Origin of the sequence: Shewanella sp. MEBiC00475 (assembly GCF_005234075.1) — a bacterium.
GTDB classification, from domain to species: domain Bacteria; phylum Pseudomonadota; class Gammaproteobacteria; order Enterobacterales; family Shewanellaceae; genus Shewanella; species Shewanella polaris.
This window is the reverse complement of the sequence record NZ_CP039928.1, coordinates 3,402,612-3,460,282: the sequence shown is the minus strand read 5'-3', so window position 1 is coordinate 3,460,282 and position 57,671 is coordinate 3,402,612. Positions and strand designations below refer to the sequence as shown.

General features: G+C 40.9%; 46 protein-coding genes, 2 tRNA genes and 1 pseudogene (2 of these 49 cut by a window edge). 3 read left to right on the top strand and 46 right to left on the bottom strand.

Going from position 1 to position 57,671, the window contains the following annotated elements:
- The 11 genes from deoD to pnp all read right to left on the bottom strand — a co-directional run.
- Positions 1-295 carry the beginning of a purine-nucleoside phosphorylase gene (gene deoD / locus FCN25_RS15455; RefSeq protein ID WP_137226279.1) on the bottom strand. It extends 416 nt beyond the left edge of the window, so the window shows 295 of its 711 coding nt (coding positions 1-295); it begins with the start codon at positions 293-295; its stop codon lies off the left edge, out of view.
- 97 nt (positions 296-392) lie between these two features.
- Positions 393-1,610: a phosphopentomutase gene (locus FCN25_RS15450; protein ID WP_137227430.1), complete on the bottom strand. Its 1,218-nt coding sequence runs from the start codon at positions 1,608-1,610 to the stop codon at positions 393-395.
- A 12-nt stretch (positions 1,611-1,622) separates the two neighbouring features.
- On the bottom strand, positions 1,623-2,954 hold the full coding sequence (deoA, locus tag FCN25_RS15445) for a thymidine phosphorylase (RefSeq protein ID WP_137226277.1): 1,332 nt from the start codon (positions 2,952-2,954) through the stop codon (positions 1,623-1,625).
- A 125-nt stretch (positions 2,955-3,079) separates the two neighbouring features.
- Positions 3,080-3,853 carry a deoxyribose-phosphate aldolase gene (deoC, locus tag FCN25_RS15440; RefSeq protein WP_137226275.1) on the bottom strand — a complete coding sequence of 258 codons (774 nt, stop codon included), beginning with the start codon at positions 3,851-3,853 and terminating at the stop codon, positions 3,080-3,082.
- 385 nt (positions 3,854-4,238) lie between these two features.
- The gene (locus tag FCN25_RS15435; protein ID WP_175405946.1) at positions 4,239-5,126 is read right to left on the bottom strand and encodes an outer membrane protein OmpK; all 888 of its coding nucleotides are present in this window, start codon (positions 5,124-5,126) and stop codon (positions 4,239-4,241) included.
- Positions 5,127-5,483: 357 nt separating this feature from the next.
- Positions 5,484-6,746, bottom strand: coding sequence for a NupC/NupG family nucleoside CNT transporter (locus tag FCN25_RS15430; RefSeq protein ID WP_137226271.1), 1,263 nt, complete (start codon positions 6,744-6,746; stop codon positions 5,484-5,486).
- Positions 6,747-6,923: 177 nt separating this feature from the next.
- The gene (locus FCN25_RS15425; RefSeq protein WP_137226269.1) at positions 6,924-7,685 is read right to left on the bottom strand and encodes a TatD family hydrolase; all 762 of its coding nucleotides are present in this window, start codon (positions 7,683-7,685) and stop codon (positions 6,924-6,926) included.
- Positions 7,678-7,890: a hypothetical protein gene (locus FCN25_RS15420; protein ID WP_137226267.1), complete on the bottom strand. Its 213-nt coding sequence runs from the start codon at positions 7,888-7,890 to the stop codon at positions 7,678-7,680. The genes FCN25_RS15425 and FCN25_RS15420 overlap by 8 nt, the downstream gene beginning before the upstream one ends.
- Before the next feature lie 80 nt (positions 7,891-7,970).
- A complete protein-coding gene (gene prfC / locus FCN25_RS15415; protein ID WP_137226265.1) occupies positions 7,971-9,551 on the bottom strand; it encodes a peptide chain release factor 3 in 1,581 nt (526 codons plus the stop codon).
- A gap of 76 nt (positions 9,552-9,627) precedes the next feature.
- A complete protein-coding gene (nlpI, locus tag FCN25_RS15410; protein WP_137226263.1) occupies positions 9,628-10,539 on the bottom strand; it encodes a lipoprotein NlpI in 912 nt (303 codons plus the stop codon).
- Between the two features lie 152 nt (positions 10,540-10,691).
- The gene (gene pnp / locus FCN25_RS15405) at positions 10,692-12,788 is read right to left on the bottom strand and encodes a polyribonucleotide nucleotidyltransferase (protein WP_137226261.1); all 2,097 of its coding nucleotides are present in this window, start codon (positions 12,786-12,788) and stop codon (positions 10,692-10,694) included.
- Between the two features lie 403 nt (positions 12,789-13,191).
- Between pnp and FCN25_RS15400 the strand changes: the two genes are divergently transcribed.
- Positions 13,192-15,225 carry a bifunctional diguanylate cyclase/phosphodiesterase gene (locus FCN25_RS15400; protein ID WP_137226259.1) on the top strand — a complete coding sequence of 678 codons (2,034 nt, stop codon included), beginning with the start codon at positions 13,192-13,194 and terminating at the stop codon, positions 15,223-15,225.
- 309 nt (positions 15,226-15,534) lie between these two features.
- Here FCN25_RS15400 and rpsO read toward each other — a convergent pair whose 3' ends face one another.
- The 14 genes and pseudogenes from rpsO to rlmE form a co-directional block, all read right to left on the bottom strand.
- Positions 15,535-15,804: a 30S ribosomal protein S15 gene (gene rpsO, locus FCN25_RS15395; protein WP_137226257.1), complete on the bottom strand. Its 270-nt coding sequence runs from the start codon at positions 15,802-15,804 to the stop codon at positions 15,535-15,537.
- Positions 15,805-15,945: 141 nt separating this feature from the next.
- Entirely contained in the window at positions 15,946-16,899 is a 954-nt protein-coding gene (gene truB / locus FCN25_RS15390) for a tRNA pseudouridine(55) synthase TruB (protein ID WP_137226255.1), read from the bottom strand.
- On the bottom strand, positions 16,899-17,330 hold the full coding sequence (gene rbfA / locus FCN25_RS15385; RefSeq protein ID WP_137226253.1) for a 30S ribosome-binding factor RbfA: 432 nt from the start codon (positions 17,328-17,330) through the stop codon (positions 16,899-16,901). Before rbfA ends, truB begins: the two co-directional genes overlap by 1 nt.
- 66 nt (positions 17,331-17,396) lie before the next feature.
- Positions 17,397-20,042, bottom strand: coding sequence for a translation initiation factor IF-2 (gene infB / locus FCN25_RS15380; protein ID WP_137226251.1), 2,646 nt, complete (start codon positions 20,040-20,042; stop codon positions 17,397-17,399).
- A 25-nt stretch (positions 20,043-20,067) separates the two neighbouring features.
- Entirely contained in the window at positions 20,068-21,567 is a 1,500-nt protein-coding gene (gene nusA / locus FCN25_RS15375; protein ID WP_137226249.1) for a transcription termination factor NusA, read from the bottom strand.
- A gap of 31 nt (positions 21,568-21,598) precedes the next feature.
- Positions 21,599-22,054: a ribosome maturation factor RimP gene (gene rimP / locus FCN25_RS15370; RefSeq protein WP_137226247.1), complete on the bottom strand. Its 456-nt coding sequence runs from the start codon at positions 22,052-22,054 to the stop codon at positions 21,599-21,601.
- A gap of 170 nt (positions 22,055-22,224) precedes the next feature.
- Positions 22,225-22,300, bottom strand: a tRNA-Met gene (locus tag FCN25_RS15365).
- An 81-nt stretch (positions 22,301-22,381) separates the two neighbouring features.
- A tRNA-Leu gene (locus tag FCN25_RS15360) sits at positions 22,382-22,468 on the bottom strand.
- A gap of 13 nt (positions 22,469-22,481) precedes the next feature.
- The gene (gene secG, locus FCN25_RS15355) at positions 22,482-22,817 is read right to left on the bottom strand and encodes a preprotein translocase subunit SecG (RefSeq protein ID WP_137226245.1); all 336 of its coding nucleotides are present in this window, start codon (positions 22,815-22,817) and stop codon (positions 22,482-22,484) included.
- Between the two features lie 4 nt (positions 22,818-22,821).
- A complete protein-coding gene (tpiA, locus tag FCN25_RS15350; protein ID WP_137226243.1) occupies positions 22,822-23,604 on the bottom strand; it encodes a triose-phosphate isomerase in 783 nt (260 codons plus the stop codon).
- 139 nt (positions 23,605-23,743) lie between these two features.
- A pseudogene (glmM, locus tag FCN25_RS15345) lies at positions 23,744-25,080 on the bottom strand (phosphoglucosamine mutase).
- A gap of 52 nt (positions 25,081-25,132) precedes the next feature.
- A complete protein-coding gene (gene folP / locus FCN25_RS15340; RefSeq protein WP_137226241.1) occupies positions 25,133-25,966 on the bottom strand; it encodes a dihydropteroate synthase in 834 nt (277 codons plus the stop codon).
- A 70-nt stretch (positions 25,967-26,036) separates the two neighbouring features.
- Positions 26,037-28,010, bottom strand: coding sequence for an ATP-dependent zinc metalloprotease FtsH (gene ftsH / locus FCN25_RS15335; protein WP_137226239.1), 1,974 nt, complete (start codon positions 28,008-28,010; stop codon positions 26,037-26,039).
- A 45-nt stretch (positions 28,011-28,055) separates the two neighbouring features.
- On the bottom strand, positions 28,056-28,685 hold the full coding sequence (rlmE, locus tag FCN25_RS15330) for a 23S rRNA (uridine(2552)-2'-O)-methyltransferase RlmE (RefSeq protein ID WP_137226237.1): 630 nt from the start codon (positions 28,683-28,685) through the stop codon (positions 28,056-28,058).
- Between the two features lie 90 nt (positions 28,686-28,775).
- Between rlmE and yhbY the strand changes: the two genes are divergently transcribed.
- Entirely contained in the window at positions 28,776-29,078 is a 303-nt protein-coding gene (gene yhbY / locus FCN25_RS15325; protein WP_137226235.1) for a ribosome assembly RNA-binding protein YhbY, read from the top strand.
- Positions 29,079-29,153: 75 nt separating this feature from the next.
- Here yhbY and secF read toward each other — a convergent pair whose 3' ends face one another.
- The 16 genes from secF to FCN25_RS15245 all read right to left on the bottom strand — a co-directional run bounded on the left by secF (position 29,154) and on the right by FCN25_RS15245 (position 52,213).
- Positions 29,154-30,077: a protein translocase subunit SecF gene (gene secF, locus FCN25_RS15320; protein ID WP_137226233.1), complete on the bottom strand. Its 924-nt coding sequence runs from the start codon at positions 30,075-30,077 to the stop codon at positions 29,154-29,156.
- A gap of 4 nt (positions 30,078-30,081) precedes the next feature.
- Complete coding sequence (gene secD, locus FCN25_RS15315; protein ID WP_137226231.1) at positions 30,082-31,893, bottom strand: protein translocase subunit SecD; 1,812 nt, start codon at positions 31,891-31,893, stop codon at positions 30,082-30,084.
- 144 nt (positions 31,894-32,037) lie between these two features.
- Positions 32,038-32,625 (bottom strand): hypothetical protein, encoded by a 588-nt coding sequence (locus FCN25_RS15310; protein WP_137226229.1) that lies wholly within the window; start codon positions 32,623-32,625, stop codon positions 32,038-32,040.
- A 404-nt stretch (positions 32,626-33,029) separates the two neighbouring features.
- The gene (greA, locus tag FCN25_RS15305; RefSeq protein WP_137226226.1) at positions 33,030-33,506 is read right to left on the bottom strand and encodes a transcription elongation factor GreA; all 477 of its coding nucleotides are present in this window, start codon (positions 33,504-33,506) and stop codon (positions 33,030-33,032) included.
- Between the two features lie 229 nt (positions 33,507-33,735).
- On the bottom strand, positions 33,736-36,957 hold the full coding sequence (carB, locus tag FCN25_RS15300; protein ID WP_137226224.1) for a carbamoyl-phosphate synthase large subunit: 3,222 nt from the start codon (positions 36,955-36,957) through the stop codon (positions 33,736-33,738).
- A gap of 22 nt (positions 36,958-36,979) precedes the next feature.
- Complete coding sequence (gene carA, locus FCN25_RS15295) at positions 36,980-38,137, bottom strand: glutamine-hydrolyzing carbamoyl-phosphate synthase small subunit (RefSeq protein WP_137227429.1); 1,158 nt, start codon at positions 38,135-38,137, stop codon at positions 36,980-36,982.
- A 173-nt stretch (positions 38,138-38,310) separates the two neighbouring features.
- The gene (gene dapB / locus FCN25_RS15290) at positions 38,311-39,123 is read right to left on the bottom strand and encodes a 4-hydroxy-tetrahydrodipicolinate reductase (protein WP_137226222.1); all 813 of its coding nucleotides are present in this window, start codon (positions 39,121-39,123) and stop codon (positions 38,311-38,313) included.
- An 84-nt stretch (positions 39,124-39,207) separates the two neighbouring features.
- A complete protein-coding gene (locus FCN25_RS15285; protein ID WP_137226220.1) occupies positions 39,208-39,825 on the bottom strand; it encodes an FKBP-type peptidyl-prolyl cis-trans isomerase in 618 nt (205 codons plus the stop codon).
- A 78-nt stretch (positions 39,826-39,903) separates the two neighbouring features.
- Positions 39,904-40,710: a M48 family metallopeptidase gene (locus tag FCN25_RS15280; RefSeq protein WP_137227428.1), complete on the bottom strand. Its 807-nt coding sequence runs from the start codon at positions 40,708-40,710 to the stop codon at positions 39,904-39,906.
- 110 nt (positions 40,711-40,820) lie between these two features.
- Positions 40,821-42,053, bottom strand: coding sequence for a DEAD/DEAH box helicase (locus FCN25_RS15275; protein ID WP_137226218.1), 1,233 nt, complete (start codon positions 42,051-42,053; stop codon positions 40,821-40,823).
- Positions 42,054-42,163: 110 nt separating this feature from the next.
- The gene (gene dnaJ / locus FCN25_RS15270; RefSeq protein ID WP_137226216.1) at positions 42,164-43,288 is read right to left on the bottom strand and encodes a molecular chaperone DnaJ; all 1,125 of its coding nucleotides are present in this window, start codon (positions 43,286-43,288) and stop codon (positions 42,164-42,166) included.
- Positions 43,289-43,399: 111 nt separating this feature from the next.
- On the bottom strand, positions 43,400-45,316 hold the full coding sequence (gene dnaK / locus FCN25_RS15265; RefSeq protein WP_137226214.1) for a molecular chaperone DnaK: 1,917 nt from the start codon (positions 45,314-45,316) through the stop codon (positions 43,400-43,402).
- A 551-nt stretch (positions 45,317-45,867) separates the two neighbouring features.
- Complete coding sequence (locus FCN25_RS15260; protein ID WP_137226212.1) at positions 45,868-47,142, bottom strand: glutamate-5-semialdehyde dehydrogenase; 1,275 nt, start codon at positions 47,140-47,142, stop codon at positions 45,868-45,870.
- Between the two features lie 10 nt (positions 47,143-47,152).
- Positions 47,153-48,262: a glutamate 5-kinase gene (gene proB, locus FCN25_RS15255; RefSeq protein WP_137226210.1), complete on the bottom strand. Its 1,110-nt coding sequence runs from the start codon at positions 48,260-48,262 to the stop codon at positions 47,153-47,155.
- A 185-nt stretch (positions 48,263-48,447) separates the two neighbouring features.
- Positions 48,448-49,737, bottom strand: coding sequence for an NCS2 family permease (locus tag FCN25_RS15250; RefSeq protein WP_137226208.1), 1,290 nt, complete (start codon positions 49,735-49,737; stop codon positions 48,448-48,450).
- A 901-nt stretch (positions 49,738-50,638) separates the two neighbouring features.
- On the bottom strand, positions 50,639-52,213 hold the full coding sequence (locus tag FCN25_RS15245) for a leucyl aminopeptidase family protein (RefSeq protein ID WP_137226206.1): 1,575 nt from the start codon (positions 52,211-52,213) through the stop codon (positions 50,639-50,641).
- 465 nt (positions 52,214-52,678) lie between these two features.
- On the opposite strand from FCN25_RS15245, the gene FCN25_RS15240 reads away from it, so the two are divergent.
- The gene (locus FCN25_RS15240) at positions 52,679-54,142 is read left to right on the top strand and encodes an aminoacyl-histidine dipeptidase (protein ID WP_137226204.1); all 1,464 of its coding nucleotides are present in this window, start codon (positions 52,679-52,681) and stop codon (positions 54,140-54,142) included.
- Positions 54,143-54,233: 91 nt separating this feature from the next.
- Here the strand turns inward: FCN25_RS15240 and dinB are convergent, their stop codons facing one another.
- The 5 genes from dinB to FCN25_RS15215 all read right to left on the bottom strand — a co-directional run.
- Positions 54,234-55,313 carry a DNA polymerase IV gene (gene dinB, locus FCN25_RS15235; protein ID WP_137226202.1) on the bottom strand — a complete coding sequence of 360 codons (1,080 nt, stop codon included), beginning with the start codon at positions 55,311-55,313 and terminating at the stop codon, positions 54,234-54,236.
- A 171-nt stretch (positions 55,314-55,484) separates the two neighbouring features.
- Positions 55,485-55,952, bottom strand: a complete 468-nt coding sequence (gene bfr, locus FCN25_RS15230) for a bacterioferritin (RefSeq protein WP_137226200.1) — start codon at positions 55,950-55,952, stop codon at positions 55,485-55,487.
- 12 nt (positions 55,953-55,964) lie between these two features.
- On the bottom strand, positions 55,965-56,435 hold the full coding sequence (bfr, locus tag FCN25_RS15225) for a bacterioferritin (protein ID WP_137226198.1): 471 nt from the start codon (positions 56,433-56,435) through the stop codon (positions 55,965-55,967).
- A 244-nt stretch (positions 56,436-56,679) separates the two neighbouring features.
- Positions 56,680-56,904 (bottom strand): (Na+)-NQR maturation NqrM, encoded by a 225-nt coding sequence (gene nqrM, locus FCN25_RS15220; RefSeq protein ID WP_137226196.1) that lies wholly within the window; start codon positions 56,902-56,904, stop codon positions 56,680-56,682.
- Positions 56,905-56,961: 57 nt separating this feature from the next.
- Positions 56,962-57,671: the 3' portion of an FAD:protein FMN transferase gene (locus tag FCN25_RS15215; RefSeq protein WP_137226194.1), read on the bottom strand. 304 nt of this gene lie beyond the right edge of the window; 710 of the gene's 1,014 nt are visible here — the last part of the coding sequence; its start codon lies off the right edge, out of view — the gene reads right to left on this strand; the stop codon is at positions 56,962-56,964.

Sequence of the window (57,671 nt, the reverse complement as noted above, 5' to 3'; positions counted from 1 at the left end):
CATCAGTGCTAATAGCACCACAAGTACCAACACGGATTAGGTTTTTAACGCCATAATCTTTGATTAATTCATGAGCATAAATTGAACAAGATGGAATTCCCATACCTGAACCCATAACCGAAATACGCTTACCTTTATAGGTACCAGTAAAACCAAGCATGTTACGAACATCTGTTACTTGCTCAACATTTTCTAGAAATGTTTCTGCAATGTATTTTGCACGTAATGGATCTCCTGGGAAAAGTACTGTATCACCAAAAGCACCTTCAACAGCATTAATATGTGGTGTAGCCATGTTATAACCCCTATGTTTCTATTTTATATTACTAAATCATGTATGCAGTTTAGCAAAGGCATTAAACTTTATATAGAACCGTCGTTTGAAAATGTGACTAATTAATAAAAGATTCACCATAATTCATTGGTTCTAACTTAAAATAACTCGCAATAGACTGACCAATATCAGCAAAAGACTTACGGCGACCTAATGAACCCGCAGGTAAACCAGCACCATAAGCTAAAACCGGTACGCGTTCACGAGTATGCTCAGTACCCACCCAGGTAGGATCACAACCATGATCTGCTGTAAATAAAACAAGGTCATCTGGCTCTAAAGCCGCAAATAACTCAGGTAAACGAGAATCAAAATATTCAAGAGCTTTAGCATAACCAGCGGTGTCACGACGATGACCATAATGTGAGTCAAAATCAACAAAGTTAGTAAATACAATGGTGTTATCATCCGCACGCTTGATTTGCGCTAAGGTTTCATCAAATAACTCTTCAAGACCCGTGGCTTTAAATTGTTGAGTAATACCACTATGAGCATAAATATCGGCAATTTTACCAATACTCACCACTTCACCACCAGCATCTTTCATTTTATCGAGCACTGTTGGTGCTGGCGGTAATACCGCGTAATCATGGCGATTGCCTGTACGCGCAAAATCTATCGCTCCAGTCCCTACAAACGGGCGCGCAATAACACGGCCAATATTATAAGGCTCTAACTCTTCACGAGCGATTTTGCATAAGTTGTATAGGTTTTCTAGGCCAAATGATTCTTCATGACAAGCTATTTGAAATACCGAATCGGCAGAAGTGTAAAAAATAGGCTTACCTGTTTTCATGTGCTCTTCGCCTAATTCTTCAAGAATTTTAGTGCCTGAAGCATGGCGGTTACCTAAGAAGCCGTCTAATCCGGCGCGTTTTAGGATTTTATCGGTTAATTCTTTAGGAAATGAATTGGTTAGATCGCTGAAATATCCCCATTCATATAAAACGGGTACACCAGCCATTTCCCAATGACCACTTGGTGTATCTTTGCCAGAGCTTAATTCATCAGCATGACCATAAGCACCAATAAGCTCAACATTATCACCAAAACCAGCAGCAAATTGGCCAGTACTTTCAAAGCCTGCGTGACCTAAACCTAATCGAGCAAGATTGGGTAGTTTTAAAGGCCCTTGTCGGCCAATATCCGCTTTACCTTCTGCACACGCCTGCGCAATGTGCCCAAAAGTATCGGAACCGACATCACCAAACTTATCTGCATCGGTGGCTGCACCGACACCAAAAGAATCGAGCATTAAAATAAAAGTTCGTTTCATCATGTTTTCCCTTTATAAATCTGAAGCGCGAATATAACGATATATTTCAGGCGTCTTCTCAGGCGCACTATCGCCAATAACAATCGCTTGCTGAACAGCTGCAGCGGCTTCTGCAAAAGCATCTTCAGATTGAGCATGGATCATCGCTAACGGGACATCTTTATTAACTTCCTGACCCAATGCACACACTTGAGTTAATCCAACACTGTAATCCAATACATCACCAGGTTTACGACGTCCGCCACCTAAGGTAACAACAGATAAACCAAGTTCGCGTGTATCCATTTTATAAGCAAAACCAGATGTGTTCGAATAAACTGGACGTATAATCTTCGCTTGAGGTAAGTATTTATCATATGCCTCAACGAAATCGGTTGGACCACCCAGACCAGACACCATTTTAGCAAACGCTTCAGCGGCTTTACCATTATCGAGTACAGCATTTAACTTATTACGTGCTTCAGCTTCATTTTGTGCAATACCACCTAAAATGAGCATTTCTGCACATAATCCCATGGTGACAGCATATAAACGCGGATTACGATATTGACCAGTTAAAAAGTTAATCGCTTCACGAACTTCTACAGCATTACCTGCACATGAAGCCAACACTTGGTTCATATCCGTTAATAACGCGGTTGTTTTTGTGCCCGCACCGTTTGCGACAGCAGTAATACTACGGGCTAATTCTTCAGATGCTTCGTAGGTTGGCATAAATGCACCACTTCCTACTTTTACATCCATAACAAGGGCATCAAGTCCAGCAGCTAACTTTTTAGATAAAATGGATGCGGTAATTAACGAAATAGATTCTACAGTGGCGGTATTATCGCGAATGGAATAGAAACGCTTGTCTGCCGGTACTAAGTCACCAGTCTGGCCAATAATGGCAACACCAGCGTCTTTTACGACTTTGCGGAACAATTCACTTGAAGGCTCAGTTTGATATCCAGGAATAGCATCAAACTTATCTAGTGTACCACCAGTATGACCTAGACCACGCCCAGAAATCATCGGTACATAACCACCACAAGCAGCAGCCATAGGACCAAGCATTAGGCTGATAACATCACCTACGCCGCCAGTACTATGTTTATCAATAATAGGACCATCAAGGCCGAGTGAATCCCAATTTAATACTGTTCCGGAATCGCGCATCGCAATAGTTAATGCTATACGTTCGTCCATATTCATGTCTTTGAAATACACCGCCATGCCGAACGCAGCAATTTGACCTTCAGAAACCGTATTATGAGTTATACCATCAACAAAAAATTGAATTTCAGCCGTACTTAGTGCATCGCCGTTGCGTTTTTTGCGAATAATCTCTTGAGCAAGAAACATATGAGTCCCCTTTAGGCAATCCAACACCTTGAGGATCGCCATTAATATCTGAAATGTCATCAGATGATGACGCTTTGCATGACCATTAGCGGTCATGCAAAATGAGTGTTAATGCATAATACGAATTAGTAGCCTGAAGTCGATTTAGGCGCTTCAGTCATTTCAAGGGTATGCAGTAAGCTGTTTAATAGGCTAGAGGCACCAAAACGGAATGTTTGCGGACTGACCCAATCAGCACCTAAAATGCGTTCGGCTAGGTCTAAAAATTCTGCAGTTTTTTCGGCATCACGTACACCACCAGCTGGTTTAAAACCAACTTGGCGATTTTTTTCACTGATCACAGTTAGCATTATTTCAGCCGCTTCAATCGTGGCATTAACCGGTACTTTCCCGGTTGATGTTTTGATGAAATTAGCACCTGCATCAATAGCTATTTCTGATGCTTTACGAATTAAAGCAGGATCTTTCAACTCGCCAGATTCGATAATCACTTTTAAAAGGACATCTTCACCGCATTCTTCTTTACACGCTTTTACCAATTCAAAGCCAACCGTCTCATTACCAGCCATTAACGCTCTGTAAGGAAACACAACATCCACTTCATCGGCACCATAGGCAACAGCAGCACGGGTTTCTAACACGGCAATGGCAATATCATCATTACCATGAGGAAAGTTAGTCACTGTAGCAATTTTAATGTCTTCACAATCAAGCTCATTAAGTGTTTTACGTGCGATAGGAATAAAGCGAGGATATATACATATAGCGGCGGTATTGCCAGCAGGAGACTTGGCTTTATGGCACAAATCAATCACTTTTTGTTCTGTATCATCATCATTTAATGTGGTTAAATCCATTAATGAAATACCGCGTAGTGCCGCTTTTTTTAAATCAGTCATAATTGCTCTCCGAAACGAAAAATCAAAGTCGATAAATTTTTTCAGGCAATACTATTGAACAGGCATATGATTAAATTATGGCCGGGCTTTCAGTACTGCCAGTAAATCTAGGTGATATTTACTAACCTAGGTATTCAATCTGATAACGAGTACCACGACTTGAATCCTTGAAGACCGGAAAAGGTAAAACAAAGATATTTGTTTTAACTATTCCGCGAAAAATCCATTTTAGCGCGTAAAAATAAAACTTTGTAGAGTACAAACCTTTATATAAAACCACGATATATTCACATAATTTTAGATAAAGATTTAGATGTTTATTTAATTTTTGCTTTAAAATTTGGAGCCACAATCTGCGGCCCCAATATAACTAACTCATTAACAATTAGATTTTGTAAGTTGCAGTAAGGAAGTGAGTCCAACCAGTAGTGTCTAAACCACCGAAACCAAAAGTATCATTTTTAAATGCATTATCGTTCAAGCCATAAGAATGGTAGAAGTACTTACCACCATAACCTAGTGCGAAACGATCTGTATGGTAGTAAAGACCGAAGAATACAGCACCACCGTGTTCTGTGTTGTTATAGTCGCCATCAGTGTTCATACCGGAATATTCTTCATCCATGTCGAACTGATAATCAACATAACCTTGGAAAGATAAAAAACTCTTATCTTCGAAGAATACAAATGGCTTGAACCAGTTAGCTGAGAATTGGTAACCATTCCAATCTTTACGGTTAATGTCATAAGCACCATAAAGGTTCATGCCAGTTTTACCTAACCATGGAACCATTACATCTGCACCAACACCCCAGAAAGACATGTTAACATCGCCGCCACCATTGCCTTCTGTATTGATAGCGCCACCACCCCAGTTAAATAGAGTAGATAAATACACTTCCTGAACTGGGCCGAAAGATAAATCGGTACCAGTAATAGCATCAAGTGAGAAACGAGGAGCTAACTTCATGAACATTTTGCTCGCGCCGTCAGCTTTATCGCCTGAATCACTGTTGCCTAAGTTGAACACATCAACATAACCATATAGGTCAACAAAACCAGAACGACCGCCAAACTCCATTTCTAAATAGTTATGAGTAGCTTCATCTTCGTTTGCAATTGGATGCTCATCTATTGCATACATAATGTTAAACTGCATCCACTTGTAATCATTAGCGTGAATGTCACCAGTTTGTTCAGCAGCAGAAGCAGTAAATGCAGAACCGGCTAGAGCAACAGTACTTGCCAATACTAAAGTATTTAATTTTTTCATCATCAACCCCATGTATATTATTTAACTATCTTCGTGGATAGCACTTCTTTTTAGTCATTCGCATTTTACCGTTACTGATATAAATCTCAATATTTAATCAATAAAAAACGAATACAAAATTCTTTTATGTGAACAATGTCGCGACTTTTTGTCTACACATTATTAACAATTTGACATTTTACCTTTGGCTAGAGGATTTAAAGCATCCTTTTTTACAATCAATAAAACGGCATAACTTCATATTGGGAAACGGTGGATTAACACAAAAATCAATAACAACTTTCTTAAAAAACTGGGTCTCTAATTTATTATTGATATAAAGACCCAGCTTTTGGGGTTTTCCCCAAGGACTTCTTCTTAGATAGCTAAGAATAAACCGGCTAATGTCGCACTCATTAAGTTAGCTAATGAACCAGCGATAACAGCACGGATACCTAATTTTGCAAGGTCATGGCGACGTGCAGGAGCCATAGCACCTAAACCACCAAGTAAGATTGCAATAGAAGATAAGTTAGCGAATCCACACAATGCGAAAGAGATAATCGCTTTAGTACGGTCTGACATCATAATGCCAGTTTCTGCCACTACTTTGAAACCTTCAGCAGATGCATCTAATAGATACGGAGCGAAGTTCAAGTAAGCAACAAATTCGTTAACAACAATCTTTTGCCCGATGAAAGAACCCGCAACTAGCGATTCATTCCAAGGTACACCGATTAAGAATGCTAAAGGCATGAAGATATAACCTAGGATAAGTTCAAGAGTAATACCCTCTAAACCGAACCAACCTGTTATACCACCGATGATACCGTTGATCATTGCGATTAAACCAACGAATGCGATCAACATAGCACCAACGTTTAACGCAAGGTGCATACCTGATGCAGCACCTGAAGCAGCAGCGTCTAATACGTTTGCTGGCTTATCAGGATCATCTGGTAATTCATCCATTTCATTGATAGAGGCTTCTGTTTCTGGGTGCATCAGTTTAGCCATTAATAGACCACCTGGTGCCGCCATGAAAGACGCAGCAACTAAGTATTGAATTGGAACACCCATTTGTGCATAACCAGCTAATACTGAACCAGCGATTGATGCTAAGCCACCAACCATGATGGCAAATAGCTCAGACTGAGTCATTGTCGCAATAAACGGACGCACAACTAATGGTGCTTCAGTTTGACCAACGAAGATATTCGCTGTAGCTGACATAGATTCGGTACGACTAGTACCTAATGCTTTTTGTAGTCCACCACCGATAATACGGATGATCCACTGCATAATGCCTAAATAGTAAAGCACTGCAATTAGAGAAGAGAAGAATATAATGACAGGTAATACGTTGATGGCGAAAATGAAACCAACTTTAAAGTTAGCCAAATCACCAAATAAGAAGCTAGTACCTGCTTGTGCATAACTAATCACACTTGATACTGCGTCTGAAACACCTTTCAGTATATCTTTACCGACTGGTACATATAATACGAAACCAGCGAAGAATGCTTGAATTGCTAAAGCACCACCGACTGTACGTACATTAATTGCTTTTCTATTATTTGATAGTGCAAAACCTATCAATAGTAAGGTGACCACCCCTACTAAACTCATTACTATATCCATTAATCATCACCCTTTTGTTAACAGTTTTTTTGAATGTTGTTAACTCACCTAATTTCCGTTGACGATTATAACTGAGCATGAAACGAAAAGCGTTGTTTTGATCAAGCTTTTAAAGTTTAATTTCAATCTCTTAGCAAATTAAATAACAAATTGATGTTTTCGTTTCAATAAAAAAGACTAAAGCTCAAATAGTTGCACAGCATTTTTATTCAACTGTTCTAATATACAGACAATTTCTTTTTTCTTTAAAAATGCGATTTCGGACACAATTCTACTTAATATAAGAGGAGTATTACGCGTTTTTGGATGGTCAAAAGGAGGCATACTAGGTGAATCGGTTTCTATTAAGAAGTGTTCTAAGGGTAAATTTGTTACTGTTTGGCGAAGTTTTGTTGCATTTGGATTGAGTATTAAAGCCCCTATGCCCAGTTTAAAACCTAGATCAATATATCGTTTGGCAATGTCATTGTTACCATAAAATCCGTGCACGACCCCGCTTCGGTCTAGCTTCATTTTCCCTAATATAGCTAAAAGCTCTTGATGAGCTTTAACTGCATGTAAAATAACCGGAAATCGATAAGTTTTTGCAAGCAACAATTGTTGTTCAAGTAACGATAATTGTTTATCCGACCAATGATGCAATTTATCTAACCCACACTCCCCTACCGCGACTAAACGCTTGTTCCCCCTATATTTCTGTAAAACTTCATCAAGCTGAATAATGGCAGCCTCAATATCATCTGGTACATACCAAGGGTGAATACCAAGAGAGAAATAACAGTCATATTGCTGTGCTATTTGGATTTGCTTTTGCCATTGTTCAACCGATACTCCAGGTATAATAGCGGAGGTAATGCCTTGATGATGCATTGCATCAAATACCAGTGCTCTATCATCATCGAACGCAGCCATGTCGAGGTGAGCATGAGTATCAATCATAAAATTGCCTTTTTATACTATCGCCTACATTAGTATCGATAGTTGGTTGTAATGTGGCTATTGATATTACAATATTATTTTCATGTTCGTTCACTATTGGCAAACAACAATGTTGGTTTTCTAGCATTAACCCCATATCATCACACCAAAAAATATATTTTTGCCAATGGCTTATAATAAATAGCTTAAATATAGCTTTATTCATCTTAAGACTCCCAAAAAAACACCAACAAAAAAGGCGGCAAAGCCACCTTTTTAACATATCTGCAAAAACTATCTTAACAATTAGTGTTCGCGTGTTTTGGTAAACTCAATATCAGGATAGCGTTCCATTGATAAGTTGAGATTAACCATTGTAGGGGCAATATAGGTTAAATTATTGCCGCCATCTAGGGCCAACTGTTGACTGCATTTACGACGAAACTCTTCTAATTTACGTTCATCTTTGCAATAGACCCAACGAGCGGTACTGACACTGATACCTTCGTAAATGGCTTCTACGTTATATTCACTTTTTAAGCGCCCAACAACCACTTCAAACTGAAGTACACCAACAGCACCAACAATTAAATCATTAGAATCAACAGGTCTGAAGACTTGTACTGCACCTTCTTCTGCTAGCTGAACCAAGCCTTTTAGTAACTGCTTTTGCTTAAGAGGATCTTTTAAACGAATACGGCGGAACATTTCAGGCGCGAAGTTAGGCACACCAGTAAAGCGCAGTTTTTCACCTTGAGTAAATGTATCACCAATTCGCATAGTGCCGTGATTGTGTAAGCCAATAATATCACCAGGATAAGCAGCTTCAGCACGGCTACGATCCCCTGCCATAAAGGTTAACGCGTCACTGACATTTACATCTTTACCAATACGAACATGATGCATTTTCATGCCTTGTTCATATACACCAGAGCAGATGCGCATAAAGGCAACCCGATCTCGGTGTTTAGGATCCATGTTAGCTTGAATTTTGAAGATAAAACCTGAGAATTTCTCTTCATCAGGAGTGACCCTGCGGACATCGCTTTCACGAGGCAATGGTTTTGGGGCCCATTCAACAATACCATCCAAAATATGGTCCACACCGAAGTTACCTAAGGCTGTACCGAAATATACTGGCGTAAGCTCACCTTTTAGAAAAGCTTCTTGATTGAATTCATTTGAAGCGCCAGCAACCAGTTCCATTTCATCACGTATTTCAGTGGCGTATGATCCAAGGACTTTATCTAATTCAGGATTATGTAATCCTTTAATAATGCGTTCTTCTTGGATGGTATGACCCATACCGCTCTGGTATAAAATGATTTCATCTCGCAAAATATGGTACACACCTTTAAATTCCTTACCTGAACCAATTGGCCAGGTAATAGGTGCACAAGCTATTTTTAAGATGTCTTCAACTTCATCCATCAATTCAATGGGATCGCGAATATCGCGGTCACATTTGTTCATAAATGTCACTATGGGTGTATCACGTAAGCGCGTTACTTCCATAAGCTTAATAGTACGATCTTCAACACCTTTAGCGGAGTCAATAACCATTAAACATGAATCTACTGCGGTTAGTGTACGGTAGGTATCTTCCGAAAAATCTTCGTGACCAGGCGTATCAAGTAAATTGATAAGCGCACCACCGTAAGGGAATTGCATCACAGAGGTGGTAATCGAAATACCACGATCTTTTTCCATTTCCATCCAATCAGATTTAGCATGTTGACCAGACTTTTTACCTTTTACCGTACCGGCCTTTTGTAAGGCGTTTCCGAATAAAAGTACTTTTTCGGTGATGGTGGTTTTACCCGCATCGGGGTGCGAAATGATGGCGAAAGTACGACGCTTGTCGACCTCAACTTTATTGCCTGACATGTTAACCTTGCACTAGCCGCTAAAAAAGGCGCAAATTATAGCGCCTATCGACAGAATTGGCTAGGCAAAGTGTTTTTTAGTGCTTCGCTGATAATTCGGTAGATTGTTGAATCATATTTTGCATTTTAGCTAATTCAATTCTCGCATAACGATGTTCAACAAAATCATAGATATTGGTGGCTAACGTTAAACGGTAAAAATTAGCAGCTTGCTGATATTGCCCCTTTTCCGCAGCATGTTTAGCTAAGTAAAAATATGCTTCACATAAACGTTCTGCGTATTCTTTAGGTTGAGACAAACCGACTTTAGCTGCAACAAACACTTGTTCTTGACTGACTTTTCCCATGTAAAAATCGACCAATACACTGGACCAAGCTTCATTTCTTAATTGCTTTCGCTGTTCAGTTAAATTAATTAAAGCGCTATTTTTATCTATAGAGGAAGCCATTAAATAAAGCCAAAGAACACGGTAACCATCACTAGGATCTTGCTCATAAAATGCTTTCATATCATTAACGGCTAACTCGTAACGTTCGCCATAATATAAAGCAATTCCTCTATTTAAGTAGGCGTAGTCATAACTTGGTGACAATTCTAATACACCATCGAATGCTTCATAAGCACTCTCAAACTCACCTTCTTGGGTATAATAAATACCTAAAAAATTATAAGCATCGGCTAAGTCTGGTTGTAATTTTATAGCTTGATGGAAATCAATTCGACCGAGCAAACGCAAACCAACACTGTCATATATAACCCCACGGTCATAATGAAAACGTGCGCGTTGTTCGTCAGTTAACTCCATAGTAGCCAAAATTTCATTCAGCTTTGCCAAGGTCAATTCCAATTTATAATCTGGCATCACTGGCGCGACAATCATCTGTCCTGCAATATCATCTTTTGAACCTAACGTTGCAGCACACCCTGACAATAACATACTTGCACCGACAACAACGGCAACGATTGTGGTGCGTAGTTTACATTCCATCCGCTTTACCTTATCAGGTTCTATTAATATTCAACATCATAGCAATCTGGCAATCTAAGAGCCATGGACATTACAGATTATTTTTCGATAGATAAAAAAAAGGAGATCAAATGATCTCCTTTTTTTAGTATAACTAAGATTTAACGATTAAATTACTCAGCAGTTTCTTTTGCTTGAGCTTCTTTAATTGATAATCTTACACGACCTTGACGATCCACTTCCATTACCTTAACAGCAACTTCTTGGTTCATTTCTAAATGGTCAGATACATTTGCTACACGTTCGTCACTGATTTGTGAGATGTGTACTAAACCATCTTTACCTGGAAGAATGTTAACGAAGGCACCGAAATCAACGATACGGATAACTTTACCGTTATAGATACGACCCACTTCAACTTCAGCAGTGATTTCTTCAATACGACGGATAGCTTCTTTAGTTGCTTCACCATTTGAAGATGCAATCTTAACAGTACCATTATCATCTAGCTCAATCGTAGTGCCAGTTTCTTCGGTTAGCGCGCGAATTACCGCACCGCCTTTACCAATGACATCACGGATTTTTTCTGGATTAATCTTGATAGTCGTAATACGTGGAGCATGGGCAGAAATATCATCACGATGTGAACCAATAGCTTGATCCATTACGTTTAAGATATGAACACGTGCACCATAAGCTTGCTGCAACGCGATATCCATAATCTCTTTAGTAATGCCTTCGATCTTAATATCCATCTGCAATGCAGTAATACCGTCACGAGTACCCGCTACTTTAAAGTCCATATCACCTAAGTGATCTTCATCGCCTAGGATGTCAGAAAGTACAACGAAATCGTCACCTTCTTTAACTAGTCCCATTGCAATACCTGCAACCGACGACTTAATTGGTACACCCGCATCCATTAATGCTAATGAAGTACCACATACAGAAGCCATTGAGCTTGAACCGTTAGATTCAGTAATTTCAGATACAACACGAATGCTGTATGGAAATTCTTCAGCTGAAGGCATAACAGCATTCATACCACGCCATGCTAACTTACCATGACCGATTTCGCGGCGCTTAGGTGAGCCAACCATACCTGTTTCACCAACAGAATACGGAGGGAAGTTATAGTGAAGCATAAAACGATTAGTACGTTCGCCCATAATGCTATCAATTTTCTGAGCATCACGTTCAGTACCTAAAGTACAGGTTACTAGAGCTTGAGTTTCACCACGAGTAAATAATGAACTACCGTGTGTACGTGGAAGTACACCAGCTAAAACACTTAATGCGCGGATCATGTCTGGCTCACGACCATCGATACGTGGCTTACCATTAATAATACGTCCACGTACAACACTTTTCTCTAAGCTACCAAGTAAGTTGTCTACTTCGCGAGTATCAACTTCTGGATTTTCAGCAACTAATGCTGCTTTAGCTGCGTCTTTAACAATACCGACTTGTACATAACGGTCTTGCTTAACTTCAATTTGATAAGCTTCTGTCATGCCTACTTCAGCAAGTTCTTTAATTTTGGCAACTAACACAGGATCTTGAACTGGTGCAGTCCATTCCCACATTGGTTTGCCGGCTTCAGCCTTGAACTCAGCAATGGCATCAACAACGACTTGTTGTTGATCATGGCCGTAAGTTACAGCACCTAACATGATTTCTTCTGCAAGCGCTTTAGCTTCAGATTCAACCATAAGTACAGCACCTTTAGTACCCGCTACCACTAAGTTAAGTGAACTTGTAGCAAGCTGATCAACAGTTGGGTTCAGTACATATTCACCGTCGATGTAACCAACACGTGCAGCGCCAAGTGGGCCACTGAAAGGGATACCAGAGATAGCAAGTGCCGCAGAAGTACCAATCATTGAAACAATATCTGGTTCGATTTGTGGGTCAACTGAAACTACAGTGATGATAACTTGAACTTCGTTTTTAAAACCGTTAGGAAATAAAGGACGAATAGGACGGTCAATTAGACGTGCAATCAGAGTTTCATCTTCTGAAGGACGACCTTCACGCTTGAAGAAACCACCAGGGATTTTACCTGCAGCATAGGTTTTTTCTTGATAATTAACCGTTAGAGGGAAAAAACCACGGCTTAGATCCGCTACTTTTTTACCCACTACAGTAACTAATACTGTGGTATCGCCCATGCTTGCTAAAACTGCAGCATCTGCTTGACGTGCAATAACACCCGTTTCTAAGGTGACTGTATGTTGACCATACTCAAAACTCTTTACAATTGGATTCACGTGACCCATTCCTTAATTTAATGACCTTTAATTACGCGTACGAGTATACTTCAATTAGCTCGAATAGTTAAATAGACGCGAGTGGTAGAATGTGAAAATCATAAAAATAATCACATTCCTAGATGAGCACACCGTATTGAAAACTCAATGTGGCACGAAAAACCTCTATTTATGTCTATTAAGTGACTTAAGGTTGACTTATTGCACTGATTATTGATGACAAGACAGAGGAACTTGACTAAAGTTATGAGCAATAATATCAATTTCTGTCGGGTTTATATATTGAACAACCACAATAGAATTGATTTTCATATTGGGTCTACATATTTTGTAGTTTTAGCATTTTAAGATGTTACAAAATTAACGTAAAAATAGTCACTTATGTGACATGGAATAATACATAATGACCAATTTTAAGTCCCTAACATGGAAACAGACAAACTTAGTTGTTTTTACTGCTTTATTTTTTGCAATTGCCATTTTTATTGTCGAAATAGCACTAGTCGTCATCACGACTAAACAACAACTGACAGCTGCACAGCAAGAACTACTGAATTCTGTTGAACAAACCACCACCAACGCTGTGTGGTCTTTAGATGATAAACTTGCCAGTCAAACTCTAGAGGGCATTATCAAAGTCGATAATGTTGGCTCGGCTGTCATTGAACTTGATGACGGTTCATTATTTGTTTCTTCGGCAAATGAGTTAAATGAATTATCAAATAGTTATGTTTCCATCAGCAACCGTCTTTTTGGTGATCTGAAAGAAATTTCGCGCCCGTTATATCGCCCATTCTATTTTGAAGGTAATAAGCAACAACAGCTAATCGGCACACTTACCATATTCTACGACACGCAAAAACTCACCAACAAACTGTTTAATCAACTCCAACTTGGACTCATTGCCACATTGGCTCGAGCATTGTTGCTCACTTTAGTATTAACGGTGGTGTTTCATCGTTTTCTCACTCAACCTATTGCTCGTATTAGTGAAGCTATCGATAAAATTGACCCAGATTATCCTGATGAAAATCTATTGCCCATGTCTAAAGCGCATAAGGATGATGAATTAGGACTTGTGACAAGTAAGTTTAATCAGATTTTGCTGCAATTTAGCCAAACCCAAAACAAACTCCGAAAAATGGCAACCCGAGACCCATTGACTGGTTTGCCTAATCGGGCTTTATTATTAGAAACGTTGAATGTAACCATTCAACGTTCTCGAGTTCATAAACGGAATTTCGCCTTACTCTTTATTGATTTAGACCGGTTTAAAAACGTCAATGACTCATTAGGTCATGCTATCGGTGATCAATTCCTGGCTCGTATTGCGCGTATATTAGAAAGAGTGGTTGGTGAGCAAGGTAGTGTGGCTCGTTTAGGTGGCGATGAATTTGTAATTTTAGCCGATGAGATTCAAACACCTTCACAAGCAGCAGACTTTGTTGACAAGTTGCTTATTCAATTAAACACCCCAATTCAACTTAACGAGCACGCCATTCATCCAGCGGCATCTATCGGTATCTCTATTTATCCAGAAGATGGCATCACGGCAGAAGATTTAATTCGTCATGCAGATATCGCGATGTACAGTGCTAAAGCAGCTGGCTCAAATCAATGGGCGTTTTTCAAGCAACAAATGACTGAGCGCGCTGCGGTTAGATTACGTACAGAAGCCTCTTTACATGATGCACTAAAGAACAATGAGTTCTTATTGTATTTTCAACCTAAATTTGATCTAAAAACCGATAAAGTTGTTGGCTGTGAAGCGTTAATTCGCTGGCAAAAAGACGGACGCTTGATTAGCCCTATGTCATTTATTCCCGTGGCAGAAGAAACAGGGATAATCATCCCTATTGGTCGTTGGGTCATTGAACAAACTTGTAAAGTGATTCGAGAATGGCAACGTAAATACAATTATGAAATTCCTATTGCCGTCAATGTGGCCTCACAACAATTTGCTGATGCTAGTTTAGTTCCTGATATTAAACAATTGGCAATTCGTTACCAAATCCGTCCAGAATTGCTTGAAATCGAAATTACTGAAACATCGCTAATGAATGATATTGAACAAGCTATAACAAAATTAGAACTGCTCAAATCTGCCGGTTTTGGGATTGCGGTTGATGACTTTGGTACTGGATATTCATCATTGTCTTATTTACGTCACCTGCCAATTACCACCATGAAAATTGATCGAGCATTTGTGAGCGATCTTCCACAGGATAGCGCTATTGCATCGACTATTTTAATGCTTGGTCGCCAGCTTGACTTGACGATTGTTGCTGAAGGTATCGAGAATATACAACAGCTTGAATGGCTCAGAGAAAATCAATGTGAAATAGGCCAAGGTTTTTATTTCAGTGAGCCGTTACCCATAGAAGAATTTGAAGAAAAATATATAGCCTGTAATACCGCTAAGATCATTCATGTGTAGGGATTGTATAAACGTGACGTCATATAATTAAGTGACGACGCTCGCCTGTATACTGAATGTCTACAATGATTATTTACGTGTACACCAGTACTACACGTGTGGCTCATCATCACAAAAATGGTAATGAAATACTCATTGCTAACACCTCAAGCATAAACACTATTATTTTAGATATTGAAGTTCAGCGCTGCAACTATAGTGAGTATGATTATCCAAAGTAAATATTGTTTATTTTGGACAATAAAAAAGGAGGCAATAGCCTCCTTTTTTATGGTCTAATCTGCTTACTAAAGTAAGCCGAATATCGAATTAACGACGTAAACCTAACTTCTGGATCATAGCAGTATAACGTGCTACGTCAGTACGCTTTAAGTAAGCAGAAAGCTTACGGCGTGCACTTACCATACGTAATAGACCACGACGCGAGTGGTGATCATGGATGTGCTCTTTAAAGTGACCTTGAAGGTGGTTAATTTGAGCAGTTAACAAAGCTACTTGAACTTCAGTTGAACCTGTATCGTTTTCGCAGCGACCAAAATCAGCCAAAATTTTCGCTTTTGCTTCAGCACTTAGTGACATGTGTATCTCCAAAAAAAGTAAATGTATCTCTAGCCGATCACTAACTCAGCCAGAGCGAGCGCAGTATTTTAACCACATTGATAGTTAACCGCAATCTAAATTCGTTTTTTATTGTTAAAAGCCAACGTTAAAGCCGTCTGACTACTCTGCAGGATCATTTTCGTGAATTACAATCAACCGTTTAGGTGCCAATAGACCATCATCATTCATGATGCCCATACCAACAAATCGATGTGAATCACCAATAGTAATACGCACTAATTCATCAGGCTTAAGTCCCGCAGCTTGGATTGCTTGTCCTTGCATAACGTAATATAACATCTCGTCTGGCAAGTTAATTTCAGCAAATTTAGCTACAGCTGTATCCATTGGTAATAATAATGGATCCATCAATGTCTGAGGCGCAACATCTTGTCTATGGGATTGCTCAACTAACGCTTCTAATTGCGCTAACGATACCATTTTTTCATACGGGTATTCGGCAACTTGAGTACGTCGCAACATAATAACATGTGCTCCACAGCCAAGCATTTCACCTAAATCATCAATAATGGTACGTATGTAAGTCCCTTTAGAACAATGAATGTCTAGGGTTAATTCATCACCTTCAAGCTTAATAAAATTGAGCTCAAATACAGTAATAGGTCGCGACTCACGTGGAACTTCAATCCCCTCACGAGCATATTTATACAAAGGTTGACCTTGGTATTTTAATGCCGAATACATTGAAGGTATTTGCTGAGTGGTTCCTCGAAAAAATGCGAGCTTTTCATCAAGTAATGCTTGAGTAACATTAACGGGACGCGTTTGCACGATTTCCCCATCAGAATCACTCGTATCAGTACGTTGACCCAATTTAGCCGTCACTAGGTAGCGCTTATCCGAATCTAATAAATGCTGAGAGAACTTAGTTGCTTCTCCGAGACAAATAGGCAACATACCTGTTGCTAACGGGTCTAAAGCACCTGTATGGCCGGCTTTATTGGCATTAAAAAAACGCTTAACTCTTTGCAGGGCAAAATTAGAGCTCATGCCAGTATCTTTATCGAGTAACACTATACCGTCGATGAAGCGACCTTTAGGGCGACGAGCCATTAATCTTGCTCCTTTTCACCGTCAGCAGACTCGCTGCTATCAGATGCATCTGGATTAAACTCTTGCTGTTTAGCTTTATCTTTATTGATAACTTGGGTCACTAGGTTAGACATACGCATACCTTCAACTAGTGAGCTATCGTAAATAAAGCGTAATTCAGGCATGACACGTAATTTCATACGGCCAGCAACTAAAGTACGGATATAAGGCGCAGCAACAGTAAGCGCATCAATTTTTTGTTGAACAAGTTCTGTGTCTTCTTCAAAGAAAGTCACATAAACTTTTGCATAACTTAAATCACGTGAAACATCGACATCGTTTACAGTAACAAAACCAATGCGGGGATCTTTCATATCGCGCTGCAACACCATTGCAAGTTCTTGCTGGAGCTGTTGTGCAATACGACGTGTACGACTAAATTCTTTTGCCATGATGATATGCCATATCGTTAGGTCTACAATCAAAAAGGGCGGCTAAAGCCGCCCTTCCATTGGTTCTTATAAGGTGCGAGCTATTTCGACTGTTTCGAAGACCTCAATTTGGTCTCCTACGCGAACGTCATTGTAGTTCTTCACACCAATACCACATTCCATCCCATTACGGACTTCTGGAGCATCGTCTTTAAAGCGACGTAATGACTCAAGTTCACCTTCGAAGATAACCACGTTATCACGTAGAACACGAATTGGTGCACTACGCTTAACAATACCTTCAGTAACCATACAACCAGCAATAGCGCCAATTTTAGGAGACTTAAATACATCACGAACTTCAGCAAGACCGATAATTTCTTGTCTAAATTCTGGTGCTAACATACCTGTCATTGCAGCACGAACTTCATCAATTAAGTTGTAGATGATGCTGTAATAACGTAAATCAACACTTTCTGAATCGATAGTCTTACGTGCCTGTGCATCAGCACGGACATTGAATCCGACCAGAATAGCATTAGAAGCTGCAGCTAATGTTGCATCAGTTTCAGTTAATGCACCGACACCACGAGCAATAATGTTCACTTTCACTTCATCAGTAGACAGTTTAGCTAATGATTCACAAATTGCCTCAAGAGAACCCTGAACATCCGCTTTAAGTACGATATTCAGTTCTTGTACTTCGCCTTCTTCCATGTTGGCAAACATGTTTTCTAGCTTAGACTTTTGCTGACGTGCTAATTTAATATCGCGGAATTTTCCTTGGCGATACAATGCTACTTCACGGGCTTTACGTTCATCACGTACAACTGTCGCTTCATCACCAGCTAACGGCACACCAGAAAGACCTAAGATTTCTACCGGGATAGAAGGACCTGCTTCAGTGATAGATTGACCATTTTCGTCATTCATCGCACGAATTTTACCGTACTCTAAACCACATAAAACGATATCACCTTGACGTAATGTACCTTCTTGAACCAAGACAGTAGCCACAGGGCCACGACCTTTATCAAGTTTTGATTCAATAACAACACCCGCTGCCATTCCATCACGTATAGCTTTAAGTTCTAATACTTCAGATTGAAGCAAGATGCCTTCTAATAGTTCGTCAACGCCCATACCAGTTTTAGCTGATACATGAACAAACATATTATCTCCGCCCCAATCGTCTGACATAATGCCATGTTGAGACAGCTCACTCTTAACACGCTCAGGATCAGCATCTGGCTTATCCATTTTGTTAACAGCAACAATTAACGGTACATTACCCGCTTTAGCATGTTGAATCGCTTCAATCGTTTGTGGCATTACACCATCATCAGCAGCTACAACCAAAATAACAATATCAGTTGCCTTAGCACCACGAGCACGCATTGACGTAAACGCCGCGTGACCAGGAGTATCAAGGAAAGTGATCATGCCGTTGTCAGTTTCAACGTGGTATGCACCAATATGCTGAGTAATACCACCGGCTTCACCAGATGCTACTTTCGCACGACGAATATAATCGAGTAACGATGTTTTACCGTGGTCAACGTGACCCATGATAGTCACAACCGGTGCACGTGATTCTAGTTTAATGTTGTCATCGCGGTCTTGAAGAACTTGATGCTCAAGTTCGTTTTCACGAATAAGTACCACTTTATGACCGAGTTCTTCTGCAACCATTTGCGCTGTTTCTTGGTCAAGTACTTGGTTAATTGTCACCATAGTGCCCATTTTCATCATTTGCTTGATGATCACAGTGGCTTTAATTGCCATTAAATGAGCCAATTCAGATACGGTTACAGTTTCACCAATACGCACATCACGACTAACAGCTGCTGCAGGTTTATTAAAACCATGCGCCATAGATTCTGGTGCAGTGCTGCGGTTACGCATGTGCTTTTCGCGTCCGTCACGAGCATCTTTTCCGCCACGTTTTTTATTGGCGTTTTTATTGCGAGCACGACGACCACGTTTTTCGTCATCAGCATCTGAACTGTCTTCTGCTGCACGAGCAACTTTAGATGTTGTGATGTGATGATCACCATTTTTTTCAGCTTCTAAACGTTGACGCTCTTCTTCAGCCCAACGCTTTGAGTTTACTTCTGCAAGTAAACGTGCAGCTTCAGCAGCTTTAGCAGCTTCATCTTTTTGCTTTTGAGTTAACACAGCTTCTTGAGTCGCTTTTAAACGCTCGGCCTCTGCTTTTGCTGCTGCCGTTTCTGGGTCAGCAACTTTGGCTACTTTAGGCTCAGCTTTTACTTTTTCTGATTTCAATTTGGCTTCGGCTTCCGCTTTTTTCTTCGCTTCTGCAGTTGCTTTCGCTTCTGCCGCTACTTTGGCTTTTGCTTCAGCTTCCGCTTTTGCTTGAGCTTCTGCTTTGGCCTTGGCTTGAGCTTCTAATTCAGCTTGTTTTGCTAACTCTGCATCATCACGTTTAACGAAAGTGCGCTTTTTACGGACTTCCACTTTAACGTCTTTTGACTGACCGTCAGTGCTTGCAACACTTAATGTTGACACAGTTTTACGCTGCAATGTCATTTTAGTCGGTACAGTATCTGCACCATGCTGTTTTTTTAGATAATCAAGAAGTTGTTTCTTCTCATTTTCTGAAACGGTATCGAGTTTCTTCTTGCTCATACCTGCTTCTGAGAATTGCTCAATTAGTCGCTCGACTGATTTGCCCACTTCTGTTGCTAATTTTTCTACATTTGTATCTGCCATCAATTAAATCCCCCTGTTGATCGACTTATGCTTCTTCGCCAAACCAACAGATATTGCGGGCAGCCATGATGAGCTCACCTGCTTTTTCTTCTGTTAATTCTTCAATATCAAGTAAATCATCAATACCTTGCTCGGCCAAGTCTTCTAAAGTCACTACGCCATTGCTCGCAAGAACATAAGCTAAATGTCTTTCTAATCCTTCCAATGCTAGTAAGTCATCACTTGGCTCTGCACCGTCTAACGCTTCTTCGGACGCTAATGCTCTTGTCGAGATTGCCGCCTTTGCACGTTCACGTAGTGCTTCAACGATATCTTCGTCAAAACCTTCTATTGCTAATAGTTCAGATTCTGGGACATAAGCAATTTCTTCTAACGAAGTGAATCCCTCATCAGCCAACACGGCTGCAAAATCTGCATCTACATCCAGAGAAGCTACAAACAAGTCAATCACCTTTGCACTTTCGGCTTGGTGTTTCTTATTCAAGTCTTCAACTGTCATTACATTTAATTCCCAACCAGTCAGTTGAGTCGCTAAACGAACGTTTTGGCCATTTCGACCAATTGCCTGTGCCAAACTATCTGCTTCCACAGCAATATCCATTGAGTGATTATCTTCATCGACAATGATAGAGGCTACATCAGCAGGTGCCATGGCATTGATCACATATTGTGCAGGATTATCATCCCACATCACAATATCTACTCGCTCGCCACCTAATTCATTTGATACGGCTTGCACACGTGCGCCACGCATACCAACACAAGCACCAATAGGGTCAATGCGACGGTCATTTGATTTAACGGCGATTTTAGCACGAGCTCCTGGATCACGAGCTGCACCCATCACTTCAATCAATTCGTCGTAAATTTCAGGCACTTCAACACGGAAAAGCTCAATTAACATCTCAGGCTTACTGCGAGTTAAAAATAACTGTGCTCCACGCGCTTCTGGACGTACTGAGTACAATAAAGCACGTACACGATCACCAGGGCGGAAAGATTCACGGCTAATTAAGTCTTCTTTAAATATCACGCCATCTGCGTTATTGCCTAAATCGACAACCACACTTTCACGGGTACTTTTCTTGACGATACCAGTAACAATTTCACCTTCACGCTCAATAAATTGTTCAACAATTTGCGCACGCTCGGCTTCACGAACTTTTTGAACGATAACTTGTTTTGCTGTTTGCGTCGTAATACGGTCAAAGACAACTGAATCTATTTCATCTTCAATGTATTCACCTGGCTGGATATCAGGTTGTTCATAACGCGCAGCTTCAATGGTAATTTCACTATAAGGGTTCTCTAGTGGTTCACCATGGTCATCAACTACCATCCAACGACGATACGTATCGTAATGACCCGTTTTACGGTCAATTTCAACACGAACTTCAATATCGCCTTCGTATTTTTTCTTTGTAGCAGTGGCCAGTGCAATTTCTAGCGCCTCGAAAATTTTCTCACGGGGAACGCCTTTCTCATTGGAAACCGCTTCTGCGACTAGCAGGATCTCTTTATTCATTTGGTCTTGCCTCGTTCTTCACCTGAAACTATCAAAACTTAGCGATAATGTTACCTTTACGGATATTATCCAAAGCAACAATCAAGTCTTTACCATCAACAGTGATGGTGAGCATTTGCCCATCAACGCTACTAATGACGCCTTTTAAATTACGACTACCCGCAACAGGCATAGTCAACTGTACTTTTGCATCTTCACCCACGTAGGCCGCATATTGCTCAGCGGTAAATAAAGGTCTATCTACGCCAGGTGAAGATACTTCTAATGTGTATTCTGTAGAAATAGGGTCTTCAACATCCATAACTGCGCTAACTTGACGACTGGCTTCTGCACAGTCTTCAATGTTGATGCCATTCTCGTGATCAATGAAAACACGTAATATTGAATGACGACCAGCTTGAATATACTCTATGCCCCATAGTTGAAAGCCCAATGCTTCAACGGGTACCGTTAACATCTCAACTAGCTTGGATTCTATCGTTGCCAAAAATGACCCCCAAAAAAAACAAAAAAAGGGCTAATAGCCCCATAGCAATCCGCATAAAGCACGGATATTTAAAAGTCCATATAACAAAAAACCCCGTAATCACGAGGTTATTTTATTATAAAACCTGTAAATTGTAATTTATCTTCTTTCAAAGTTAAATTACAAGGAGCTGGTTGCGGGGGCCGGACTTGAACCGACGACCTTCGGGTTATGAGCCCGACGAGCTACCAACTGCTCCACCCCGCGTCAACTGATGCAAGTATATTGATTTACACTATATCTTGCAATAACTAATCAAACTCAATCCATGATTTGTTAGTTAAATAATGGTGCCGAGAGCGGGACTTGAACCCGCACGTCCGTTAAGACACAGCCACCTCAAGGCTGCGCGTCTACCAATTCCACCACCTCGGCGATACTTAGTTTACTAGTCAGGAATCTTTGTTTCTGACTGTTCGGTTTGCACAGGCGCATCGTCAATGATTTGCTCTGCTGCTGGACCTAAATCATTCCATTGATCATTTTGTTGAGTATGATTAGCACTTAAATTACCAATCACTAAACTCAATGCAAAAAAACCAATGGCTAATACTGCAGTACTGCGAGTCAGGAAGTTACCTGATCCGCTTGAACCGAACAATGTGCCTGAAGCACCGGCCCCGAAAGATGCGCCCATATCGGCACCCTTTCCTTGTTGAATTAAAATTAAGCCGATAAGGCCTAACGCTACCACCAAGTATACAACTATAAGAACTTCGTACATATTATTACGCGCTCATCGCTATGGTACATAAACTTAAAAACTCACTTGAGTTCAAACTGGCACCGCCAATCAAGCCGCCATCAACATCAGGCTGAGCAAATATATCTGCCGCATTGCTTGGGGTGACGCTACCACCGTATAAAATTCTGATATTCTCGCCAATGAAGGGAGATACTTCAGAGAGGCGACTGCGTATAAACGCATGTACTTCTTGTGCCTGCTCTGGTGTAGCGCTTTTACCTGTACCTACTGCCCATAAAGGTTCGTAGGCGATAATCGCGTTATCAAAAGCCATGGTACCGTTTTTTTCAATTACTATATCAAGCTCTTCCGCAATCACCTCAAAGGTACGTCTTGCTTCACGAGCCGGTCCAGATTCACCTACACATAAAATCGGTGTCAGACCATTTTTTTGCGCTGCGGCAAACTTCTCTGCCACTATATTACTCGTCTCTCCGTACATACGGCGACGTTCGGAATGGCCGATAATAACATATCGACATCCAGAATCTTTTAGCATCTGCCCGGACATTTCACCGGTGTACGCACCAAAATCATGTTGACTAAGATTTTGTGCGCCCATTCTCACAAGCGCGCCATCTAAGGTTTGCTTATTGGCTTCAAGCAGCTGTCGAACACTTTCAAGATAAATTGAAGGCGGACATAAAACCACTTCAGCGGAATCATTTTGGAGCTTTGTAGCAAACTTTTTGAAAAGTTCTTGGGCCAATGCCGAATTACCATTCATTTTCCAGTTGCCAGCGACCATAGGACGTCTGAGTGCCATTCATTATCTCCTCTGAAAGCGGCGTGAATAATAGCGAACCACTTATCAAGTTACAAGAGCTAAAAGGGGAATAATTCAGATAATCTGTCGAAGCGTCTACTTTTTGAGCGCGTAACAACATAACTGAATATTCAGATAATTAACATGCTGCCTTTACGGCGTCAGCAATACGATTTGCATGTGCAAGCACTTGTGGATGATCATCACCCTCAACCATCACCCTAATTAACGGTTCTGTACCCGACTTGCGTAATAATACTCGTCCACGAGAACCTAATTGTTGCTCAACATCAGCTTGGGCTAATCTTACTGCATCAGTATCCAACGGATTCGAGTTTCCTTCAAACCTAACGTTCACTAATACCTGCGGTAACATCTTCATTGATTCGGTTAATTGTTCAAGTGACGAATTTTGGCGTCGCATCGCTGCTAGCACTAAAATACCTGCAACAATACCATCACCTGTGGTGCCATGATCAAGATTGAGTATATGGCCCGAATTTTCTCCGCCGATACGCCAATTTTTTTCTTTAAGAATTTCCATGACATACCGATCACCCACTTTCGAGCGAACAAATGGAATATTAAGCGCTTGCAATGCTAAATCTAGCCCTAGGTTAGACATTAACGTGCCCACTACACCGCCTTTCAAAATACCACGTTTTTGGGCATCTACGGCTAGAATATATAAAATTTGATCCCCATCAATTACCTCTCCGTGGCTATTGACCATCATAATACGGTCGCCATCACCATCTAATGCGATACCTAAATCAGCTTTTTCAGCTAATACAGTTTCACATATTTTGGCCATTGATGTTGCACCCACTTTATCATTGATATTCAAACCATTAGGTTTATCACCAATAGCAATCACATCCGCACCAAGTTCTCGAAATACATTGGGGCTATGTGGTAAGTTGCACCATGGGCACAATCAACCACAATTTTTAAACCTTCAAGAGTTTGATCTGCTGGGAAATTCCCTTTGCAATATTCAATATAACGTCCTGCAGCATCTTCGATTCTGCGGGCCTTACCCAATAAGTGAGATTCAACACACACTAATGGTTTTTCAAGTTCAGCCTCAATTTCAAGCTCAATATCATCATCGAGTTTACTGCCATCTGTTGAGAAAAACTTGATACCATTATCGTAATATGGATTATGCGAAGCACTAATAACCACACCCGCTTCAGCACGAAATGTCCGAGTTAAATAAGCTACTGCAGGTGTCGGCATGGGTCCAAGTAATAAAACATTTAACCCGGCGGCAGATAATCCCGCTTCTAAAGCCGATTCAAATAAGTAACCTGAAATACGAGTATCCTTACCAATAATCACTTTTTGAGTGCCATTTCGCGACAATACTCGTCCTGCGGCCCAACCGAGCTTCAATGCCAATTCGGGGGTCATTTTGCCTGCCCCTACTTTGCCGCGAATACCATCGGTTCCAAAAAATTGTCTTTGTTTCACAGGTCCCCACTTAAGTTAATCACTTTTTATACAACGTGTTATATCGACAGAACTACAAATTAGCCATTGTTTCAGACATGACTTTAAGTACGTCAACAGTTTCGGGTACATCATGAACTCGTATTATCTGCGCACCTTGCTGAGCTGCAATAAGTGCTCCAGCAAGACTACCCGCAAGGCGTTGATCAATAGCACGCCCTAACAAGTCCCCAATCATGCTTTTTCGTGACAATCCGACCAATAAAGGTAAATGAAATTCATGTAAGGAAGGTAATGTCGCTAATAGGCGGTAATTATGCGCTAAAGTTTTGCCAAAGCCAAAACCTGGATCAAGAATTAGACGCTCACGATCAATACCTGCCGCTTCACAGTAGGCAATACGCAGTTCGAAAAAGGCTTTTACTTCTTCAACTACATCTTGATACTCAGGTTTCTCTTGCATGGTTTGAGGTTCACCTTGCATATGCATTAAACAAATTGGCACATCTAAGGTTGCAGCCATTGCTAAGGCTCCAGCTACTTGCAATGCACGCACATCATTAATCATATTGGCACCTGCATTGACTGCCTGCTCCATTACTTCAGGTTTACTGGTATCTATCGAAATCCATACATCATATTTTTTAGCGGTGTATTCAATAATGGGAATAACACGTGCCAGTTCTTCTTCCACTGAAACGATGTCGGAACCTGGACGAGTTGACTCGCCACCCACATCAATAATTAATGCACCTTGCTCAACCATGTGGTCGACATGTTTGCAGGCTAATTCAACATTAGAATAAGCACCGCCGTCAGAAAAAGAGTCGGGGGTGACATTAACAATCCCCATTACAACTGGAGATGATAAATCGAGGGTTTTCTTAGCATGGGTTAATTGAAACAAATTAGTTTTCCTTGATAAAGGCTAAAAACAAGAAAACCCCTTTCGGGGTTTTCTTTATTCACTAAATTAATTATTTAGCTGGTGATTCATCCGCATCATTCGAATCGGCTTTATTGTCGACTTTAGTGTCGGTTTTAGCGTCATCCACTGGCGTTTCAACTTCAGACTTAGGCGTGGTATTGCCATTGTCTTTATCGTCAGATGATTCATCTTTTTGCCATTCAGCTGGCATACGCACTTCACGTCGATGCATTAAATCATCAATTTGTAACGAATCAATCGTTTCGTACTTCATCAATGCGTCTTTCATCGCATGTAAAATATCCATATTTTCTGTCAACATGGTTTGTGCACGTTGATAGTTTTTATCGATAAACATTTTGATTTCAGAATCAATTAATGATGCAGTATCACCAGACATGGCATTTGATTTACCCATACTGCGTCCTAAGAAAACTTCATTTTCTTCTTCGGCATAGAGTAATGGACCCAGTTTGTCTGAAAAGCCCCATTGAGTAACCATGTTACGAGCAATGGAAGTCGCGTATTTTATGTCTTGTGAAGCACCAGTAGACACTTTTTCACTACCATAGATAAGCTCTTCGGCTAAACGTCCACCGTAAGCAACGGATATCTGTGATTCCAATTTGCGACGGCTTTGACTAACAGCATCGGCTTCAGGTAAGAAGAAAGTAACACCTAATGCACGTCCTCGTGGAATAATTGTCACTTTATGTACTGGATCATGTTCTGGCACTAAGCAACCAACAATAGCATGTCCGGCTTCATGATAAGCCGTCATCTCTTTGTCTTCTTCAGACATCACCATAGAACGGCGCTCAGCACCCATCATGATTTTGTCTTTAGCACGTTCAAACTCTTCCATACCGACTACACGACGATTACCACGCGCAGCAAACAACGCAGCTTCGTTAACAAGGTTTGCTAAGTCTGCACCTGAGAACCCTGGGGTACCGCGGGCAATAACACTTGCTTTAACATCGTCCGATAAAGGCACTTTACGCATGTGTACTTTAAGGATTTGTTCACGACCACGAACATCGGGTAAACCGACCACAACTTGGCGGTCAAATCGACCTGGACGAAGTAGTGCAGAATCGAGTACGTCCGGACGGTTAGTTGCCGCAATGACAATAACGCCTTCATTACCTTCGAAACCATCCATCTCAACCAGTAACTGGTTCAATGTTTGCTCTCGTTCATCATGACCACCACCAACACCTGCACCACGTTGGCGACCTACGGCATCGATTTCATCAATAAAGATAATACATGGAGCTGATTTTTTGGCTTGTTCAAACATGTCACGAACACGAGAAGCACCAACACCGACAAACATTTCCACAAAATCAGAACCTGAAATGGTAAAGAATGGCACTTTGGATTCACCAGCAATAGCCTTAGCTAGCAAGGTTTTACCTGTACCAGGCTGTCCAACCATTAACACGCCCGTAGGAATACGACCGCCTAATTTTTGAAACTTGGTAGGATCACGTAAATAATCAACCAGTTCTTTCACTTCTTCTTTTGCTTCATCACAGCCAGCAACATCAGCGAATGTGGTTTTAATTTGGTCTTCGCTCATCAATTTGGCTTTACTTTTACCAAATGACATTGCGCCCTTTCCACCGCCGCCTTGCATTTGACGCATGAAAAATATCCACACCCCTATGAGCAATAACATTGGGAACCATGAAATAAATATTTGGGTTAAAAAGCCTGATTCTTCAGCCTCTTGCCCTTTCATGTCGATACCCTTTCTATCTAGATCATTAATTAGATCTTGATCATAAATCGGCATGATAGTGGTGAACTTTTCACCAGTACGCTTTGTCCCTTCAATGGTTCGTTGGTCGCTTTTTATTTCGACCTTGTTAATTTGACCATTTCGAACATTGTCCAAAAAGGCGGAATAATCCATCTTCTGCGTATTCGAAGAAGAGGGGGAATAACCCTGAAACACTGACATCAGCACAACAGCGATGACAACCCAGAGTATTAAATTTTTAGCCATGTCACTCAAATTACTCGACCTCTTAACAGTCCTGCGATTATTAACGTTAGACTACTACAACTTGTAACCAGTCGCCACTAGATAGACTTCTCGAGAGCGCGCTCTAGAGGAGTCTGGTTTACGTGTTTTAACTACTTTAAATGCCTGTTTGACTGTTTTCATGTAGTCGTCAAAGCCCTCCCCCTGAAAGACTTTAACAGCAAAACAGCCATTAGGCGCCAACACTTGGTGACACATATCTAGCGCTAATTCAACTAAATACATAGCCCTCGGTTGATCAACAGCACCCGAACCACTCATGTTCGGAGCCATATCTGATAGTACCACATCCACTTTATCTTGACCTACACGCTCAAGCAATGCTTCGAGTACTTTGTTTTCTCTAAAATCACCTTGAAGGAAATCCACACCAACAATGGGGTCCATTGGTAAGATATCACACGCGATAACTTTGCCTCTATCACCCGTTAATTTGGCAGCCACTTGTGACCAACCACCTGGTGCAGCACCTAAATCAACAACGGTCATCCCCTGTTTAATCAAGTTATCTTTTTGTTGGATCTCTTCTAACTTAAATGCTGCACGTGAACGTAGGCCTCGTTTCTGGGCCAGTTTCACATAGTGATCATCAAAGTGTTCCTGCATCCAACGACTTGAACTTGCCGTTCGTTTTTTTGTTGTCATTTAAATTCCGCAACGATTCAGAGTTACATAAGCTCTATATAAGGGTAGAATACGCGTTTTTCAACAGTAACTCAGCAAAAGTTGGTAAAAATGAACTTAACAACCAAACAAAAACAGCATTTAAAAGGTCTGGCACACAGTCTAAAACCAGTGGTGCTGCTTGGTGGCAATGGACTAACTGAAGGTGTTCTGGCTGAAATTGATAGCGCTCTTACTCATCATGAATTGATTAAAGTGAAAGTAGCCTCTGCTGACAGAGAGCTTAAAAATGCCATCGTTGACGCCATTATTCGTGAAACGCAGTCTGCGAAAGTGCAACTTATCGGTCATGTATTAGTTCTTTTCCGCCATTCGGCAGAAATGAAGATTGCTTTGCCAAAAGCAAAAAAATAACGCGATATTTGAATTCAAAACAAAAGCCGCTGATTTCAGCGGCTTTTTTATGAAGAATAATTCATACGCACATATCTATGGAGTATCAGGCACGGGTGCCACTATATAGTGTTCAGCTTTTAATCCTAAAAACTCAGGCAAGGTTGCTCCAACCGAAATTGATGACCATGTACCAGTTAAAATACCGATAAACATCGCAATAGAAAACCCTTCAAGCGGCGATCCTCCCATAATCCACAAAGCTACAACCGTTAATAAGGTCGTGCCGGATGTGACCATGGTTCTTGAAAACGTCGATTTAACGGCAAGATTATTAATATCAGTAATATTCCATTGCGGCTTAACAATAAGTTGTTCACGGATTCGATCGGCAATAATAATCGAATCATTTAACGAATAACCTAAAATAGCCAGAATAGCCGCCAACACGGTTAAATTGAATTCCATTTGACTCAGAGCAAAAAAAGCCAATACAAACACTACGTCATGCATTAGCGCAAATAATGCGCCTGAAGCTAAACGCCATTCAAATCGAAAACTCAAATAGCCCATGATACACAGCATAGCTATCAATAATGCCAGTCCACCTTGTTCAACTAATTCTTGCCCTACTTGTGGTCCAACGATGCTACTGTTTAATATCTTAATGTCACTATTTAAAGGTGCTAATACAGCTTGCAGTTCTGGGCGTTGATTTTCATCTGGAATATCTGCGTATCTCAATACCCAACGCCCGGCCTCTCCGGCCGAAATAACACTAACCTCTTGTTGATATGCTGCCGTCATTAATGGTTGAATTTCACTTGCTGTAATAACCTTATCTAATTGCACTTCGGTGACGACACCACCGGTGAAATCGAGCCCCCAATTAAAACCTTTTGTGCCAATTACCGTTAATGAAAACAACATCAACACAATGGATATCATGCTTGATGTATAACGCCATTTGGTAAAAGATTGCAGTTGATTTGAGCTGTTATTTAAAGGATTTGAGTTCATTGGATTACACCTTAATTGCGCGACGAATATCACGCCCATAAACAAGATTAATTAATGCCCGAGAGGCAAAAATACCAGTAAACATACTGGTTAATAAACCTAACCCTAGGGTTAAAGCGAAACCTTGAATGGGACCATTGCCAATTGAAAACAGCACTATAGCAGTAATCATTGTGGTGAAATTAGCATCAAATATAGTTGATATGGCACTATCGAATCCCACATCAATTGCACTGGCAAAACTCCGACCTTCTGCTATTTTTTCTTTAATCCGCTCAAATATAAGTACGTTCGTGTCTACTGCCATACCGACAGTAAGCACTAACCCCGCAATACCAGGTAAGGTTAATACCGCACCAGGAATAAGCGCTAACAATCCAAATAGCATCACCATGTTGGCAATTAACGCCACATTAGCGACCCAGCCTAAACGACGATACCAACACGCCATAAATAATAATGTCACCGCCATACCTAATGCTAATGCCGCAAAACCGTTAACGATGTTTTCAGCACCTAAACTGGGGCCAATGGTTCGCTCTTCAACAATCGTAACAGGCGCAGTCATTGAGCCAGCCCTTAGCAGTAATGCAAGCTGCTGAGCTTCTTGATGGCTTCCTGCACCTGTTATTTCAAAACGATTGCCTAATTGGCTTTGAATGGTTGCTACACTGATTATCTTTGTCGTTTGTATGGCTTTACCTTGATCATCACGGCTGAACTCGCTGTATGCGGTTGCCATAGGCTTGCCTATATTGTCGCGAGAGAAGTCCGACATTAGCTTACCACCCGCAGCATCAAGGCTGATGTTCACTTTTGCCATACCAAAGTCGCCGGTAGCGGCACGAGCATCAATAATGTGATCACCGTTAAGTACCGGGCTTCTGTTAACATAAACAGGTTTATTTTGTTCGTCGTTAAAGACAATAGCATTGACCGAACCTATCTGAACTACAGGGTAAAATGCTAAATTTGCAGTGGCACCAATGACATTTTTAGCCGTTGCGGGGTCTTGCACACCAGGCAGTTCAATGCGAATACGATTTTCACCTTGACGCTGTACTAATGCTTCGGTAATCCCTAACTCTTCAATCCGGCTACGCATAATTTGTAAATTTTGCTGAACCGTTAAATTCGTTAACTTGATTTGCTCATTTTCAGGTAAACTCACATTCAGTGTTTGTTGGTGCCCACTCACTTGCCACAAAGGATATTTCTGAGCAATAAATTGCCTTAATTGCCCACGAACATCGTCATTAACGACATTGATAGCTAATGCCGCACCCTCGCCTGAATCCACTGACACTCTGCTAAAGTGTTGTTCTCTAACAAACTGTCTTATGGCATCGCCAATCATCACTGCTTGATTTTTAAATACGAGGTCAAGATCCACGTCCAGCAGAAACTGCACGCCTCCTCGAAGATCTAATCCTAACTTGATGGGTTTAACACCTAAATCTAATAACCAATTTGGGGCAGCAGGTGATAACGCCAAAGTCACTTGGGCTTGCTGTCCAAACTGTTTAATCAAAGCCTCTTTAGCTTGTGTTTGATCATCTTTATCAGCTAATACCACCAAGACATTGTCTAGTTGCTGATCAATGCGTTTACTGTTTATGCCAGCTTGTTGCAATGTATGGTGGATTTGTTCTGTTGTCAGTGAATGTTTCGATTTAACAGCAAGCTGAACCGCAGGTTCTTCCCCAAACCAAGAAGGTAATGCACTCAAAAACAGGACACTTAGGGTGATAATTAAAAGCCAATATTTCCATTGAGAATAATGATTTAATCTACTATTTTTTGATGATATTTTCATAACGCTTGATCCCACAATATTGAGGCCATTTAAGCCACAATCTAAAATGCATAGTGAGTGATGAACAGTATTGACCTAAATCATCGACCCACAGTAAAACTCATTAGCAAAGCTAATGACATTTATCATTAATGCAGGATTTAGTTAGCAGGTGTGAGCGTGAACGAAAAGTAAATTCGACTCTTTCCAAGCTGAAAGTCTTGAGGGGGCTGACGCGGTTGACAATGTCCAGTCCAATTGGGGACTAAAATTAATTTGATAACCTATGGTTAAGCTCGGTACTGGTGGAGAAACAAATTCATAAGCCAACACATAATTAGGGTTTGTTTCGTCGGGTTGATGCTGAGCTATGCTGATATATCGTGCAGAATAAGTGGGCACATAATGTACATCGTTTGAATTAGGTGGCTCAGAGATAACATTCGTTGATGACAGATCTCTAGCGTAGTCCAATATTGAGCTGCTCACATCAGTAAGAGTGTCGCTAAGTACAGTAGATAAGTCTACATTCGCATTTTCAATTGAAGAAAAGGTAGTATCAGAATAAGTATTGCTTTGCGGTTCACAACGGCGTTCCTTTGACGTTAAGTCCTGATCATACGAACAAGAATAACTATGATATGAATCAAATGGCATAGATGCTAAAGCTAGCACACGACTATTGGTAAGGAAGATTGAACACAACCCCACAATAATCAGCATTAGCAATATACGAGCCCATGGAAACGTCATAATGACCTTAAGTTGCAAATCAATTTATTTATCATACAAAGCTATGCACTTATCTTACAAAGCTATTTACTTACTTTTACAGATCAATATAGTTATTTACTAAGTAACATCAGAAACAACACATCAACTTAACACATGCCGAGAATATCCATTGCACCTTTAATCTGCAAATGAATTTTCATCCATGTTCTATGCTTATACCAATAATTATCCAATATCTGATCTGTTTAAATATTCATTACGGTTAACAGTAAACAAAAAAGCACTAAATAATGTTATTTAGTGCTTTCAGTTAGGCAGTATTGTTTTAGTTTGGGTTGAATTTGTCCATAAGAGGCCTTTTCGTCTTAAACCGAGGCATTAATAACAATTTATCAATATTCCAAATGGCAATAACCGCTCATTTAGAGGTATTTAACCGCGATAATTTCATAGTCAGTTAATCCGCCAGGCGTGGTTATAGAAACCTCATCACCTTCACTTTTACCAATTAATCCACGTGCAATGGGCGAATTAACAGAAATTAAATTATGTTTAATATCTGCTTCATCATCGCCGACAATGCGATAAGTCACTTCAGCATCGGTATCAATATTTAAAATGGTCACAGTGGTGCCAAAAATGACTCGTCCAGTGTTTTCCAGTTTAGTGACATCAATAATTTGAGCGTTAGATAACTTACCTTCAATATCGCGAATACGCGCTTCACAAATTCCCTGATCTTCACGGGCTGCATGGTATTCGGCATTCTCTTTTAAATCGCCCAACTCACGTGCAGAAGCAATTGCTTCTGTAATTTTTGGACGGCGATCGAACTTTAGCATTTCAAGTTCTTTACGTAATTGGTCTGCGCCAACTACAGTCATTGGGACCTTACTCATAATGACTTTGTCTCCTTTAAAAACAAAAGCATCCCGTGCTGACAAAAGTCAACACAGTAAAAATTTAGTTGGAAGTACGCAACCGACTTAGCGTGCGTATCTAGGATGCATCTTTTCGATGATGACAACAGCTTACCTAAGCTTTTACAGACTTGCTAGTCATGCTTCATCAAAATGTCATAAAAAAGGTCGCCAAATGGCGACCTTAATCACGACCACACAGTAAAAATTAACTTTTTATACGTTTGTGTAGCTCTTGTATAGAAGTCACCTTGACACGATCATCTGCAGCATGCGCTAAACAGGTCGCAAAGGCAGCATTCAATGTCGTAGTATAATTGACTTTATAACGCAATGCACCACGACGGATCTGTCGAGAATCGACAATCGCTTGACGACCTTCTGTAGTATTAACAATGTAGGTATATTCGCCATTTTTAATACGATCAACAATGTGTGGACGACCTTCATGTACCTTGTTAACCAAGCGAGGATTAATCCCTGCTTCGCCTAAGATAATCGCGGTTCCATGGGTGGCATCAATTTCATAACCTAGCTCAATTAGCTTAGAAGCTAAATCGGCAACGCGTTTTTTATCACTGTTACGCACAGATAATAACGCACGGCCCGACTTAGGCACTTCAGATGTGGCACCAAGCTGGGCTTTTGCATAGGCTTCAGCAAAAGTATCACCCACGCCCATGACTTCACCAGTTGAGCGCATTTCTGGGCCTAATAACGGATCAACACCTGGGAACTTATTAAACGGTAATACCACTTCTTTCACAGAGAAATACGGTGGAATCACTTCTTTAGTGAAGTTCTGTGAAATTAAGCTTTGGCCAGCCATAACTCGTGCTGCTATTTTAGCTAGCGGCACGCCTGTTGCTTTAGACACAAATGGGACTGTACGTGCGGCACGCGGATTAACTTCAATCATATAGATTTCGTTATCTTTTACTGCAAACTGCACGTTCATCAAACCGACCACGCCTAATTCAAAAGCCAGTTTAGACACTTGATCACGCATTCTCGCCTGAATATCAGCACTCAAGGTGTAAGGTGGTAATGAACATCCTGAGTCACCAGAGTGAACCCCAGCTTGTTCAATGTGTTCCATAATGGCACCAACCACCACAGTCTCACCGTCACACACTGCATCAATATCCACTTCAATCGCATCATCTAAGAAGTGATCAAGTAATACTGGCGATGCATTAGATACTTTGACCGCTTCGTTAAAGTAGCGGAGTAAATCTTGCTTGTCGTATACAATTTCCATCGCACGACCGCCCAATACATAAGATGGGCGAACAACCAAGGGATAACCAATTTTTTCAGCTTCAATCACAGCGTTTTCAACAGTAGTTACTGTCGCATTTTCAGGCTGTTTCATGTTCAAACGTTGAATCGCTTGTTGGAAACGTTCGCGGTCTTCTGCACGGTCAATTGCATCCGGGCTGGTACCAATAATCGGTACGCCTGCTGCTTCTAATTCTCGCGCTAGTTTAAGCGGAGTTTGACCACCGTACTGTACGATTACACCTTTTGGTTTTTCGATACGCACGATTTCGAGTACGTCTTCAAGCGTGACGGGTTCGAAATATAAGCGGTCAGATGTATCGTAGTCGGTTGATACGGTTTCAGGATTACAGTTCACCATAATGGTTTCATAACCGTCTTCGCGTAGTGCTAATGCTGCATGAACACAGCAGTAATCGAACTCAATCCCTTGTCCAATACGGTTAGGACCGCCACCCAGAATCATGATTTTTTCACGGTTCGATGGGTTAGCTTCGCACTCATCTTCATACGTTGAATACATGTAAGCTGTATCAGTTGAGAATTCAGCTGCACAAGTATCGACACGCTTATAAACTGGGTGAATTTCATGACGTTGACGTAATTTACGAATTTCGCTTTCATTCACACCTAACACATCGGCTAAACGCGCATCAGAGAAACCTTTACGCTTTAATTGGCGTAAGTAGTTTTGCTCTAATCCTGACATCCCAAGCTCAGCGACTTTTGCTTCTTGGGTAATCAAATCTTCAATTTGAACCAAGAACCAATGGTCAATATTAGTTAGCGTGAAGATATCATCACGGCTTAAACCTGCACGAAATGCATCTGCGATGTACCAAATACGGTCACAACCCGGTTCTTTTAATTCATGGCGAATACGTTGTATGGCTTCTGGAGATTGTAAATCAACAATCGGATCAAAACCGTTACGACTCACTTCAAGGCCGCGTAACGCTTTTTGCAATGATTCTTGGAAAGTACGGCCAATGGCCATGACTTCACCCACAGACTTCATTTGAGTCGTTAAACGGTCATTTGCACCAGCAAACTTTTCAAAGTTAAAACGTGGTATTTTGGTCACAACATAATCGATAGCAGGTTCGAACGATGCAGGTGTTTTACCGCCTGTAATATCGTTACTAAGCTCATCTAATGTGTAACCAACAGCAAGCTTAGCGGCAATTTTAGCAATAGGGAAACCAGTCGCTTTAGACGCTAGAGCTGATGATCGTGATACTCGTGGGTTCATCTCAATAATAACCATACGGCCAGTATCAGGACAAATACCAAACTGTACGTTTGAACCACCGGTTTCAACACCAATCTCACGTAAAACCGCTAAAGAAGCATTACGCATTAATTGATATTCTTTGTCAGTTAAGGTTTGTGCTGGTGCAACCGTAATTGAGTCACCAGTATGAACGCCCATAGGGTCAAAGTTTTCGATAGCACATACGATAATACAGTTATCGTTGCGGTCACGAACCACTTCCATTTCATATTCTTTCCAACCAATTAATGATTCATCAATCAATAACTCGTTAGTTGGCGACAAATCTAAGCCTTGAGAACAAATCTCTTCAAACTCTTCTTTGTTGTAGGCAATACCACCGCCGCTACCACCCATGGTGAAAGACGGACGAATAATACAGGGGAAGCCCACCATATCTAATACGCCGTAAGCTTCATCCATAGTGTGAGCAATACCCGCACGCGGACAGTCTAACCCAATGGATTTCATCGCTTTGTCGAAACGGCTACGGTCTTCAGCTTTATCAATCGCATCAGCTGTCGCACCAATCATTTCAACATTAAATTCTTTTAGCACACCTTTTTCTTCAAGTTGAAGTGCGCAATTTAGTGCAGTTTGCCCGCCCATTGTGGGTAGAATTGCATCAGGTCGTTCTTTAGCAATGATGTTACGTACCACTTCCCAATGAATTGGCTCGATATAGGTTGCATCAGCCATTTCAGGGTCGGTCATAATCGTTGCGGGATTAGAGTTGACCAGAATCACGCGATAGCCTTCTTCGCGAAGCGCTTTACAGGCTTGTGCACCTGAATAATCAAACTCACACGCCTGTCCAATAACAATTGGACCGGCACCTAGGATAAGAATACTTTTTATATCTGTACGTTTTGGCATTGCGTCGTCTTCTCCCAGATAACTACTTAGCGTGCTGACGGTATTGTTCAATTAGCTCGATGAAATGATCGAACAGCGGTGCGGCATCGGTTGGCCCAGGACTCGCTTCAGGGTGTCCTTGAAAGCTAAACGCTGGTTTATCCGTTAGGTGAATACCTTGTAATGAACCATCAAATAACGACTTATGCGTAACCTTAATATTTGCTGGCAATGTGGTTTCATCTGCAGCAAAACCGTGGTTTTGACTGGTGATCATCACGTTGCCTTTTTCAATATTGCTCACTGGATGGTTTGCACCATGATGACCAAACTTCATTTTTAAGGTTTTCGCACCAGAGGCTAAAGCAAGTAATTGATGACCTAAACAAATACCAAACACTGGAATGTCTGTTTTTAAAATTTGTTGTATGGCTTCAATTGCATAATCACATGGTTCAGGGTCGCCAGGACCATTTGATAGGAATATTCCATCAGGCTTCATGGCGAGCACATCTGCAGCAGATGTTTGCGCTGGTACTACCGTTACATCACAACCACGATCAACCAACATCCGTAAAATATTACGTTTTACACCGTAATCGTATGCGACAACTTTATACTTGAGTTCCGATTCTGGTGTTTCAGACGGTAAACCACCGACTAATTTCCAGCTACCGTTGCGCCATGTATAAGCTTTATCGGTGGTCACTTCTTTAGCTAAATCCATGCCTTTCAAGCCAGGGAATGTTTTCGCTTCCGCTAGGGCTTTTGCTTCGTCTAGGTCTCCAACCATAATACAACCGGCTTGAGCGCCTTTTTCACGCAAAATTCGAGTTAGTTTGCGAGTATCAATATCTGCAATACCAACCACATTATTTGCTTTTAAATAATCGCTTAATGATTGTTGGTTGCGGAAATTACTCGCCATAAGCGGTAAGTCACGAATAATTAAGCCACATGCATGAACCGAATCCGATTCTGTGTCTTCATCATTAGTACCTGTGTTACCGATGTGAGGATAGGTTAATGTTACTATTTGGCGTGAATATGAAGGATCCGTAAGAATCTCTTGATAACCTGTCATAGAAGTATTAAAAACAACTTCACCAACAGAGATACCGGTAGCACCAATTGCGGTGCCAGAGAATACGGTTCCATCTTCGAGTACGAGTAAGGCAGACTGTGTCAACGCGACCTCCAGAAAAGAGCCAAGCCACTTAAATAATGTGTTTTTTATTTTGTATGAATTGTCTATTTTCGATAAAATCCAAAATTTCGACAAATTCTATCGATTGTATAAGAAATTAGCTTTTACGTCTATATTTTACAGGATTGTTTTCAAAAAAAAACACCAACATTTGGTGTTTTCATTATCTAATTCAATCCTAATACTTGTTGCATGTCATACAGACCAGCATTTTGATCTGAGAGCCAAAAAGCCGCCCTCATCGCCCCATTAGCAAAAGTCATTCGACTCGATGCTTTATGGGTTATTTCCAAGCGTTCGCCTATATCAGCGAACATAGCGGTATGTTCACCGACAATATCTCCGGCACGAACCGTTGCAAAACCAATGGTATTACGATCGCGTTCACCAGTAATGCCTTCTCGCCCATAAACTGCACATTCATCTAAATCACGGCCTAATACTTCAGCAATAATCTCGCCCATTTTTAATGCAGTACCAGACGGAGCATCTTTTTTATGACGGTGATGTGCTTCGATTATTTCGATATCGGTATAATCACCCATGACTTCTGTAGCCAGTGCGAGTAATTTCCACATCACATTCACACCCACAGACATATTCGGAGCTAACACCACGGGTACTTGCTCTGAATAGGCATTAATCTGTTCTTTTTGAGCATGATTAAAACCAGTGGTACCAATAACGATTGCTTTATGGTTTTTTGCACACCAATCAAGGTGAACAATTGAAGATTCTGGTGAGGTAAAATCAATTAACACGTCAAAGTCGTTGACGACTTTATCTAGCGAATCGGTAATGGTAACGTTCATCGCACCAACACCAGCAAGCACACCAGCATCAATACCTATTAGACTTGACCCAGTACGCTCAATCGCGGCGCCAAGTACGATAACGTGTTGCTGTTTAGCAGATTCAATCAGTGTACGGCCCATACGGCCACTGGCACCAACTACAGCAATTCTCACTTTTGCAGTCATTTCATTCTCCCAGCGTTAACTAAAAGTAAATCTAAAAACAGCATATACAAAAACGCCTAAGTTAACTTAGGCGTTTTTAATAAACTAGATAATATCTAACAACTCAACTTCGAACACCAAAGCTGAATATGGCGGGATGGAAGCACCCGCGCCACGCTCACCGTATGCTAGGTGATGTGGAACATATAATTTAAGTTTGGTTCCAACTGGCATTAACTGTAATGCTTCAGTCCAACCAGCAATAACACCTGATATCGGGAATTCAGCAGGTTCGCCACGAGCAACAGAACTGTCGAATACATCACCATTGATAAAAGTACCATGATAATGAGTACGAACAGTTGAATCGTAAGTTGGTTTCTCACCTTCGCCTTGCACAAGCACTTCGTATTGAAGACCAGACTCAGTAACGGTAACACCATCACGCTTAGCATTTTCAGCTAAGAATGTATCACCTTCGGCTGCAGCAGCTTCTGAAGCAGCTTCTTGAATTTCTTGTAAACGACGACTGATCTCAGTAAATGCAACTTGAAGCTCTTCCATTGATACTGCGCTTTCTTTACCGGCAAATGCATCAGCAAGACCAGCTTGAACAGCAGGAATATCAATACCGTCAAAAGAATTGGCAGCTAATTGCTCGCCCATTTGACGACCTACACCGTAGCTTGCATGCTGTTCCATAGTGCTGAACAAATCTGACATAATAATTTTCTCTCAATAAACATAAAAAATTCGCACCAGAGTTTATCACAATTAATCCTGGTAATGTTGGCAAAAACATTAATTAGCCGGAGCTATTTTACACTCAGTCAAAGACTGTTTCCTTGCCTGTGTATAAAGTGGCATAACTTTATTTTGTGCCGCTTGTAAGTCATCAATTCGATGACTGTGTGACGGATGTGTAGACAGAAGTTCTGGTCCTTGGGCACCACCAGCTTTGGCCATGTTTTGCCATAAGGTAATACTTTGGCCAGGATTAAAACCTGCTTTTGCCATTAGTTCTAGTCCGACAATATCGGCTTCGGACTCTTGGCTGCGACCAAAGGGTAAAATAATACCCACATTCGCCCCTAAACCTAATGCGGCCATATATAAATCTTTATTGGCTACACCCGACACTCCTATTGCGGCATCGGCAACTTGCATACCCAACCCGGTTAACTGAGCCCGTGAGACCTGCTCATTACCATGTTGCGCTAACACATGAGCCACTTCATGACCCATAACAGTAGCAAGTTGATCTTGATTGACAGCGACCTTTAACAAACCTGTATAAACACCAATATGACCACCGGGCAAGGCAAATGCATTGACTTGATCAGACTCAAATAATACAACATCCCATTGCTGTGACTGATCAGGTAGTACTGCAGTGATACGCTTAGCTATACAGTTTACATATTGTGTTTGCGCTTGGTTTTGGCTTATTTTTTCACTTTGTTTCATGGTTTCAAATGATTGAGCTCCCATCTGTTGCATTTGCACATCTGAAAACAGTAAGGTTTGACCACGCCCTGTGGGTGATTGATTGTTAACACAACCAACCAATAAAGCAGAAACGAATAAGGTTAGCGCGAGAGGTTTCATCATTCATCCTTTTAACATTCATTTAGCCACTAAGCTAATCCATCATTAACTTATTTTATACTAATCTACCTCAGCAAAACACCATTTGAAATGCGATAAATAAGCAAGTATTAACGTGCTGTTTTTTGCTTTTTGAAATCACTAATACTGCGTTTGTTAGCCGTACGACGATTGGCTTGTTTATCACGCGGAGCACGCTTACTGGTTGCGCTAATCGGTTTATCCGTGACCGTAAAGCCTACTAATTCGGTCAAAGGTAATGTTTGACCTATTAACGTTCTAATGGCATCTAAACTTTGTAACTCAGAGTGTGAAACTAATGATAATGCAACGCCACTTAATCCCGCCCGTGCTGTTCTACCAATTCGATGAACATAGACTGCTGCCTGAGCAGGCAAGTCGACATTAATTACGACAGGTAATGCGTCGATATGAATACCGCGAGCTAATACATCTGTAGCAATTAAAACCGTTAGTTTTTTGCTTTTAAACAACGCTAATGTCTGGCTTCGCAAAGCTTGTTCTTTATCACCATGAAGTGCAGCCGCATTAATACCCGCTTTGAGTAACTTTTTACACAATGCATCGGCATCATCTTTAGCATTAACAAATACCAACACTTGTGACCATTGATGCAAAGTAATTAAATGGATCAGTGCTTTTGCCTTACTACCTTTATTCACGTGATATAGGGTTTGAGCTATATCGGTTACAGTACTATTCATCACATGGGCTTCAATCCGCACACTCGATGCTGACAATATTTGTTTGGCTAATATCGTTAGCGGCTCAGGCAAGGTTGCTGAAAACAATAACCGTTGCCCCTTTGGCATTAAAGCAATAAGTGCATTAATATCAGCGATAAATCCCATGTCCAGCAATCGATCGGCTTCATCTAGTACTAGACTTTGAACATGGTCAAATTGAATCACACCTTGTTGCGCTAACGCTAATAAACGCCCCGGCGTTGCAACAACCAGATTAATCGGTTGAGTGAGTCGCTCAATTTGTAATTCAATTGCTTCACCGCCGCACAACACATCAACCCGTAAATTTACCGCTTGTGCTAATGGAGCCAGATTTTGCATAACTTGAACGGCTAACTCTCTGGTGGGCACAATTACCACCGCAGACAAACTAGCAGCAGACAATTGGCTTAACTGTTGTAATAGAGGTAAACCATAAGCATAGGTTTTTCCGCTACCCGTTTGTGCCAGAGCCAACACATCTTGCCCCTCCAGTACGGCTGGAATAGCCAATTGTTGAATACGGCTAGGCTCAATTATCGCGGTAGGTAATGTGCTTAATAATTTTGGATTGAGCGAAAATGCTGAAAATGACATGGATGGCGCCTAATTAGTCATGAATACAAATAAATTCTATATCCCAATAAAAAAGGCTGTTTACCCAAAGTAAACAGCCTTTATTGATGATCACTTTCTATGAATAGTGATTAACTGTTTAAGTCCTGAAAGAACTTTTTTACACCATCAAAAAAACCTTCCGCTTTTGGACTGTGTTTTTTCGATTCACCCGTTAAGGTTGCCTCAAATTCACGCAGTAAATCTTTTTGTTTTTCATTCAGATTCACAGGCGTTTCCATAACCACTTTACACAGTAAATCACCTACTGCATGGCTACGAACTGACTTAACCCCTTTACCGCGTAAACGGAACATACGCCCAGTTTGGGTTTCTGTTGGAATTTTAAGGCTCACTTTACCGTCTAGTGTTGGGACTTCAATTTCGCCGCCTAATGCTGCTTTACTGAATGAAATTGGCACTTCACAATAAAGATTGTTGGCATCGCGAGTAAATATAGCATGCTCACGTACGCTGACCTGAACATATAAATCACCAGGAGGCGCACCAAACTCACCCGCCTCACCTTCGCCAGTAAGACGAATACGATCGCCAGTATCAACACCTGCAGGAATTTTAACCGATAAGGTTTTGCTTTTCTCAACGCGTCCTTCACCATGACATTTGCTGCATGGCTCTTTAATGATCTTACCGCGACCATGACAAGTAGGGCAGGCTTGTTGAACAGCAAAGAATCCTTGACGCATTTGCACTTGGCCTTGGCCATGACAAGTGCCACATGTGGTTGCAGATGTGCCTTTTTTAGCACCGCTACCGTCACACAAATCACAAGCGGCTAATGTCGGAATACGCAATTCTTTAGTTAAACCACGAACTGCTTCTTCTAAAGACAATTCAAGATTATAACGTAAGTCACTTCCGCGCGCCGCTTGACGTTGTCCGCCACGACGACCACCGCCGAAAATATCCCCGAAAACATCACCAAAGATATCGCCAAAATCACCTTGGCCACCACCGTGTCCACGATTAGGATCAACGCCAGCATGGCCAAATTGGTCATAAGCCGCTTTCTTATCGCTGTCGGTTAAAATTTCGTACGCTTCTTTAATCTCTTTAAAGCTAGCTTCTGCGACTTTGTCACCTGGGTTTCGATCTGGATGAAATTTCATCGCTAAGCGTTTATACGCTTTTTTAATTTCGCGTTCACTGGTGTCACGAGCAACACCGAGAACTTCGTAAAAATCACGCTTTGACATAATATTTTGTTTCTCGAAGATTTAAGTAAGTTGCTAAACTTAATTTATACAAACGGGCGTATGAGGATAACCTCAACGCCCGCTTCAATGATAACTAACTGAAAGTATTAATTACTTTTTGTCTTCTTCAACTTCTTCGAACTCAGCATCAACAACATCATCAGCAGGTTTTTCTTGGTCAGCACCAGAAGCTTGGCCTTCTGCGCCAGCTTGAGCTTTCGCTTGAGCGATTTCCATTAGCTTAGCAGATGCTTCGATAAGAGCTTGAGTTGCTGTATCCATTGCTTCTTTTTCATTGCCTTTAATAGCAGTTTCTAAAGTTGCGATAGCCGCTTCAATTTTCTCTTTGTCTTCGCTAGGTAAGTCATCGCCCGCTTCTTCAACTTGTTTCTTAGTTGAGTGAACTAAGCCGTCAGCTTGGTTACGTGCGTGAACTAACTCTTCAAATTTTACATCTTCATCAGCGTGAGCTTCTGCATCACGAACCATTTGCTCAACTTCTTCATCAGATAAACCTGAGTTAGCTTTAATGGTGATGTTTTGAGCTTTACCGGTTTTCTTGTCTGTTGCTGACACTTTTAAGATACCATCAGCATCAATGTCAAATGCAACTTCAACTTGTGGTTGACCACGTGGAGCTGGTTCAATACCTTCAAGGTTGAATTGACCTAAAGACTTATTGTAGCTTGATTGCTTACGCTCACCTTGTAACACGTGAATGGTTACCGCACTTTGGTTGTCATCAGCAGTAGAGAACGTTTGGCTCGCTTTTGTCGGGATAGTTGTGTTCTTCTCGATAAGCTTAGTCATTACGCCACCCATGGTTTCAATACCAAATGATAACGGCGTAACGTCAAGTAATAGAACGTCTTTCACTTCACCAGACAATACACCAGCTTGAATTGCCGCGCCTACAGCTACAGCTTCATCTGGGTTAACGTCTTTACGTGGCTCTTTACCAAAGAAGTTAGTAACGGCTTCTTGTACTTTAGGCATACGAGTCTGACCACCAACAAGAATCACTTCGTTGATGTCTGAGACTTTTAAGTCAGCATCAGCAAGTGCTACTTTTAACGGTTCTAAAGTACGTTGAATTAAATCTTCAACCAATGACTCTAACTTAGCTCGAGTAATTTTAACCACTAAGTGCTTAGGACCAGAGGTATCAGCAGTGATATAAGGTAAGTTAACTTCAGTGTGGTTAGTGCTTGAAAGCTCGATTTTTGCTTTTTCAGCAGCTTCTTTCAAACGTTGCATAGCTAAAGGATCTTTACGTAGATCTAAGCCTTGGTCTTTTTTGAATTCGTCAGCTAAATAGTTAATTAAACGGTTATCAAAGTCTTCACCACCTAAATGAGTATCACCATTGGTTGCTAATACTTCAAATGTTTGATCGCCGTCGTTACTGTCGATTTCGATAATAGAGATATCGAAAGTACCACCACCTAAGTCGTATACAGCAACAACGTTATCGCCTTGCTTTTTATCAATACCATAAGCTAGTGCTGCAGCTGTTGGCTCGTTGATAATACGCTTAACATCTAAACCAGCGATACGGCCAGCATCTTTAGTTGCTTGACGTTGTGAATCATTAAAGTAAGCAGGAACAGTAATAACGGCTTCTGTTACTTCTTCACCTAAAAAGTCTTCTGCTGTCTTTTTCATCTTTTTCAAGATTTCAGCTGAAACTTGTGGTGGAGCCATTTTGTTGCCACGAGACTCAACCCATGCATCACCATTATCAGCAGCGATAATTTTGAATGGCATGATGTTTACATCGCGCTGAACTTCGTCATCTTTAAAACGACGACCAATTAAACGCTTAATAGCAAAGAAAGTATTTGTTGGGTTGGTTACAGCTTGACGTTTTGCTGGTTGACCAACAATCGTTTCTTCTTCAGTGTAAGCAATGATTGAAGGAGTTGTACGGTCGCCCTCTGCGTTTTCAATTACGCGTGCTTTGCCGCCATCAAGGACAGCCACACAAGAGTTTGTCGTTCCTAAATCGATACCAATAATTTTGCCCATGGGGTCCTCCGAAATTGACGTTAGTCGTCGAAAATATAAAAATACGTTGTTTGATGTAGATATGGGGACGAACAACAAGTTATTCAAGTATTTTGTTTTCTAACTTGAGGTTCAATATTAACCACTCATATCTGCCTTGATACCTATATTGGGACAACAAAATAAATTACAAGGGGACAAGTAAAATTTTATCGTGTTTTACTGATATCACCGCGAAATGGCAACACGTAAGGGTATTTCACATAAAAATGATAAAGCACGCTTAAGTTACCCATAAAAATAATATCTGTGACATCGTTTCAAGTTATGTCTCTATATGGTTTTGAAGCGATATTATTTTTTGTAGGCGGCAAGTACCTTTGAAGTGGCATTGGGTCTATGTAGTTCAATACTATAGAGCTGGTTATGACATTAACCTTGATAATTACCTATTGATCATTGCTTTATTGATTATTTTGCTAGAACACACTATTTCTAGTTATTGGCATAAAATACCAATAACAAAAGGGCACTTACCTGTACCCTTTTTTGCCATAGTTATAACAAACTGATTATTGTCTGCTGGTGTAATCCCCCCAAGCGAGCCACTTATAGGTAGTCAGAGCATCTAAACCCATTGGACCACGAGCGTGTAACTTCTGGGTACTCACAGCAACTTCAGCGCCAAGGCCGAATTGTGAACCATCAGTAAAGCGAGTACTGGCGTTAACATACACAGCAGCCGAATCGACTTGGTTCATAAACTCACTTGCTGTATTGATATTATCAGTCAAAATTGCTTCAGAATGCCCTGTCGAATATTGGCGAATATGCCCTACCGCTTCATCAATGTTATTGACGACTTTAATCCCTAATGTCAGCGATAACCATTCAGTCGAAAATGATTCATCATGTGCGGGGGTAACATCAAACCCTAAACCTTCAAGATAATGAAAACTGTTTACACAAGCATGAAAACGGACGCCTAACGAATGCAAGTGTGACGCTATGTTGGGAATAAAATCAGCGACAACGTCTTGATGAACTAATAAGGTATCTAGGGCATTACACACTGTCGGACGCTGAACTTTGGCGTTGGCAATTACCTCGATTGCGCGCACTAAGTCGGCTTGCTTATCAACATATAAATGACAAATTCCAATTCCACCTAAAATCACTGGGATACTCGACTGTTCAGCACACAGTCTTTGTAGATGCTGTCCCCCTCGAGGAATAATCATATCGACATATTTATCCAGTCTGAGTAAACCACTAACCAAACTACGATCTGGTGAATCAATTAACTGTACGGCATCTTTAGGCAAATCTAAGCTAGTCAGCGCTTCTCGGATCACTTCACTTAACACTTTATTGGACGTTAAGGTTTCTTTACCACCACGCAAAATCACAGCATTACCTGTCTTTAACGCCAACACCGCAATATCAACAGTAACATTTGGACGAGCTTCATAAATAACCCCAACCACACCTAATGGCACACTGCGGCGAGTTAAGCGTAAACCATTGTCCAATATCCGACTTTCAGCGTCCTTACCGATGGGATCGGCCAATGAGATGACATTATCAATATCAGCAATAATACCGCCGAGTCGCCCTTCATCCAGCATCAATCTATCAACCATAGCGTCGGTTAACCCATTTTGTTTCGCTGCGGCGACATCTTGCGCATTTGCCTGTAAAATCTCATTTTTATGCAACGTTAAATGGTCGGCAATTGTCGTTAATAGTGCCGTTTTCTGTTTAGCCGTTAAGTTAGCTAATATAAAACTCGCCGCCTTAGCACGTTGACCTAATTGGGTTAAATATTCTGTTTCTGTGGCTGACATCTGTTTATCCTTAATTATCAAGTACGACCATATCATTACGATGAACCACGGCATCACCGTAGTTATAGCCAAGCAGATTTTCAATATCATTAGAATGCTTGCCACTAATTTTGATTAAATCATTGGCACAATATCGACTTATCCCTTTAGCCAGAATCTTGCCTGTTTGATTCACTATGAGTAAGGTCACCCCGCGATCAAAGTGCCCCTCAACATTAACTATACCTTTAGAGAGTAAACTGCGACCATTGGTCACCACAGCGACAGAAGCTCCAGCATCAACAATTAATTTCCCTTGCGAAGTTGGTCCAGCAAGGATCCATTGTTTACGACTTTCCAATGGATTTTCTATGGCACTAAAATGGGTGCCGACTGACTCCTTGGCCGCCAGTTTAGTAATCACATTAGGATGATGTCCCGATGCAATGACCACTTCAATCCCCGCGCGCCGTGCCACATCCGCCGCTTCAAGTTTGGTGGCCATTCCGCCCGTTCCAAGACCAGACACTGAACCGCCTGCCAATAAACGCAAACTGTCATCAATATTGGTGACTTGTTTAATCAGCTGTGCATTTGGGTTAGTACGAGGATCTGCATCAAATAAGCCTGTTTGGTCGGTGAGTAAAATCAATAAATCTGCATCACAAAGTAAGGCTGCACGGGCTGATAAGTTATCGTTATCCCCCACTTTAATTTCATTGGTTGCGACGGCATCATTTTCATTAATAATGGGAATAATATTATGAGTTAATAAGGCGTTTAAGGTATCGCGAGCATTGAGATAACGTTCACGATCTTGTAAATCAGCTCGCGTCAGTAGTAATTGACCTACATGTAAACCGTAAATACTGAATAATTGCGACCAAGCCAAAATTAACTGACTCTGACCCACTGCCGCAAGTAACTGTTTGTTCGCCATAGTATCGGGTAATAGTGGGTAATTTAAATGCTCTCGTCCGGCCGCTATCGCCCCGGATGTACATAATACAACTTCAACACCTGAACGCATAAGCGATGCCATTTGTCTGGCCAATTCGACCATATGTGCCTTATCAAGCTTTTTACTGCCTGATGTTAGTACACTGGTGCCCAACTTAACAACTACGCGGCGATAACCCATTTGTGTTACTCAGTTAACTAAAAATATGTAATCCATTTTTATACCCAATTCACACGACAATTCATAGTGAAAGCCATTAATACAGTTATATTTTTGCATTTAAAAAAACAAAAAAGGGCAATAAGCCCTTTTTTGTTTTAGCCTAAGCCAATAAATTACCCTTTGTCCATTTTCATGGGTATTGGTTAACTATAAATAAACTTAGCAATAAATAAAGCTGCAACCACTAAAACCCCCGCGTTTAAATCCTTAAAACGTCCAGTCATTAACTTGATCACCGCATAAGAAATAAACCCAAGACCGATAGCACTGGCAATAGAGAAGGTTAATGGCATTAATAAACACGTCACAACTACAGGAGCTGCTTCAGTAATATCTTCCCAGTCAACATTTACCAAACCAGACATCATTAGAATTGCAACATAAAACAAGGTTCCCGTTGTTGCATATGCTGGCACCATACCCGCTAATGGCGAAACAAATAAAGCGGCTAAAAAAAGTAAGCCAACAATAACGGCGGTTAAACCTGTACGACCGCCCACGCTCACACCAGCAATACTTTCGATGTAGCTGGTGGTTGTTGATGTGCCTAATGCAGCACCAGTAATAGTCGCAATACTATCCGCCGTTAGTGCACGTTTAACTCTAGGCAACCGCCCTTTTTCATCGAGTAATCCGCCACGTTGGGCGACAGCAACCAAAGTGCCAGAAGTGTCAAATAAATCGACAAACAAAAAAGCAAACACCACAGACAACATACTCACTTCTAATACACTAGATAAGTCCATTTTCATAAATGTCGGCATAATAGACGGCGGCATAGAAATTAAACCTTGATACTGCACATCACCAAATATCATCCCTAAAACCGTTACGATCAAAATACTAAAAATAACTGCAGCTTTTAAGCCACGGTGTACCATGGCAATAATTAGGAAAAAGCCTAATGCAGCCATAACAGCAGGAAATGAAGTGATATCACCCATGGTCACTATTGTTGCTGGACTCGCTACAACAATGCCGGCATTTTTCAAACCGATTAAGGCTAAAAACAACCCAATACCAGCCGCAATACCAAAGCGCAACGACATTGGAATACTATTTACAATCCACTCACGTATTCTCACCAAAGATAATATTAAAAAACATACCCCAGACATAAATACCGCACCAAGTGCGGTTTCCCAGCTATAGCCCATTTCCCCTACTACCGTATAAGTAAAAAAGGCATTCAAACCCATTCCTGGCGCTAATGCGATGGGATAATTTGCCAGTAAGCCCATAACCAAGCAACCAATAGCAGCGGCTAAACATGTAGCAACAAATACCGCACCATGATCCATCCCAGCATCAGCAAGCATCATAGGATTAACAAATATGATGTAAGCCATGGTTAAGAAAGTAGTAAGACCGGCGATAGCCTCTTGTTTAAGGCTAGTGTTGTTCTGTTTAAGCTTAAATAATTTTTCTAACATGGAACGGGGTTCCTTGGGCAAAGGTTAACATTGAGTTAATCGTTTTAATTGTTGTAGATGAGGATGAGATAAGCATTTACAGCTTACCTTTAGAGCAAAATCACCATCATTACCGAGGGTTCACTTTAATCTTGAGAATTATAAATACTTACGACCTTGATAGCTATCAATAGCCTTTTTGTTGAAAGATTTCAGTTTTTTATATAGCGCACTAAAACCATTAACTACATTCTAACTACAACCTTACTAGAATCTAGCGAAGGTCTAGTCAAAGTCTAACTAAATTTTAGGCAAAAAAAAGCCTACTCAAAAGAGTAGGCAGACATGTTACAAGCATCCCATATGGGGAAAGGAAAGCTAGCACCACTTAATGTGATGTAGTGATAAATTAAATAATTTACCACCTTGTCTAAAACCGTCAAACGAGACGAACAAAAGGTTGATGGATATTAACGCTACGTAAAGAGGGTCAGTTCTTAACGTTTCATGGCGAATATACCGCCACGTAAAACTGTTACATCAGCAAACCAAGTGTTTTGCCAATAAAATTTACTGTTACCTGTATAAGACATAGTCTTTCTCCTAAATTAAGTAAAGTTGCATAAACCTAGTAAAGCTTGGCTCGGTTCCCTGGAACGTACATTACTCAAATCCATTGAGACAACTTGTCACTCAGATCCTTGGAGGCTATATCCATCCTGGATTAACTAGAGTCGACGAAGACACTGCTTGTCGACGAATTGAATTATACAAAATCGTAATTTAATTACAAGTATTATTTGCTTTTATTCACAAAAAACTCGAATAAAGTGATTTGATTACATTATTCTTGTATTAAAACTATGTATAACTATTGTTCTCCTAATGTTAACAAAGTTAATATTTGTTATTAAACAATACCTTATTGCGATATACTTGACAACTTCAAAAAATGTAATAAAGCAACCAAAGGGCTAGCTGTTGGCTTACCATAGAGAGGATCCCCTTCAACAGCACTACCAGCGATGTCAATATGTGTAAATGCCAATGCAGTATCCTCTAAGCCAGAAGCTTTTATTAAGAATGCTGCGGGATATTGATGTCCGCGAGCCGTAATTGAAGACGGGCCATTGTTAGATGACACCACATCGGCAGCGCCATTTTTATCTGCCACTTTATCAAAATCTTCATTTCGTAAACGCGAAACTTCAAATGGCTCCCCCCATAACTCTCCCACCTCAGCTAATGACTCAGCCACACCTTGTCTTTTGGCTGCATTATTTTCAACTAAAGCTGGATAACCGCCGTACGCGCGTACGACATGACCAGTTAAGGTCGCCACTGAAAATAATTGTGGATTCACAGAGATTTGTGCCTGAATACGCAAATGTGATAACAAGTCAGCTAACACTAAACGCCCCTCTGCATCGGTATTACCAATGCGAACTCGCACACCTGCATGACTGGTAATAATTTCATCGGTAACAAACGCATCACTGCCGATGCTGTTTCTAACCAACCCAAGCTCAGCAATAACTTTGATGCCTTTGGGTTTAAGAATCGATAATGCCTTCATTAATCCTGCCACTGCAGCCGCACCGCCTTTATCACGGCTCATTCCCGCCATTGACCCTGCAACTTTGATATCAGCGCCACCCGTATCGTAAATCACTCCTTTACCAGCAAAGAACAACGTTTTGCTTATAGTACCTTCGCCTACATATTCAAGCTTTACCACTCGAGGTTGGTGACGTTCAACCCCAAATGAGCTTCTACCAACAGCGCTTAATAGTGGGTATTGCGCTGTTAACAGCTCGACTTGATCAATGACAGACACTGCTAATCCGCTATCAGCGAAAGCATCAACACAATATTGGGCAAACCCGATAGCCGACATTCTCTCAGGCTCAGTGCCGCAAAGATCTCGCGCTAATACTCGTCCAGCTTCAGCTGCATTAATTAACACACTATGTATAGCCGTATTTAATAATCCAATGGCCTCTAAACTCGGCGATAATGAGTTTGCTTCACGGGCCTCTAACGGTTGCCACAGCTCTTGGCCACATGCCAATGCTGCCACTTGTTCAGCATTAGCAAAGCGTTTATCACTTACAGCTGGTACTACTAATAAAGGTTTAGTTGCCCCAGCAGCTTTGGCGATAGCAATCCCCTCCCTTGCTGCTTTAGCAAAAATCCTGACATCACTGTATTCATTCTCGCTATCCACCACGGGCGAGATGATTAAGCGGCCACCAGCCAAACCTGGAGCAAATAATAGTGTGGCACTTTTACCTACACGCTTATCAATTTGACTCGCATGTGCCGCCAGCAAACTGATTTCATCTTGCTTAATGTCTGCCAGGCTTGTAGCAATGACTACCACAGCATCCCAACCTTCCCCCTCTCCTTCAAAAATAGCCTCATCACTGGATACATCAATAATGGGTACTTGAAACGCGCTAACAGCTTTATTTACTTGTTTATTAATTGGGGTCATAAAAAATCCTTAATCTATTGCAATGGCCATTGATCTTTCAAGATCAATTTGGCAGCAGTTTGTGTCACGTTAATACAATGCTGAGCGGATGAAATACAGCGGATCCACATAAGTAGACGATAACTCTGTAGATAGAAGCCACAAGCGCTGCCCGAATATTCAGCTAAACGATCTTGTTTTTTTGAAGGCATTTTTTTGCAAGGTATTTGCTTAGCATTCTAGACGGCACAAGTAGTGACACCTTGTGACATAGAGCACGGGGCATTTATCTCAAACATATTTAAAACACCAAACATCAATAGCCCTAGACAAGCAAATTGATGGGTTCATAATTATTTACACAATTGTGGACTAAACCTTGGCAAATCGGTGCTGCAATATCAAGTAACTGCGCAGAATATGTTAAAATAGCTGCAGTTATATTTTTGTCGTATATCGACTCAATTTCATCTTAGAGGGCGTTTCGTGACTGCATTAACTCAATTATATCCTCAGCCTCTATGGCAATGGTTTGAACAAATTTGTGCTATTCCACATCCATCAAAACATGAACATGCATTGTCGCAATACATTCAGCAATGGGCAAAAGCACAAGGCCTTGCTGTTGTTGAAGACAAAGTCGGAAATTTAATCATCCGTAAGCCTGCTACAGCAGGAATGGAAAACTGTAAAAAAGTGGTGTTACAAGCACATATTGATATGGTGCCGCAGAAAAATGCCGATAAGGTACATAACTTTGAAACCGACCCTATTGAAGCCTATGTTGACGGTGATTGGGTTAAAGCCAAAGGCACAACCTTAGGCTCAGACAATGGTATTGGTATGTCTTCAGCGTTGGCTGTTTTAGGCAGTAAAGACATTAAACACGGGCCACTGGAAGTACTGCTCACTATTGATGAAGAAGCCGGTATGACAGGGGCTTTTGGATTAGAAGCGGGTTACCTTGAAGCTGATATTTTAATTAATACAGATTCTGAACAAGAAGGTGAAATCTACATGGGCTGTGCGGGCGGTGTTGACGCTCAGATAAGCGTCCCCATGTCTTGGCAAGCACCAGAGCAAAGTAATGCCAGTTTCTCATTAACCATGTCAGGCTTAAAAGGCGGTCATTCAGGGGTGAATATTCACCTTGGTCGTGGCAATGCAAATAAGTTACTGGCTCGCTTTCTATTTAAATACAGTGACGAATTAGCCCTAGAGCTTGTCAGCTTTAGCGGTGGCTCGCTGCGTAATGCGATTCCGCGTGAAGCTAACGTTCAATTTATGTTGCCGGCTGAAAACATTGAAGCATTAAAGCAAGCCATTGAAACATACCAAGCGTTAGTTCGTGAAGAATTAGCCGTTGCAGATCCATCCATGACACTCACGTTAGCCACAATAGAGCCACCAACGAAAGTCATGGGCGAAGAAGCGCAAAATACCTTAATTGACCTACTGCATGCTAGCCCTAACGGGGTGATCCGCATGAGTGATGAAGTGGAAGGTGTTACAGAAACATCATTGAATATCGGTGTCATTAGTACTGAAGATGAAAGCGTTGAAGTGCTATGTCTTATTCGCTCATTAATTGACTCGGGGCGTGAAGAAGTCACAGGCATGCTGACTGCATTGGCTAACCTTTCTGGGGCGAGTATTGATTTAAGCGGTGCATATCCGGGCTGGAAACCAGACACCAGTTCACCAGTAATGGCGATTGTGCGTGAAACCTATAACGACATTTATAAAAAAGATCCTACCATTATGGTAATCCATGCAGGTCTTGAATGTGGTTTATTCAAAGAACCCTACCCGCTTATGGACATGGTATCGATTGGCCCAACAATTCGCTATCCACACAGCCCAGATGAAAAGGTCAACATCACTACTGTTGGTCAATACTGGGAATTGTTACTTGCAGTATTGGCACGTATTCCAGCTAAAGAAGCTTAATCACGATCAATAATTTACAGACTCTAAAAAGGCGACAGAAATGTCGCCTTTTTTGTACCCATTGGTATAAAGAACTTCAACGTATGAAATATTAAAACTGTAAATCGAGTTGAGTAATTTGATCCACACCGTTATCTGCCGTTGCCAACGTTACATCCGCTAAACCAACACTCACGCCAACCAAACGGATCCCTCGTCCTTGGCTGCGCTGCAAAGCTTGCAATAACAACTCATGAAACAAATTAATTGAAATCTCATCACTGCGATGCTCAATGGTAGTTTGTTTAAAGTCGTTAAATTTAAGTTTAACGACCTGCTTATGGATTTGCCTGTCTTTAGCACTTCGATGAACACGAGCACTCAGTTCTTGAATAAGCTGTGGTAATACTTGATGACATTGTTCTAAAGTAAAAATGTCTTTAGCTAACGTCGTTTCAACACCAACCGATTTACGCACTCGGTGAGGGCTAATTTGCCTGGTATCGATACCTTGAGAACGCTCTATTAACACATGGCCAAATTTACCGAAAGCATCGATTAACTGAGGTTTGGAATATTGCTGTACATCATAACAAGTGGTTAAACCTATATCGGCTAGCTTTTTTGAGGTGACTTTACCAACACCAGGAATTTTACTCAGGGGTAGGTCTTTGACAAAATCGCCAATTTGATTCGGGGTAATCACATATTGACCATTTGGCTTATTTAAATCGGAAGCAATTTTAGCTAGAAACTTAATGGGTGCAATACCGGCTGAAGCCGTTAACCCGGTAACGTTAAAAATATCATCGCGGATTGCTTTAGCGATTAACGTGGCACTGCCTTGATGAGCTTGGCAGTCGCTAACATCAAGGTAAGCCTCATCTAAAGACAATGGCTCAACCAGATCAGTGTATCGATGAAAAATCTCACGTATTTGCAATGATACTGATTTATACACATCCATTCGCCCAGGCACTAAAATTAGATGCGGGCACAATTGCAGTGCGTGATAACTGGACATGGCACTGCGGACCCCAAATTTACGGGCCTCATAACTGCATGTGCTTATCACACCTCGTCGATCGCTTCTGCCGCCAACAGCGATAGCTTTCCCTCGAAGTTCAGGAAAATCTCGCATTTCAACGGCAGCAAAATAGCAATCCATATCGATGTGAATGATTTTACGCATTCTGTAACCATTACCAGTAACTTAATTAACCGTAATACTACTGTATACAAAAACAGTATTCAATCATTCTCTTGCAAACACAAAAAAGCCCAACATAGTTGGGCTGTTAACTAAAAACGATACAATCTAAAAATGATACTATCTTGCAAATGATATGCTCTTACAAATAAATTACATTTTTGTCTGCAAATAATTTTGCAAACCTACACGCTCAATAAGACCTAATTGTTTTTCTAACCAGTACATGTGGTCAGATTCCGTGTCATCAAGTAATACTTCTAAAATTTCGCGGGTTTGATAATCATTTTTTTCTTCACATAGGGCAATCACCTTACGTAAATTATCAGCGACATGATATTCATATGCCAAATCATTTCTAAACATTTCTTGCACGTCTTTACCAATATTCAATGCTTCACGGCTACCTACATCGGGAGTGCCTTCTAAGAATAAAATGCGTTGGACTAATTTTGCCGCGTGCAACTTTTCGTCATCTGATTCATGCAAGATACGAGTATATAATTCATTGAATCCCCAATCTTCATACATATGCGCATGGACAAAATATTGATCCATGGCAGACAACTCACCGGTTAATAAAAGATTTAGGGCGTCTATAACTTCTGGATGACCTTTCATAATCTGTTCCTATTAGTCGTTAATTTGTGATTGAAGATAATTTTGAATACCGGTTTGAGTGATGAGCTCTTGTTGCGACTCAATCCAATCTAGGTGCTCTTCTTCGTCTTCTAGTAAATCTTCAAGCAGATCACGGCTAACATAATCTTGCTGGGTTTCGCAGATATCAATAGCTTCGCGCAAAACGGCAATTTGTGCCGTTATTGCCGCCATGTCACAGCTAAGCATTTCTTCAGCATGTTCACCAATACGAAGTTTGTCTAGCTGTTGTAGGTTAGGTAAACCTTCAAGAAACAAAACACGTTCAATCAATTTGTCAGCATGCTTCATGTCTTCAATCGATTTTTTGTACTCTTTTTCATTAAGCTTAGCCAAACCCCAATGTTTAAACATACGAGCATGTAAAAAGTATTGGTTAATGGCCGTCAGCTCGCAAGTAAGTACGCGATTGAGTTGGCTGATGACTTTAGGATGACCTTTCATAGTAATGTCCCTTGATAAATAATTTGATCTCGATCAATTTCACATAGAATAGAACACTGTAGAGAGAAAGGCAAATTTCCTTTTTATTTCACACACTTACAACTGATAACCGTTATCATTACAACTTAGGTTTGTAATGGCAATCTAAATATAAGACATAAAAAAAGCCTTCAAAATGAAGACTCTTTACATTGTAAGCGCTAAAAACATTGTTTCTTAAATGGCTTTTATAAAACCGTTTGACTTAAATAATGCGGTTTTGATTAAGCATTTCTTTGCGAGCTTGATCTTTTTCCATACGACGCTTGCGAGCATCACATGGATCATCACAGTCACAGGCTTTTTCAATACCTAAAACACCTAAACCACCACAACTGCCTTCAACCGCTTTCTTTTTAACGATATATCCGACAGACATCAATAAGAAAAATAATAATAACACCACAAATGCAGCAATAAATGTGCTCATAACGAACTCCAGTCAACTCATTCAGCTCAAGCTTGAGTAGTTTTGAATCAAAAAAACCTATTTCAAATACGCTTTAAACGCATCACTGTAATAGACCTTAAAACCTTGCTCTTGCTTCTCTATCAGCATTATTGCTAAATGTTTCTCTTTAGCAAGTGCGAGGGAAGCCTCAGTACCTAACACCATCATGGCGGTAGCATATCCATCTGCGGTCATACAACTAGAGTTTAACACGGTTGCAGACGCAAGTTTATGCTTTATAGGATATCCACTTCGTGGATCAATCAAATGTGAAAAACGTTCGCCATTTTCTTGATAAAAGTTACGATAATCGCCAGATGTTGCTAATGACATGGTTCCTGGCTCAATCACTTGTTGCACCACTTGCCCTTCACTAGTGGGTTGCTCAACTGCGACGCGCCAAGGTGAATGATCAGCTTTAGTGCCTTTGACGTTAAGCTCACCACCAATTTCTACAAGGTAACCACTGGCATGATACTTATCTAAAATGGCCGCAATTTTATCAACACCAAAGCCTTTGGCAATTGATGATAAATCAATGTATAAATCGGCATTATGCTTAATTAAGCTATGACCACTAATTGACAATTCATTGATGCCCATTTTAGATTTTGCGGCATCAATTTGGGCTTGGCTTGGCTCAGTAATAGGTCTTTTATCTGGACCAAAACCCCACAAGTTAACCACTGGGCCTAAGGTGATATCTAACGCCCCATCGGTCTCTTTATAAAGACGCATTCCCTCTT

Excerpts from the sequence above, each read along its gene's own strand:
- FCN25_RS15450 (WP_137227430.1), bottom strand. The coding sequence starts at position 1,610 with ATGAAACGAACTTTTATTTTAATGCTCGATTCTTTTGGTGTCGGTGCA.
- deoA (WP_137226277.1), bottom strand. The coding sequence starts at position 2,954 with ATGTTTCTTGCTCAAGAGATTATTCGCAAAAAACGCAACGGCGATGCA.
- deoC (WP_137226275.1), bottom strand. The coding sequence starts at position 3,853 with ATGACTGATTTAAAAAAAGCGGCACTACGCGGTATTTCATTAATGGAT.
- FCN25_RS15435 (WP_175405946.1), bottom strand. The coding sequence starts at position 5,126 with ATGAAAAAATTAAATACTTTAGTATTGGCAAGTACTGTTGCTCTAGCC.
- FCN25_RS15430 (WP_137226271.1), bottom strand. The coding sequence starts at position 6,746 with ATGGATATAGTAATGAGTTTAGTAGGGGTGGTCACCTTACTATTGATA.
- FCN25_RS15425 (WP_137226269.1), bottom strand. The coding sequence starts at position 7,685 with ATGATTGATACTCATGCTCACCTCGACATGGCTGCGTTCGATGATGAT.
- FCN25_RS15420 (WP_137226267.1), bottom strand. The coding sequence starts at position 7,890 with ATGAATAAAGCTATATTTAAGCTATTTATTATAAGCCATTGGCAAAAA.
- prfC (WP_137226265.1), bottom strand. The coding sequence starts at position 9,551 with ATGTCAGGCAATAAAGTTGAGGTCGACAAGCGTCGTACTTTCGCCATC.
- nlpI (WP_137226263.1), bottom strand. The coding sequence starts at position 10,539 with ATGGAATGTAAACTACGCACCACAATCGTTGCCGTTGTTGTCGGTGCA.
- FCN25_RS15400 (WP_137226259.1), top strand. The coding sequence starts at position 13,192 with ATGACCAATTTTAAGTCCCTAACATGGAAACAGACAAACTTAGTTGTT.
- rpsO (WP_137226257.1), bottom strand. The coding sequence starts at position 15,804 with ATGTCACTAAGTGCTGAAGCAAAAGCGAAAATTTTGGCTGATTTTGGT.
- truB (WP_137226255.1), bottom strand. The coding sequence starts at position 16,899 with ATGGCTCGTCGCCCTAAAGGTCGCTTCATCGACGGTATAGTGTTACTC.
- rbfA (WP_137226253.1), bottom strand. The coding sequence starts at position 17,330 with ATGGCAAAAGAATTTAGTCGTACACGTCGTATTGCACAACAGCTCCAG.
- infB (WP_137226251.1), bottom strand. The coding sequence starts at position 20,042 with ATGGCAGATACAAATGTAGAAAAATTAGCAACAGAAGTGGGCAAATCA.
- nusA (WP_137226249.1), bottom strand. The coding sequence starts at position 21,567 with ATGAATAAAGAGATCCTGCTAGTCGCAGAAGCGGTTTCCAATGAGAAA.
- secG (WP_137226245.1), bottom strand. The coding sequence starts at position 22,817 with ATGTACGAAGTTCTTATAGTTGTATACTTGGTGGTAGCGTTAGGCCTT.
- tpiA (WP_137226243.1), bottom strand. The coding sequence starts at position 23,604 with ATGGCACTCAGACGTCCTATGGTCGCTGGCAACTGGAAAATGAATGGT.
- rlmE (WP_137226237.1), bottom strand. The coding sequence starts at position 28,685 with ATGACAACAAAAAAACGAACGGCAAGTTCAAGTCGTTGGATGCAGGAA.
- yhbY (WP_137226235.1), top strand. The coding sequence starts at position 28,776 with ATGAACTTAACAACCAAACAAAAACAGCATTTAAAAGGTCTGGCACAC.
- secF (WP_137226233.1), bottom strand. The coding sequence starts at position 30,077 with ATGAACTCAAATCCTTTAAATAACAGCTCAAATCAACTGCAATCTTTT.
- secD (WP_137226231.1), bottom strand. The coding sequence starts at position 31,893 with ATGAAAATATCATCAAAAAATAGTAGATTAAATCATTATTCTCAATGG.
- FCN25_RS15310 (WP_137226229.1), bottom strand. The coding sequence starts at position 32,625 with ATGACGTTTCCATGGGCTCGTATATTGCTAATGCTGATTATTGTGGGG.
- greA (WP_137226226.1), bottom strand. The coding sequence starts at position 33,506 with ATGAGTAAGGTCCCAATGACTGTAGTTGGCGCAGACCAATTACGTAAA.
- carB (WP_137226224.1), bottom strand. The coding sequence starts at position 36,957 with ATGCCAAAACGTACAGATATAAAAAGTATTCTTATCCTAGGTGCCGGT.
- dapB (WP_137226222.1), bottom strand. The coding sequence starts at position 39,123 with ATGACTGCAAAAGTGAGAATTGCTGTAGTTGGTGCCAGTGGCCGTATG.
- FCN25_RS15285 (WP_137226220.1), bottom strand. The coding sequence starts at position 39,825 with ATGTCAGATTTGTTCAGCACTATGGAACAGCATGCAAGCTACGGTGTA.
- FCN25_RS15280 (WP_137227428.1), bottom strand. The coding sequence starts at position 40,710 with ATGAAACCTCTCGCGCTAACCTTATTCGTTTCTGCTTTATTGGTTGGT.
- FCN25_RS15275 (WP_137226218.1), bottom strand. The coding sequence starts at position 42,053 with ATGTCATTTTCAGCATTTTCGCTCAATCCAAAATTATTAAGCACATTA.
- dnaJ (WP_137226216.1), bottom strand. The coding sequence starts at position 43,288 with ATGTCAAAGCGTGATTTTTACGAAGTTCTCGGTGTTGCTCGTGACACC.
- dnaK (WP_137226214.1), bottom strand. The coding sequence starts at position 45,316 with ATGGGCAAAATTATTGGTATCGATTTAGGAACGACAAACTCTTGTGTG.
- FCN25_RS15260 (WP_137226212.1), bottom strand. The coding sequence starts at position 47,142 with ATGTCAGCCACAGAAACAGAATATTTAACCCAATTAGGTCAACGTGCT.
- proB (WP_137226210.1), bottom strand. The coding sequence starts at position 48,262 with ATGGGTTATCGCCGCGTAGTTGTTAAGTTGGGCACCAGTGTACTAACA.
- FCN25_RS15250 (WP_137226208.1), bottom strand. The coding sequence starts at position 49,737 with ATGTTAGAAAAATTATTTAAGCTTAAACAGAACAACACTAGCCTTAAA.
- FCN25_RS15245 (WP_137226206.1), bottom strand. The coding sequence starts at position 52,213 with ATGACCCCAATTAATAAACAAGTAAATAAAGCTGTTAGCGCGTTTCAA.
- dinB (WP_137226202.1), bottom strand. The coding sequence starts at position 55,313 with ATGCGTAAAATCATTCACATCGATATGGATTGCTATTTTGCTGCCGTT.
- bfr (WP_137226200.1), bottom strand. The coding sequence starts at position 55,952 with ATGAAAGGTCATCCAGAAGTTATAGACGCCCTAAATCTTTTATTAACC.
- bfr (WP_137226198.1), bottom strand. The coding sequence starts at position 56,435 with ATGAAAGGTCATCCTAAAGTCATCAGCCAACTCAATCGCGTACTTACT.
- nqrM (WP_137226196.1), bottom strand. The coding sequence starts at position 56,904 with ATGAGCACATTTATTGCTGCATTTGTGGTGTTATTATTATTTTTCTTA.